Source organism: Staphylococcus sp. MB377 (genome assembly GCF_001922505.1).
Classification (GTDB): Bacteria; Bacillota; Bacilli; order Staphylococcales; family Staphylococcaceae; genus Staphylococcus; species Staphylococcus haemolyticus.
This window is the reverse complement of record NZ_MAON01000044.1, coordinates 57672-115342: the sequence shown is the minus strand read 5'-3', so window position 1 is coordinate 115342 and position 57671 is coordinate 57672. Positions and strand designations below refer to the sequence as shown.

Genomic DNA, 57671 nt, shown 5'->3' with positions numbered 1-57671 from the left:
GCTAAAGCATAAAATTCTGGTTTCAAGCCATGGAATGGCATACGATCAATTAACGTTAAAGTATAATTTTCTGGTAATGCATCAGGTAAGATACGCGACATGATACGCATATTACCATAGCCGCCACCAAGTAATACTAAATTTTTCATCTGTTATACCCCTTTATAAAAATTTGTTATTCCGAAATGATTTTGACTAATACCCTTTGAATTAAGCAAACTTTAGTAAATTATTTAAACTTTTATTTAAAAATTTCAAACAATCAAAGTAGTTTATCCACCACATTTATTGCCCCTAACAATAAAGTGCATGATATATGTATATGGTTATTATATCTTTTTTTCAAAATGACTACAATAAAATGTGTGGTAACGAAACTAAGCTAAAGATATAGGTGTGTATTGTTGTTCCAAATAATATAAAAATGATGAGCGAGGACAATGCAGGCCAAATCAAGATTTGTTATAATAATATAATTAAAAAAATGAAGAAGAAGGTGAAGTATGTTTCCATTAGTCGAATTTTGCATTTCAAATATGGCAAAAGGCGGAGACTACGTTTACGATAAGCTTGAGAATGATCCTGATGTGGATGTATTAGAATACGGATGTTTAAATAATTGTGGCGTATGTTCATGTGGGTTGTATGCATTGGTAGATGGTGATACTGTTGAAGGTGATACACCAGATGAGTTATTAAATAATATTTATAAACATATAGAAGAGAATGACTTTACTAACTTATTATAGGAGGAATGGTTTATGTCAACTGTAACATTAACTGAAGCGGCAGCTTATGAAGTAAAAGATATGTTGAAAAGTAATGACATGGCAGATGGATATTTAAAGATTAAAGTAAACGGTGGTGGCTGTACAGGTCTGACATATGGTATGTCAGCTGAAGAACAACCAGGAGAAAATGATGAAGTACTTGAATTTTATGGATTAAAAGTATTAGTAGACAAATATGATGTGCCTGTATTAAATGGTACGACAATTGATTTCAAACAATCTTTAATGGGTGGAGGATTCCAAATTGAAAACCCTAACGCAATCGCTTCATGTGGTTGTGGTAGTTCATTTAGAACTGCTAAAGTAGCTGGAAATCCGGAAGAATGCTAATATAATTGCAAGTAATTTATCACTAAGAGTAATCCTTTAAGACAGTAATTTTCAGGATAATATGATTATTTTAATAATAGTCTTGTTGTTGCTTGAAAATGAACTATAAAAACTATAGAATTGAAGATGGATTGAACTTTGTCTTTTTTGTGAACTAAAGTTCATAAAATCGAATTGAAAATGAAAGTGTTGACTAAGACTATAAATGGGGATGAACAATAGGTTAAGTGCAAAGTCTTTTGAATGAATCAGATAAACATATATTAAGGTAAAATATATTGTTACATCTGAACTTTGTTATGTTCTGAAATTTGTAGCCTTTTTCTACATTTAAGAAAATAATTATGAAAGCTTAGGTGAATGAAATGGCACAAGATCGTAAAAAAGTACTTGTTTTAGGTGCAGGTTATGCTGGTTTACAAACAGTAACTAAATTACAAAAAGAACTTTCTGCTGACGAAGCGGATATTACATTAATTAACAAAAATAAATATCACTACGAAGCAACTTGGTTACATGAAGCTTCAGCTGGTACATTAAACTATGAAGATTTAATTTACCCAATTGAAAGTGTAATTAAAGAAGATAAAGTTAAATTTATCAATGCAGAAGTAACTAAAATCGACCGTAACGCTAAAAAAGTAGAAACAAATCACGGTATCTATGATTACGACATTTTAGTAGTAGCATTAGGTTTCGAAAGTGAAACATTTGGAATTAATGGTATGAAAGACTATGCATTCCAAATTGAAAATATTGAAACTGCACGTAAATTATCTCGTCACATCGAAGATAAATTTGCAAACTATGCAGCTTCTAAAGAAAAAGATGATAAAGACTTAGCTATCTTAGTTGGTGGTGCAGGCTTTACAGGTATCGAATTCTTAGGTGAATTAACTGAAAGAATTCCTGAATTATGTAATAAATACGGTGTTGATCAAAGCAAAGTTAGAGTAACTTGTGTTGAAGCTGCGCCAAAAATGTTACCAATGTTCTCTGATGAATTAGTTAATTACGCAGTTAACTACCTAGAAGACCGTGGTGTTGAATTCAAAATTGCTACACCAATCGTTGCTTGTAACGAAAAAGGTTTCGTAGTTAAAATTAATGATCAAGAACAACAATTAGAAGCTGGTACAGCAATCTGGGCTGCTGGTGTTCGTGGTAGTAAATTAATGGAAGAATCATTTGAAGGTGTTAAACGTGGTCGTATCGTGACTAAACAAGATTTAACTATTGAAGGTCATGATGATATCTTTGTTATTGGTGACGTTTCAGCATTCATCCCAGCTGGTGAAGAACGTCCATTACCAACTACAGCACAAATTGCAATGCAACAAGGTGAACACGTTGCGAAAAGCATTAAAAACATCTTAAACGGTCAAGCAGCTACAGACTTTGAATATGTTGATCGTGGTACTGTATGTTCATTAGGTGCACATGATGGTGTTGGTATCGTATACGGTAGAGACATTACTGGTAAAAAAGCTGCATTCATGAAAAAAGTTATCGATACTCGTGCAGTATTCAAAATCGGTGGCGTAGGCTTAGCATTCAAAAAAGGTAAATTCTAAGTTTCTCATATAAATTATCTAATATGATTTTGAAAATAAATACTAATTTAAAGCTACAATGCCAATTCGCAGTAGCTGACTGAACTGAAAAAGCGTATAAATCAAGCTTTTCTCATTTCTAGTCATCCTTATGGGGGTGGAATAACGAATTCATTGTGAATTCTGTTCCACTCCTTCTTTTATATGATATAAAAAGGAAGTGTAGAGGTTATGGTTAATTTCAATATAAGTAATACAGTTTTAAATTCAGAAGTATTTATTATAGGGTTGCCTGATCACATCAATCAACTTGGTTATATTAATTACAATAATGAAGATATAACAAAACAAATTGATACATACCGTCATCATCATTTAATTAGCAGTCAATTAGGTAAAATATCTTCAACTTTGTTACCTTTAAAAGACTCATCAAAACGACTTATTACTGTTGGATTAGGAAATTTAAAGACGCTTGATTATGGTACGCTATTGAGAGCTTTCGGCAATTTATTTCAATTTTTAAAAGAAGAACGTGTAACTGAAGCAGATGTATTATTCGATACATTGATTTCAAAGAAAATAGAGCAAACCAAAGTCGCAGAGGTTATGGGACTACAAAGTGAACAGGCAGTTTACAGTTTTGACAACTATAAATCTGATAAATCTGCACCCTATCAATTAGAGTTAAACATAAGTACGAATAAAGAGGACTTACATCGATATTTTATCAATGGTGCTATAATCGGACAATCGGTTAATGTTGCACGTGACTATAGCAATATGCCACCTAATATACTAACGCCTAATTATTTTGCTGAACAGGTTACGCAACACTTTGATGAAACATCAGTAAAAGTTGATATTAAAGATGGAAAACAATTATTAGATGAAGGATTCGGACTTATTCATGCTGTTGGTAAAGGGTCGGAGAATCCTCCAGTTGTAATAACTATGACATATAATGGTGGTGACAGTGAAGACGCACCAATTGCATTAGTAGGAAAAGGTATTACATATGATTCAGGTGGCTATAGCATTAAATCGAAGATAGGTATGCAGACTATGAAATTTGATATGTGTGGCGCAGCTAATGTAGTTGGAATGATTGATGCGATATCACGCTTGCAAATTCCTATCAATATTGTAGGAGTTATTGCTTCTGCTGAAAATATGATAAGTAGTAATGCAATGAAACCTGATGATGTATTGACGGCATTGAGTGGTGAAACAGTTGAAATGTTAAATAGTGATGCGGAAGGGCGTTTAGTACTAGGAGATGCTGTATTCTATGCTAATCAATTTCAACCTAAGATTATTTTAGATTTCGCTACATTAACAGGAGCTGCAGTTGCAGCACTAGGTGAAGATAAAGCAGCTTTATTTAACTCTAATGCAGATAAAGAGATTGAGGAAATACGAGTTAGTGCTAAAGAAATGGATGAATATGCTTTTGAATTACCTATGACTAAAACTGAGCAACGATTAATACGTCAATCTGACGTTGCAGATTTAGTCAATCATACAAACGGTCATGGAAAAGCACTCTTTGCAGCCACATTTATTACTCATTTTAGTGGATCTACACCACATATCCATTTCGATATTGCTGGTCCTGCGACAACTAACAAGACTAGCTATAAAGGTCCAAAAGGCCCAACTGGCAGTATGATTACTACTGTATTAAATTGGTTAAGATAAATAGAAAAGTAGAAATCATTTGGTTAAGGAGTAGAAACATGTGCTATTGCGTGTTTCTACTCCTTATTTAATATGAATAATCTTATTAACTTAGAATGTAATTCTACATTGACAACGTACCAGTTACTTGGTATGATAAGGAACATATTAAATACTTTAGTTCGGTAGAGAGATAAAGGATGTGTTGTTATGTTTAATGCAGTTGTAATAGCCGTATTATTAATGATTGTTTTATGCTTATGTAGACTAAATGTAGTTATTAGTCTGTTCATTAGTGCATTAGTAGGCGGTCTCATTTCTGGAATGAGTGTTGAAAAGGTAATCAGTGTATTTGGAAAAAATATTGTAGACGGTTCCGAGGTAGCGCTAAGCTATGCATTATTGGGTGGATTTGCAGCATTGATTTCATATAGTGGTATTACAGATTATCTTGTAACTAAGATAATCCGCGCAATTCACTCTGAAAATAGCAGACTATCAAGAATAAAAGTAAAAATCATTATTATTATAGCTTTACTCGCGATGAGTATAATGAGTCAGAACCTTATACCGGTTCACATTGCTTTCATTCCAATAGTTATACCGCCACTATTAAGTCTGTTTAATGATTTAAAAATTGATAGAAGACTTATTTCTCTAGTCATCGGATTTGGTTTGTGTTGGCCTTATGTCTTATTACCATATGGCTTTGGACAGATTTTCCACCAAATTATTCAAAGCGGTTTCCAAAAAGCACATCACCCTATCGAATTTAATATGATTTGGAAAGGCATGTTGATTCCTTCACTTGGTTATATAGTTGGTTTAATCTTGGGTATGTTTTATTATCGTAAACCACGAGAATATAAAACAGAAACTTATGTAGAAGATGAGAATACAATTAATGAAATTAAACCGTATGTACTCGTAGTTACAATAGTCGCTATATTAGCTACATTCTTAGTTCAAACTTTTACTGATTCAATGATTTTTGGTGCATTAGCAGGTGTACTCGTATTCTTTATTTCGGGTGTTTACAAATGGAGAGAATTGGATAGTCAATTTGTTGAAGGTATTAAAATCATGTCATTTATAGGTGTTGTTATTCTTTCAGCTAATGGTTTCGCAGGTGTCATGAATGCAACAGGAGATATCGAAAAATTAGTATCAAGTTTGACTGACATTTCAAATGGTCACAAGTTATTAAGTATTGTCATCATGTACATTATTGGTTTAATTGTAACTTTAGGAATTGGTTCATCATTTGCAACGATTCCTATAATTGCAACATTATTTATTCCACTTGGTGCTTCACTCGGCTTAAGTACTATGGCTCTAATCGCTTTAGTAGGAACTGCGAGTGCTTTAGGTGATTCAGGATCTCCTGCAAGTGATTCTACGCTAGGGCCAACAGCTGGGTTAGATGTGGATGGACAGCATGATCATATTCGCGATACATGTATCCCGAATTTCTTATTCTATAATATACCTTTAATGGTATTTGGTACGATTGCAGCTATGATATTATAGGTGTAATGAGGTGAACAATTAAATGACTAACTTATTGGAAACGTTCGAAATGCAGATTGAAGAAACATCAGAGGGTAAAGTAGTAATTTCAATGCCTGTTACTGATAAAGTTAAACAACCATTTGGTTATTTGCATGGTGGTGCAACAATTGCTTTAGGTGAAACAGCGTGTTCATTAGGCGCTACTAATCTAATCGATACGAATTCGTTCATACCACTAGGTTTAGAAATGAATGCTAACCATATTCATTCGGTTAAAGAAGGTCGTGTTATTGCTACAGCAACGATTATTCATAAAGGAAGTACAACTCAAGTTTGGAATATAGAAATAAAAAGTGAACAAGGCCAATTGATAAGTGTTATGAGAGGAACAATTGGAATTAAACTTTTAAAGCAATAAAATACCAAACGCTACTTTAGTTCAATTAAGTATCGTTTTAAATATACTAATTGTAAAAGTATTTGTCTAAGAAAGAACGCAGGCGTGGGATGGTGAATTCATAAAGAATTCTGTCCTGCGCCTGCTTTTTTTTATAAGAAATATACAAGAAATCGCATTTAAAAATAGTTTATAGTTGTTACGTTGACAATTACTTCTAATGAAATTATGCATGTTTTTGGATATGTTGAGCTGATAAACGTTTATAGGCCTGCTTAATTCTTTGAGCGGCTTCTCTTCCACCCATGATATTTCTAGCAAAAGGACCCAGTTCTAAATCTGCTAAACCACCTGACACAAACAATTGAGGTAACCACTCTAATTCAGAACTAATAGAAGGTAATCCACAATGTGTTAAAGGTGCACTTTCATTTTTAATTAATGATTGAATCATAGTCTGTTTTAATAGTGTTGGTTCAAAACCTGTTGCTAATAAAATGAAATCATACGGGACAGACGCTTGTTCTGTATGAATTTGATGTTGGTCAACTGATAAAATATTGTCTTTGTGAATTACGAGTCGTCCAGATTGAATATGTTTCTTAAGTCGTAAATATAACTCTCTAGGCATTGAACCTTTATGTCTTTCGTGTTGAATGATAGACTGCCGTTCTAAAGAGGATTCAATATTTAAAAAGTGATTCATATTTTTAGGACCTAACCAACCTGGATCTGCATCGAAATGTTGGATATCAATGTCTTTATTCATCCATAAATGAATAACTTTATCATGAGATTGATTTATAAGTTTTAAAGTTAAATGGGCAGCAGAAATACCACTTCCTATAACGTGAGAACTGAGTCCATACATAGTTGTATTAAATGATTTATCGAAAATGTGGCACACATCATCAGCATCTTGATAAATATTAGGAATGTAGGGTTTATGCGTACATCCATTTGCTAATATAACGCAATCCGTGAGTATGATTTGATTATCATTTAATTGTATTTGCCATTGCCCATCTTTCTTTGCTAATGCTTCTACATAGCCTTGAATATGATTTTCGTTTAAATCATAATGATGAACTTGTTCGTGAACATGATGCATAAACATATCTCTTTGTGGACGTTGGTATTGACCATAAGTACCGTGTGCATATTGTTGAACTTTAGCGAATTGTTTTAAATGGAATGGGTTAGGGTGGATGTGATGTACAATTGGTGAACGCAAATAGGGCATGCTGATACGATGAGAAAAATCATTAAATTGTTCACATAGTGAGACATATGGGTCTATAATTGTTAATTTCTCTTTAGATAGCCCTAATTCTCTTAGTTGAATCGCAATTGTTGTACCTTGTAAACCGCCACCGATAATTGTCCAATGCATAATAACACTTCTTTCTTTATAAAACGTAATAATTACGATTTATATTATCATAAATATGTAGACTAGACAATAAAAAATGAGCGGAGACAGAAATCATTTTGAATTCTGTCTCCACCCACAATTGTGACTTGAGCTATATAAAGTTTGCTATAAGAACTTTTTCATATTAGTCAGTTGCTTTTTTTAGTTAAATCATTTTATCTTTAAATTCATTTTTTAGTTCATCGATCTTCGTATCTTTAGTATAAGGTGTTTTATTATTATAAGCTGCTCTCATTATTAAATGACTTGAAAGTGGGCCAGTTATAAGAATAAAAAGAATACCAAAGATTAATTGCATATTAATATATCCATCTGTAGCGATAAAGTATAAGAATGTGCCAAACAATAGGAAAATAGCACCTAAAGTTGCTGATTTTCCTGCAGCATGACCACGCGAATAAATATCTTTTAATCTTATAATACCAATAGCAGTAACGGCACTTATAATAGCTCCTAAAATGACAAAGATAACTGCTAAACTAATGATAATGTTCGTTATCACGTTCAATCACCTTACCTTTATCCATATATTTTGAGAAGACAGCTGTTCCTAAAAAGGCCAAAATACCAATTAATAAAATAGCAACGAGTAAATATTCTGAACCTATGAATATACTATATAACGCGATACACGCCATTAGTTGTAAACCGATTGCATCAAGCGCTAAAATTCTATCGGCTAATGTGGGACCTTTGATGATACGTACAAACATCGCTAACATTGATATTGCAACAACAATTAAAGCAATAATCATGATGATTTTTACCATTAGTCTTCGCCCACCTCTCTAACTACTCTCTCTAATGAAGATTTTATACCTTCAACTTCTTCTTCTTTAGTACTGAAATCTATAGAGTGAATATATATTTTTCTTCTATCATCACTAATACCTAATACGACTGTTCCTGGCGTTAATGTTATTAAATTAGATAATAAAACGATTTGCCAATCAGTTTTTAAATCAGTGTGATATACGAAGAAACCTGGTTCATTCTTAAGTTTAGGTTGTAGAACAATTTTTAAAACGTCGATATTAGCTTTTAATAATTCTACAAAAAATACAACCGCTAATTTTAATATTTTATAAATTTTTATGAAATAAAATCTTCCTGGTAATATTCTACTAAATAAATATACAAATCCGAGTCCTAGTATGAAGCCGAGTAAGAGGTTATTTAATGTATAGCTACCACTTAAGAAAATCCAAATAAAAGCTAAGATAAAGTTTAAAATAATTTGAATAGCCATTATGATCTACCTCCTAAGACACTCTCAATATAGATGCTAGGATCGTAAAACGATTGAGCCGCCTCAGAAATTAATGGATATAATAAATCAGCAGATAATCCAAATAAGACTGTGATGACGACAGCAATTATTGAAATAGTAGTAGCGTGTTTAACGTTAACACTTTGAGTAGGCTCATAACCTTTAGGTTTCCCGAAAAAGCCTTTTAAGAAAATATGAATGACTGAATATAGCACAACTAAACTTGAAAGTAATACGATAATACCACTTACATAAAATCCTTTTTCAAAGGTTGCTTGTACAATGTAATATTTACCATAAAAACCACTTAGAGGCGGTATACCAGCGAGACTTAGCGCTGCGATGAAGAAAGTCCATCCTAGTACAGGGTAGTGTTTAATTAAACCGCCAAAGTCTTTAAGACTTGTAGATTTCGTAATTTGATACATCACACCTATAAGTAAAAATAGGGCAGTTTTGACTAACATGTCATGAATTGTGTAGTAAATCGCACCTATAATACCTGCTTCATTCATCATTGCTACGCCAACTAAGATAACTCCGACTGCAATCATGATATTATAAATAATAATCTTTTTAGTATCATCGTATGCAATTGCACCTACCGAACCAAAAATGATCGTTAATAACGCTAAGAATAAAATTGTATAGTGCGAGAAACTCATTGTGTTGTGGAAGAACAAGCTCAAAGTTCTTAAAATCGCATATACGCCTACTTTTGTTAGTAGGGCACCAAAAAATGCAATGATTGCAAATGGTGGTGCATAATATGAACCTGGCAACCATACGTACATAGGGAAAGCACCGGCTTTAGTTGCGAACACGAAGATAAATAAAATAAAGACTATACTTAAGAGTCCGCTATGTGTGTTAGACAATGTAGATAATTTTTCACTAATATCTGCCATGTTTAACGTACCAACGATGGAATATAAAATCGCTACTGCAATTACAAAGAATGTTGAGGTTACTATATTAACTAATAAGTATTTGACAGTTTCACGTAATTGAATTTGAGTGCCACCTAGTACAAGTAGTGCGTAAGATGACATTAGGAAGACTTCGAAAAATACAAATAAGTTAAATATATCTCCAGTTGTAAATGCACCTATAATTCCTACTAACATAAATGTGATAGAGAAGTGATAATAATAACGTTCTCTATCAATTCCTGCTGTGGTACTTGAAAATGCAGTAATTAAAATGGTGATAATGATACTAGTCACAATCAACATTGCACTAAAACTATCTAGTAAAAAGATAATGCCATAAGGTGCAGGCCAAGAACCCAATTCTACTTTAAGCGGACCATCGACATATACATTTCTTAAATTGATTATTGCCACAATTAGTGTCAGGACTAGACCAGTTAAAGTGATATATCGTTTCGCACGATAACGTTGTCCTAAAAAGACCAATATAATTGCTGTAAAGATAGGTACGACTAATGAAAGGACGACTAAGTTATTTTCAATCATCATCTAACACTCCTTTCATTCTTTCTACGTTGTCAGTACCTAATTCTTTGTATGTTCTAAATGCTAAGACTAAGAAAAAGGCAGTTGTCGCAAAAGCGATAACGATTGCCGTTAGTATTAATGCATGGGGGATAGGATCGACATATTGACTAATATTTTTTTCATAGATTGGCATTTCGCCATGTTTCAATCCACCCATAGTAATTAAAAATAAATTTGATGCATGTGTAATTAAAGTTGTCCCCATAACAATTCGTATCAAACTTTTAGATAAAACGAGATAGACACTAATTGAAGTGAGGATGCCACATACAAATATCATGATTATTTCCACTATTCGCTCTCTCCAATCGTTATAATAATTGTCATAATCGTTCCAACTACTGCGCAAAGAACTCCGAAATCAAAGAACATCGGTGTGTTCATATGAACAGGTTGAAGTAGGGGCAACGGTATATTAAATTCCGTGTGTGTGAAAAAGTTTTCACCATAGAACCAACTCGCTAATGGAGTACCAACACAGAATAATAAGCCAATTCCAATTAAAATTTTAAAATCCCACGGGAATACCTTTTCCATCGTTTTAATATCAAACGCAATTGCGATGATAGTTAGTGCACATGATAATAGTAGGCCACCTACGAAGCCACCACCAGGTGTATAATGTCCTGCAAAGAATAAAGTGACCCCAAATAAGGCGATTAGAAAGGCGATAATAACAGCAGCATATTGAAACATTAAATTATTGTTCTGTCTGTTCATCACGTTTCACCTCACTTGATTGATGTTTACGACGCAACTTAATCATTGTATACACACCTAAACCAGCAATACCTAATACAGATGATTCAAATAAAGTATCCATACCACGGAAGTCAACAAGTATGACATTTACCATGTTCTTACCGTGAGCTAAATCATAAACATGTGCTTTATAGTATTCTCCAATAGATGTAAAATGTCTGTTTCCGTACGCAATTAAACCTAAGATAATTACAACAAGTCCGACACCAATTGAAATAAGTGCGTTCGTTAATTTAAATGATCGTGTTTCATTATAACGATTTAAATTAGGTAAATGATAGAAACATAATAAGAATAACGCTGTAGAAATCGATTCTACTACGAACTGAGTTAAGGCAAGGTCTGGTGCTTTGAAAAATACAAATAATACAGATACTGAATAACCGACCACACCTAGCATGATAACGCTAAATAAACGTGATTTAGCAATAACAACCATAAATGCTGCGATAATTAATAATATTAAAATCGCAATTTCGTAAATATGAATATTATTTATATCTTTAAAATTAAAGTCAAAAGGAACACTTAGTAACGTCACAATCGTAACGACAATAAGCATACCGAATATAATGACTAAGCTATCTCTAACATAACCATTTACATAACTATTCGTCATATTCGCTGAATAATTAGGCAAGTATTTTCCAGTAGAATCGTACCAATGATTTAATGTTAGACGTGTTGGCTGAGCGTGTAAGAGTCGGATCCAATAACTAAATGTTAGTAATAAAAGAATACCTAATATCCAAATAATTAATGTTGAAATAAATGCAGGAGTAATACCATGGAATAAATGAAATTCCGCATTAACATTACTCATACCACTAATTGCAGTAGTCGCTGGATCTACAATAGATTGCGTTAATAATCCTGGGAATAACCCAAAGACAACAACGAGTACTGCTAAAATGATTGGAGATAATAACATCAATATTGAAGCCTCATGTGCTTTTTTAGGTAAAGCATTAGGTTGATGTTTACCAAAGAAAATATACATAATAAATTTAATTGAATATACAAACGTAAATATACTACCCACAATAGCTAAAATAGGAAAAACAATACCTAATGTATCTAAACTGAAAACATTAGCGTGAGAAATCTCAATCATGGCTTCAAGAAATTTTTCTTTAGAAAGGAAGCCGTTAAACGGTGGAATACCTGCCATACTTAATGCTGTAATAACAGTAATTGTAAATGATATAGGCATAATCGTTAGCAAACCACCAAGTTTTTTAACATCTCTTGTGCCTGTAACATGATCTACAGCACCTGTAATCATGAATAACGCACCTTTAAATGTGGCGTGATTCACTAGATGAAACACTGCTGCAGTAAATCCAGCAATGTACAATTGGCTTTGACTTCCCTCGAAATGATAACTTACGGCACCAATACCTAACATCGACATAATCATGCCAAGTTGAGATACTGTTGAGAATGCGAGTATACCTTTCAAATCTTGTTGTTTTGTTGCATTTAAAGATGCCCAGAAAAGTGTGATTAAACCAACTAAAGTAATTGTCCAAATCCATCCTTGTGATATCGCAAAAAGCGGTGTAACACGTGCAACTAAATATAATCCTGCTTTCACCATTGTTGCCGAGTGTAGATATGCACTGACTGGGGTAGGTGCTTCCATAGCGTCAGGCAACCAAATATAAAATGGAACTTGTGCAGATTTAGTAAATGCACCCAACATAATAAGTACCATTGCGAAGATAAAGAATGGACTATGTTGAATCTCAGATGCATTAGCAATTAGCTCGTGTAAGCTAAGTGAATCACCTGCTAGAGAAATTAAAATGAATCCCCCTAATAAACTTAATCCACCAAATACGGTAATGATTAATGACTTCTGTGCACCATAAATAGATGCCTTTTTTTCTCTCCAGAAAGAGATAAGTAAAAAACTTGAAAACGAAGTCAATTCCCAAAATAGATATAAAATAATTAAATTGTCTGAAAGGACAACGCCTAACATTGCACCCATAAATAGTAATAAATAACAATAAAAATTACCAAGCTGTTCAGATTTACTTAAGTAACCAATGGAATATAAAACCACTAACGATCCTATACCTGTTATAAGTAAACTGAATAAAATGCTTAAGCCGTCAAGATATAAATCAAAATTCATACCTATATGTGGCATCCAGTTTAATGTTTTTATTACTGTATTACCTGACTGAGTAGTCGAAATTAGAGATAAGAAATAGATAAATAAGGCAACAGGAATAGGTAATACAAACCAACCTAAATGAATCTTTTTAAAGAATCGATATAGAATTGGAATAATGAGTGCAAATATTAACGGTAAAATGACCGCAATATGTAACAAACTCACTATGTTATCCTCCTTAAAAAATATTTATGCAATATATTATACATGAATCATATTGTTCTGAAAAACGACGAAAACGCATATAAGTAGTGATTTTTCAGAACTGGTTAAATAAGAAGAAACAGGTTCAAATGACCTATAAAAATTTTTGTTTATATTGAATTGAATAGTCAATTTTTATATTTTCAAGATTGTTTAAGGCTAGTTTTGCAAATTCAGTATTTTGCTGTTTTAAATCATTTTCCATTTTTGTAATAGCTTGTTGAAGTGACGCTTCATAAGTCATTTCCTCAACATTAAACTCGCGCAATTGTGAACGCGTTGCATAACGTTTCTCATAATGACTTAGAGCACGTCTTTCATGGAAAAAGACACCTTCAGTTTGTCCTGGATTATGTAAATCACCTTGTTTCGGATGTTTAATCACTTGCTCAACTTGAACTAGAACTTGGTCGTCATTCTCTTCTTTAATTGTAACGCCGTAAGCGCCAGTCTTATGTGAGAATCGGTATAACATGCTATATTACTTCCTTTCAAATGTGTTAAGATGTATCTATATCATCATAACATGAATGGAGAATTGAAATGACTAACTATCCACAACTAAACAAAGAAATACAAGACAATGAAATTAAAGTTGTTATGCATACAAATAAAGGCGATATGACATTTAAGTTGTTCCCAGATATCGCGCCAAAAACTGTTGAAAATTTTGTGACACACGCTAAAAATGGTTATTATGACGGTATTACTTTCCACCGTGTTATTAATGACTTCATGATTCAAGGAGGAGATCCTACAGCAACTGGTATGGGTGGTGAAAGTATTTATGGAGGTTCTTTTGAAGATGAATTCTCTTTAGAGGCTTTTAACTTATATGGTGCGCTTTCAATGGCAAATGCAGGACCAAACACAAATGGTTCTCAATTCTTTGTTGTTCAAATGAAAGAAGTTCCAGAATCTATGGTTAACCAATTAGTAGATGGTGGCTGGCCTGAACCGATTGCCAAAGCATATGCGGATAATGGTGGCACGCCTTGGTTAGATCAAAAACACACTGTGTTCGGACAACTAATTGAAGGCGAAGCAACTTTAGAAGATATTGCAAATACTAAAGTAGGTGCACAAGATAAACCTGTACATGATGTAGTTATTGAATCTATTGATGTAGAAGATAAATAATGATTGATTATGAACAAATCTTACGAATCGACGGTTGATGTCGATTCGTTTTTTTATGGTTTAAACTTTCTATTCAATTGCAATTTTAAAAACGATAACCTTAAATGCGAACGTTAATTTAGTATTTGTCGGAAGGGTTATTATATTTTTGAAAAAATGTGGATTTTTATTGGTTATAGTTAGTCCAAGTTTGTGATTTATGCTATTATAATTATGTTAAGTAAATCGAAGTAAGGGGTTATCAAGTTGAATAATCACTATAAAGAAGGTCAGCATATTAAAGTGCGTGTGACTGGAATTCAACCGTATGGCGCTTTCGTTGAGACCCCTGACCATACTGAAGGACTTATCCATATTTCTGAAATTATGGATGATTATGTCCACAACTTAAAAAAATTTCTATCAGAAGGACAAATCGTTAAAGCAAAAATTTTATCAATTGATGATGAAGGAAAACTAAATTTGTCTCTTAAAGATAATGATTACTTTAAGAATTATGAACGAAAAAAAGAAAAGCAGTCAGTATTAGATGAAATTAAAGAAACAGAAAAGTATGGGTTTCAAACACTTGAAGAACGCCTACCGGTCTGGATTAAACAGTCTAAACGTGCGATTCGTAATAATTGATTGACTGTTAACACGCTAAGCTAACGTTATATTTTAATATAGCGTTAGCTTTTTTATGCGTTTGATTATAAAAAAGTGACACAAATATATGCATATACAGTCAAGCAGAATATTGGAGGAGCTTTAATTCTGTGTGCTATAGTCTGGTCATAATTAAAAAGGAAAGGACTTACCTATGAATAAAAAATATGAAAAATTATTTGAAACCGTAACTTTGCCAAATGGGGTTGAATTAAAAAATCGTTTTGTATTGGCTCCATTAACGCATACTTCATCTAATGATGATGGTACAATTTCTGACGTGGAAATACCGTATATTGAAAAGCGCTCTAAAGATGTTGGTCTAGCCATCAATGCTGCAAGTAATGTTAACGATATTGGTAAAGCTTTTCCGGGACAACCTTCTGTTGCGCATGATTCAGATATAGAAGGACTCAAGCGTTTAGCACAAGCTATGAAGAAGAATGGTGCTAAAGCTTTAGTTCAAATTCATCATGGTGGCGCACAAGCATTAGCTAATTTAACACCGAATGGAGATGTTGTTGCACCAAGTCCTATCACTTTAAAAAGCTTCGGACAACAACATGAACATGATGCTAGAGAAATTACGCCTGAAGAAATTGAACAAACAATTAAAGATTTCGGTGAAGCGACGCGTCGAGTAATTGAAGCTGGGTTTGATGGCGTAGAAATTCATGGTGCTAATCACTATTTAATTCACCAATTTGTATCTCCATATTATAATAGAAGAAATGATGAATGGTCTGATCACATGAAGTTTCCAACTGCTGTTATAGATGAAGTATTAAAGGCTAAATCAGAATATGCGAGCGATGATTTCATAGTAGGGTATCGACTTTCTCCTGAAGAAGCTGAAACACCGGGTATTTCAATGGAAATTACCGAACAATTAATTAATACAATTACTGAAAAATCAATTGATTATGTTCATATATCTCTTGGAGATATTCATTCAACTACAAGAGAAGGTAAGTATGCAGGACAAGAGCGATTGAAATTAATTCACCAATGGGTGGATGGTCGTATCCCAGTTATTGGTATAGGATCTGTATTTAAAGCTGATGACGCATTAGACGCTATTAAATCAACAGGTGTTGAACTCGTAGCACTTGGTCGTGAAATATTATTAGATTATAATTTCATCAGCAAAATTCAAGAAGGAAAAGAAGACGAAATTTTATCAGAATTTGACCCTCATCGTGAAGATAAGCATGAATTACCACCTAATTTGTGGAAACAATTTAACCAAGGTTTTTATCCGTTACCTCGTAAAGATAAATAGTATTAATGAGTGAATAAATGTTAAACTTTGCGGTTAGTTTTAATCTAGTTAAAAAGAAGATGTTCAAAATATCTTTATAAATTTAGTTTGATAAATGTAGTTTGATAAATGTAGATGAACTTAGAGAGTTTATAAAAGATTATGGCAATCATTCTTGTCATAATCTTTTTTACGTAAACACCAAAGGAATCTTAATTAATTTTATTTATCGGAAAATTTTTAATATTTTGCTTGTAAAAATATTGATAGATATGTCATTATATCTGTAAGGGCTTTCATTTAGAAACGAAGGGCATATTTGATGTAACAATGAGTCATTTAATGCTCTTATTAATTTTGCAATTATACTTCTTTGTATATGACATCGAAAGCCGTAATCATATGGCCATTAGTTTTAATATAAATTAAGCAAAGGGGAGATATTATGACTAAGTCAGAACAAATCATTGAATTAACCAACCATTATGGAGCTCAAAACTACGTACCACTACCAATCGTTGTTGCAGAAGCGGAAGGTATTTGGGTAACTGATCCAGAAGGTAATAAATATATGGATATGCTTTCAGCTTATTCAGCTGTTAACCAAGGACACCGTCATCCTAAAATTATTCAAGCACTTAAAGATCAAGCTGACAAAGTAACTTTGGTTTCTCGTGCTTTTCATAGTGATAATTTAGGTGAATGGTATGAAAAAGTTTGTAAATTATCAGGTAAAGATAAAGCACTACCAATGAATACCGGTGCGGAAGCAGTTGAAACTGCATTGAAAGCTGCACGTCGTTGGGCATATGATGTAAAAGGTCTTGAACCAGATAAAGCTGAAATTATCGCATTTAATGGTAATTTCCATGGTCGTACTATGGCGCCAGTATCTTTATCATCAGAAGCTGAGTACCAACGTGGTTATGGTCCGTTATTAGATGGTTTCCGCAAAGTGAATTTCGGCGATGTTGATAAATTAAAAGAAGCTATTAATGAGAATACAGCTGCTATTTTAGTTGAACCGATTCAAGGTGAAGCAGGTATTAATATCCCACCTGAAGGTTATTTAAAAGCTATCAGAGAATTATGTGATGAACATAATATTTTATTTATTGCCGATGAAATTCAAGCTGGTTTAGGACGTTCTGGTAAATTATTTGCGACTGATTGGGATAATGTTAAACCTGATGTTTATATTTTAGGAAAAGCGCTTGGTGGCGGCGTACTACCTATTTCTGTAGTCTTAGCTGACAACGAAGTACTGGATGTATTTACACCTGGTTCACATGGTTCTACGTTTGGTGGTAATCCATTAGCTTGTGCCGTTTCAATCGCTGCGTTAGATGTCATATTAGATGAAGATTTACCTGGCCGTTCACATGAATTAGGGGAATACTTTAAATCTGAATTACAAAAAATTAATCACCCAGCTATTAAAGAAGTACGTGGTCGTGGTCTCTTTATTGGTGTTGAATTACATGAAAGTGCTAGACCTTTCTGTGAAGCATTAAAAGAAAAAGGACTATTATGTAAAGAAACTCATGATACGGTGATTCGATTTGCTCCACCTTTAGTTATTTCTAAAGAAGAATTAGATGATGCATTAGATAGAATCAGAAGCGTGTTTAATTAAGTTCAAAAAGTTGTAACATTCATTTTGAAAACCCTTTAAAAAGCAAAGACATGTGTTACAATATGTATGAAAGCGAAATCATTTGTTAAAAAGAGGCGAAAGTGATTATGACTGAGAATAATAATTTAGTGACTTCGACACAAAGTATCATTAAAGAAGCTTTACACAAATTGGGATTTGACGATGGTATGTATGATTTAATCAAAGAACCATTAAGATTTTTACAAGTTCGTATCCCAGTACGCATGGATGACGGTACTGTTAAAACATTTACAGGTTATCGTGCTCAACATAACGATGCTGTTGGTCCAACTAAAGGTGGGGTCCGTTTCCACCCTGAAGTAGATGAAGAAGAAGTTAAAGCATTATCTATGTGGATGACTTTGAAATGCGGTATTGTTAATTTACCATACGGTGGTGGTAAAGGTGGTATCGTATGTGACCCACGTCAAATGAGTATTCATGAAGTTGAACGTTTATCTCGTGGATATGTACGTGCAATTTCTCAATTCGTTGGTCCTACTAAAGATATTCCAGCACCAGACGTATTTACTAACTCTCAAATTATGGCTTGGATGATGGATGAATATAGTGCTTTGGATAAATTTAACTCACCTGGTTTTATTACAGGTAAACCTATCGTATTAGGTGGTTCACAAGGACGCGATCGTTCAACTGCATTGGGCGTAGTGATTGCTATTGAACAAGCAGCTAAACGTCGTGGTAAGGAAATCAAAGGTTCTCGCGTAGTTATCCAAGGGTTTGGTAACGCAGGTAGTTTCTTAGCTAAATTCTTATATGACATGGGTGCAAAAGTCGTAGGAATTTCTGATGCTTATGGTGCATTACATGATCCAGAAGGTTTAGATATCGATTATTTATTAGATCGTCGTGATAGTTTCGGTACAGTTACAAACTTATTCGATAACACAATTTCTAACAAAGAATTGTTCGAGTTAGATTGTGACATTCTAGTACCAGCTGCGATTTCTAACCAAATCACTGAAGATAATGCGAATGATATTAAAGCCGATATTGTTGTTGAAGCGGCAAATGGACCTACTACACCTGAAGCTACACGAATTTTAACTGAACGCGGTATCTTATTGGTACCAGACGTACTAGCAAGTGCTGGTGGTGTAACAGTTTCATACTTCGAATGGGTGCAAAATAACCAAGGTTATTATTGGTCTGAAGAGGAAGTTAACGATAAATTACGTGAAAAATTAGTAGATGCTTTTGATTCAATATACGAATTAGCACAAAATAGAAAAATTGACATGAGACTAGCAGCTTATATTATAGGTATTAAACGTACTGCAGAAGCAGCTCGCTACCGTGGTTGGGCATAAACCGATATATAAACATAAATAAACGCTATAGCTTGTTATGGGAGTGAAACAAGTTATAGCGTTTTTGTTTTGATTCAAGAGCCTGGGACTTACATTATATAATGATGCTATTTTGCAAATTCGCAGTAGCTGAATGTATTAAAATTTTTACTTACTTTTGTGAACTTATTGCTTTATATTGATCAGCATAATTCGTAAACACACCATCAACACCGTATTGGTTCAAGCGCTGCATATCGGCAGTTTCATTCACGGTAAATGGATGTACGAGGAAACCTAAATCTTTTAAATGAGCTGTATTTTGTGCATTTAAATCACTATATTCAGGACCGACGCCAATTGCATAAGAATGAATACGTTGTAAATCTGTTTCACTTTGTTGAGCTAATTCACCTTTGTCCAATAGGCGTATTAATGGCACATTTGAATTTAATTGATGCATTTTTAATAAGCTAGCTTCTGAAAATGATTGTACCAGGACATGTCCATTTTCTAGAGAATTTGAAGTAAGCATGTTATGTCGGTTTAGTGTGTCTAGCAGTTGCTGTTCCATACCTGGATACACATCGGGTTGCTTAGTTTCAATATAATAATTTGCATTTGTACCATAACGTGACAATATCTCGTCTAACGTTGGCACTGTAGCCCCTTTATAACTATCTTTGGCTAATTGAGGATTTTGTTCATTAAATGATGAACCTGCATCTAATTTCTTTAATTCAGCTAATGTATAGTCCTCGACACGACCTGAGCCGTTTGTTGTACGATCAACTGTTTCGTCATGCATTGCAACTAAATGACCATCTTTAGTGCGTTGTTAATCTATTTCAATATATGAGGCACCTAATTCGTTATGACTTTTATCGTACGCTGCAAAAGTATGCTCTGGTGCATAGCCACTAGCACCACGATGTGCAATAGTAGTATGGCGCTCTCCTGTTAAATTTCTTGACCAATTAGTAAGGTTGTTTTGATTTTTAGATGCATTAGTTAGATTCGTAGTTGTAGTGTTTGATGATTCACCACCACTTGCTTCAACGGGCGTATGTATAATCGCTAGACTCAAACTGGCTACTGTTAAACATGAAATGATACCTTTATTACTTGCTTTCAACAAACTCATCCTTTCATAGTTAAATATATAATTAAAATCTATCAGAGCAATTTTGTGTAAGAAAGTGAATTTGCAGAAGCTTTAAATAACTATTATATACTTAATGTTAACTCAATATATTTAACAAAAGGGTTGGGAATGGATAGAATTCATTCAGAATTCGTTAGCCCATACCCAACCTCTAAAATTAATCGTTATTTAATAATTTTTCAGCAACTTTAAGTTGATGACGTACTGCGTCTTGGCCTGTTGAACCATAACTTTTTCTTCGGCTAAGACAGTTTTCCGGTTTAAGATAATCATAAACATCTTGATCAATATTTGAATTTAATTCTTTGTAATGTTCAAGAGGTACATCTAATAAATAGATACCTTGTTGAATGCACTCAAAGACAATTTCACCAACAATTTCGTGTGCCTTTCTAAATGGTACATCTTTAGCTACTAAATAATCAGCTAATTCCGTTGCATTTGAAAAGTCTTGATGCACAGTTTCGTTTAAACGGTCTGTATTAACAGTCATTGTATCTAACATACCTTCAAAAATTCGTAGTGAACCTTTTATAGTACGTACTGAATCAAATAAACCTTCTTTATCTTCTTGTAAGTCTTTATTATATGCAAGTGGCAACCCTTTTAATGTTACAAGCATGCTCATTAAATGTCCTGTAGCACGTCCTACTTTACCACGAATAAGTTCTGCCATATCTGGATTCTTCTTCTGAGGCATAATAGATGAACCTGTAGAGAAAGCATCAGATAGGGTAATGAATTTCGCTTCATCCGTAGACCAAAAAATAATTTCTTCAGCAAAACGTGATAAATGAATCATAGTTAATGAAATATTATGCAAAGTTTCAATAATGTAATCACGATCACTCACTGCATCTAAACTATTCTCATAAACTGAACTAAATTCTAATAATTGTTGCGTTTCGTGTCTATCGATAGGGTGTGTTGTACCACTTAATGCAGCTGCACCCAATGGTGAAATATCAATACGTTTCATACTATCAATGAAACGTGAATAGTCTCTTTCTAGCATCCAGAAATATGTCATAACATGGTGTGCAAAAGAAATCGGTTGAGCACGTTGTAAGTGTGTATATCCTGGCATGATTGTATCCACATGTGATTGAGCTAGTTTAAGAATGGATGTTTGGAATGAACGAATAAGGTCTTGAATTTCAAGTACTTCTTTTTTTACGTATAAATGCAAGTCAGTAGCCACTTGGTCATTTCTACTACGACCCGTATGCAACTTACCTCCAGCGTCACCGACACGTTGAATGAGTTCATGTTCAATGTTTAAATGAATATCTTCAAGCGATTTTTTAAACGCAAGCTTCCCATTATGAAAGTCTTGTTGAATCTCTTTTAAGCCATTAATGATTGCGTCTTTATCATCTTGTGAAATGATATTTTGATTAGCTAACATGGTAGCATGTGCAATACTACCTTGGACATCTTCATCCAACAATGTTTGGTCGAAATCTATGGAAGCATTAAATTCATCTACCCAATCTTCCGGCTGTTGTTGAAAACGGCCACCCCATGCTTTACTACTCATTACTATAACCTCCATGAAGATATGCATTTACTTGAGTAGGTAAACCATAAATATCGATGAAACCTACTGCTGCTGATTGATTGAATGCATCTTCTTTAGTGTATGTTGCTAATTTTTCATCATATAGCGTGTATGGAGATTTTCTTCCATTAACAATGGCATTACCTTTAAATAATTTAATTCTAACATCACCTTCAACATATTGTTGCGTGCTATCAATGAATAATTTTAAGCTATCAGTTAATGGTGAGAACCATAAACCATTATAAGTTTGTTCAGCAAATTGTTTTTCAATCACTGGTTTGAAATGAGCTACATCTTTAGTTAACGTTAATGTTTCAAGTGCTTTATGTGCTTTTAATATTACTTCTGCACCAGGAGTTTCATATATTTCACGAGATTTAATACCAACTAGACGATTTTCTACATGGTCGATACGTCCAATTCCGTGTTTTCCAGCTAGTTCATTCAAAGTTAATATTAATTGATCTAAGTCATAATCTTGATGATTTAATTGAACTGGAACACCGTTTTTAAATGAAAGGATAATTTCATCAGGTGTATCTGGTGTATCTTCTAACTCTGCAGTCAAATCATAAGCGTCTTTTGGAGGGGCAGCATACGGATCTTCTAAAATACCACACTCATTTGCTCTACCCCATAAGTTTTGATCAATTGAATAAGGAGAATCGTGATTGATGCCAACGGGGATATTGTGTTTAATGGCATAATCAATTTCTTCTTCACGACTCCAACCCCATTCTCTTACTGGCGCAAATGCTTTTAGGTTAGGGTTTAATGCTTTAATAGCAACTTCGAAACGAACTTGGTCATTACCTTTACCAGTACAACCATGCGCGATACCGACAGAATTAGTTTGTTCAGCAATCTCAACTAATTTCTTAGCGATAAGTGGACGAGATAAAGCTGAAACGAGTGGATAACTATTTTCATACATTAAGTTACCTTTGATTGCATAACTTACAAAGTCATCACTAAATTCTTTAGTAGCATCAATAATATGACACTCAACTGCACCCATATCTAGTGCTTTAGAATATACAACATCTAAATCTTTACCTTCACCAACATCTAAACATACAGCTACGACATCATAGCCTTTATCTATAAGCCATTTAACGGCTACACTTGTATCTAATCCACCTGAATATGCTAATACGATTTTCTCTTTCATTAAAATTCACCTCATAATTTTTCTGAAAATTGATATAAATTTATACTAACAGATATCAAATGAAAATAAAACCATTTTTTTACATAAATATACAAAAATTTGAAAATGTCTTTTTTATCAACATCTCAATTGTATTAAAGGATATGTTACATATTGATATAGAAATATAAGTATTATTTTATTTAGAAATTATTCATTTTAAAATTATTAAAAATGTCTTAAAATTGTTGAATTAATTTGAAAATATTCGAATAGTCAGTCATGTCAATTGAATAGCAGGCTTAAAGTTAGTAAAATTAAATCAACAAAGATATACAGGAGGCTTTTATAAAATGACTCATATTCAATTAGATTATGGAAAAGCATTGGAATTCTTTGGTCAACATGAAATTGATCAACAACAAGATATCGTTAAAACAATTCATAAAACGATTCACGAAGGTACTGGTGCAGGTAGTGATTTCTTAGGTTGGGTGAATCTTCCGGAAGACTATGATAAGAAAGAATTTTCAAGAATTGTGGAAGCATCAAAACGTATAAAATCTAATTCAGACGTATTAGTAGTAATTGGTATTGGAGGCTCATATTTAGGTGCACGTGCTGCTATTGAAATGTTAACTTCATCATTCCGCAATTCAAAGGAATACCCTGAAATTGTATTCGTGGGTAATCATTTATCATCAACGTACACTAAAGAATTAGTAGACTACTTATCAGATAAAGATTTTTCAGTAAATGTTATTTCTAAATCTGGTACAACTACAGAACCAGCAGTAGCATTTAGACTATTTAAACAATTAGTTGAAGATAAGTATGGAAAAGCAGAAGCTAAAAAACGTATCTTTGCTACTACAGATAAAGCAAAAGGCGCATTAAAACAATTAGCAGATAATGAAGGTTATGAAACGTTTGTAGTACCAGATGATGTTGGTGGTCGTTATTCTGTATTAACTGCTGTGGGTCTATTACCGATTGCAACAGCTGGCATAAATATTGAATCAATCATGATTGGTGCAAACAAAGCGCGTAAAGAATTATCATCAGATAAATTAGATGAAAATATTGCTTATCAATATGCGACAATCCGTAATATTTTATATAGCAAAGGCTACACTACTGAAATGTTGATTAATTATGAACCGTCAATGCAATATTTCAATGAGTGGTGGAAACAATTATATGGTGAGTCTGAAGGTAAAGACTTTAAAGGTATATATCCATCTAGTGCAAACTATACAACTGACTTACATTCATTAGGTCAATATGTCCAAGAAGGACGTCGTTTCTTATTTGAAACAGTTGTAAAAGTAAACAACCCTAAACACGATATTACAATTGAAGAAGATAGTGATGATTTAGATGGATTAAATTACTTAGCAGGTAAAACAATTGATGAAGTTAATACTAAAGCATTTGAAGGTACACTATTAGCTCACACTGATGGTGGCGTTCCTAATGTTGTTGTGAATATTCCACGCTTAGACGAAGAAACATTTGGTTATGTTGTATACTTCTTTGAATTAGCGTGTGCAATGAGTGGATATCAATTAGGCGTTAATCCATTTAACCAACCTGGAGTGGAAGCCTATAAACAAAACATGTTTGCATTATTAGGTAAACCTGGATTTGAAGATAAGAAGAAAGAATTAGAAGAGCGTTTATAATTCTCTAGTCATTCAATAGCGTCAATTAAATATGTCTTACAAAGTCGATATGGATCAAATTCCGTATCGACTTTTCTATTATATACCTTTATATTAAAGCTAAGGAATAAGTTCTAACTACTACCTGTGACTGATTTATTGTTATATAGGTAGATTTATAAATGAAACAGTGTACAATATTTCTATGAAATAATAACTGTTAATCCAATAGGAAGGATTTGATGTAACTATGTTTCATCAAATTGAACAATGATTTGATTTATTACAAAGTTTTGGTTATCTAGCTGGATTTATTATTTTATTTTTTAGAGCCATTGTGCCAGTACTTCCTTTAACATTGTATGTTATTTTATGTGTTCATGCGTACGGCTTTATAGCAGGTACAATCATTAGTTGGTTAGGTGTTGTAGCAGGTACTTATACAGTGTTCTTTTTCTGTAGAAAATTTGTTAATGCTAACTTTATGAAACGGATTAAATCAAGACGATCGGTTGAACGCCTAATTCATTTTATAGATAGACAGGGCTTAGTACCAATATTTATATTAATGTGTTTTCCGTTTACACCCAATACACTAGTTAATTTTGTGGCAAGTTTCTCTCATATTAGAGGCAAATATTATTTTATAATTTTACTTATATCTAAGTTAATTTCTATTACATTTTTGGCGATTATGGGAAAAAGTGTAAGCTCATTTTTCACACATCCTGTTAGAGCAATAATGGTATTAATAGTTACTATAGCGTTATGGTTTATTGGTAAGAAAGTCGAGGGCTATTTCATGGGTTCGGACAAGGAGTGACAAGGTGCGTAGAGTGACAAGTTGGATTGTAGCATTCCTATTTGCTTGTCTGTTTGTCATGTTTATACAAATGTTCTTAGTTAAAGGTGCTGTAGTTCAAACTGATGATATGTCACCAACTTTGAATAAAGGTGACCGTGTCATTATTAATAAAATTAAAGTTACCTTTAACATGTTGAAAGACGGAGATATTATCATGTATCGACATAAAAATCAATTACACTTTGGTAGATTGGTCGGCAAGCCTGGTGAATCAATTGAAGTTAGAAACGGTAAATTGTATAGAGATGATAGACAAGTTAATAAATTTTATGCTAAAAATAGAGATATTAATAATTTTGCAATAAGAGATTTACATGATTCTGATGGTGATATTATTCCGCCAAATTCATATTTTATTTTAAATGATAATGGTGATAAACAACGTGATTCAAGAACATATGGATTAATAGATAAGGACCATATTGTAGGAGATGTTAGTTTAAAGTATTATCCATTTAAAGAATTTACCTATCAGTTTAATAAGTAGATGAGGTGTTAAAATTGAAGAAAGAAATAGTTGAATGGATTGTTGCCATAGCGGTAGGTTTATTACTTGTATGGGTAATGGTCAACTTCGTAGCTAAATCATATACTATAAAAGGCGATTCAATGGATCCGACACTAAAAGATGGTGAACACGTCATGGTTAACATTCTAGGATATAAAGTTGGAGACATAAAAAAAGGTAATGTAATCGTATTTCATGCGAATCAACAAGACGATTATGTTAAACGTGTCATTGGTGTACCTGGCGATAACGTTATTTATAAAAATGATAAATTATATGTTAATGGCAAAAAGATAAATGAACCTTATCTTGATTACAATGAAAAACGTAAACAAGGTGAATATATTACGGGTTCATTTGAAACTAAAGATTTACTAAATGCAAATCCTAAATCAAATATCATACCAAGAGGTAAATACTTAGTTTTAGGTGATAACAGAGAAGTCAGTAAGGATAGTAGGGCGTTTGGTTTAATTGATAAAGATCAAGTTGTTGGTAAAGTATCATTTAGATTTTGGCCGTTTAGTGAATTCAAGTTTAACTTTAATCCAGATAATGAAAAATAAGAAAAATTAGTATTAATGAATTAATTTTTAACATAGCAAGACTGGTAATGGAATGTTCATAGAGGTTCCGCCAGTCTTTTTTTGTTCAAAATTTCGATCTAACAAAACATTTTTAAGAACGTATGTTCTATGTTAAAATAAGATCAAAGGAGTGTGGAAATAATGGAGTTGAACGCATACATTGGCAGGGCAGGGACAGGCAAATCTCATCATATGATTGATAATATTAAGCAACAAATGAAAGAGGATCCTCTAGGTGATCCAATTGTTTTAATAGCACCAACACAGAGTACTTTTCAATTAGAACAAGCATTTGTTAATGATAAAGAATTGAATGGAAGTCTAAGAACTGAAGTGCTTCACTTTGAACGCTTAAGTTATAGAGTTTTTCAAGAGGTTGGAGGATTAACTGAAGAACGACTAACGCAAGCGGCTACCGAGATGATGATTTATGATTTAGTTCAACAACATCAATCGGAATTAAAACTATATCAATCACAAGTAAATTATTATGGTTTTAGTGAGAAGTTAAGTGAACAAATTCAAGATTTTAAGAAATATTCTGTTACGCCAGAACATTTACATACATTTTTGCAAGATAATGACTTGAAGACGAGAACTAGACATAAATTAGAAGATATATCGCTTATTTATCAGTATTTTGAGGAACGCATAAATGGCGAATTTATTACTTCAGAGGATAGTTTAAATCATTTTATTAATATTTTAAGTCAATCAGAATGGATTAAAAGAGCAGAGGTATACATAGATGGATTCCACAACTTCTCTACATTGGAGTATCAAATTATTAAAGCACTCGTTCAAAGCGCCAAAAAAGTTACTGTTCTTTTAACAACTGATGGTAATGAAGATCCATTTAGTTTATTTAGAAAACCATCAGAGGTATTAACGCATCTAAAGGAAATTGCCAATGATTTAAACATAGAATTACAACAACAATTCTTTAAACAACAATATCGTTTTAACAATAAAGATTTAATACAACTGGAACAACAATTTGACGCATTGCAAATTAATCCTATCGCTTACGATGGTAATATTAATATTTTAGAATCCTCAAGTATACGTGAAGAAGTTAATGAAGTAGCTCGCCAAATTATTAAAGATACACGTGATAAACAATATAGATATCAAGACATTGCTATCTTGTATCGTGATGACTCTTATGCATATTTATTTGACTCTGTTCTTCCACAGTATGATATTCCATTTAATATCGACACTAAAAGATCAATGACACATCATCCGATCATGGAAATGGTACGCTCACTTTTGGAAGTTATTCAAACAAACTGGAATATTAGTCCTATGATGCGTTTAATTAAAACCAATATTCTATCTAATCACTTTAAGGATAGTGCATATTTAATTGATTTATTAGAAAACTTTGTCGTTGAACGTGGTGTTTATGGCAAACGTTGGCTTGATGAAAAACTGTTTAGTATTGATAACTTTACGAAAATGGGACGTAAAGAACATAAATTAACTACTGAAGAACGAGAAGATTTCGAGCAAGTAGTTCATTTAAAGAATGATATTATTGATAAAATATTAACTTTTGAAAAAGCAATGAACGAAGCAGAAAATGTGAGAGGTTTTGCGACAGCTTTCTATGAGACAATGGAGGCATTTGATTTACCTAAATATTTAATGACTCACCGTGACCAATTAGACGTCGATGGTCGTCATGAAGAAGCTGAAGAAATAGATCAAATTTGGAATGGTCTTATTCAAATTTTAGATGATTTAGTCACTGTATTTGATAATGAAGAAATGACTCTTAAACGCTTTTTAGAGGTATTTGATATTGGTTTAGAACAATTAGAATTTGTAATGATTCCTCAAACCCTCGATCAAGTGAGTATAGGGACAATGGACTTAGCGAAAGTAGACAATAAAAAGCATATTTATATGGTTGGAATGAACGATGGTGCTATGCCGCAACCGGTTTCTTCTTCTAGTCTTATAACTGATGAAGAAAAGAAAGTGTTTGAACAACAAGCACAAGTTGAATTAAGTCCTACATCAGATATCTTACAAATGGATGAAGCGTTTGTTTGTTATATTGCAATGACACGAGGCAGTGAACAAGTTACATTTTCATATAGTTTAATGGGTGCACAAGGTGAGGATAAAGAAAAAAGTCCATTTATTGACCAAATACAAGGGTTGTTCAATGGATTAGATGTAACGAATATTCATTATCAACATAATGCACAACCTTTATCGTTAATGGAGCATCCACATCAAACTAAAGTCGTCTTATTCGAATCTTTAAAATCTTGGCTAGAGGCAGAGATGGTTGCTGATGTATGGGTTGATGCTTATCAAGTCATGCGTGATAATGACAAATTGAATAATGGTTTAGAGTACCTATTAACTGCGTTGACATATGACAACGAAACAGTGAAATTAGATGAACCATTGGCTGCATCTTTATATGGTTCAACAATTAACGCAAGTGTATCTAGATTTGAAGGGTATAATGATTGTCCGTTTAAACATTATGTTAATCATGGTTTAAGGTTAAATGAGCGAACGAAATATAAGCTTGAAAATTTTGATTTAGGAAATATTTTCCATACAGCATTGAAGTATATTTCGGATAAGGTAGATGGAGACTTTAAAAATCTTGATAATAAGAAGATACATGCTTTAACTGTTGAAGCTTTAGAGAATGTTTTACCTCAAGTCCAATTCAATCTCATGGATTCAAATGCATACTATCGGTATGTGTCAAAACGAATTGGTGTCATTGTCGAAAGTACTTTGAAAGCATTACGCTATCAAAATAAAAATACAAAGTTCAAACCACAACGTTTCGAAGCAGGGTTTAGAAAGAAACCGAACAACAATGAAGAACTGATTGCGCAACCATTAATTACAAAACAAGGCATTCCAGTTAATATACGAGGACAAATTGATCGTATAGATGCTTACACTAAAGATGATAAGAGCTACATTAATATTATTGATTATAAGTCATCTAATCCCAGTGCGAAATTAGATTTAAAGAAGGTTTATTATGGTAAACAAATGCAAATGATGACTTATATGGATATTGCTTTGCAAAATGCCCAACGTCTGGGATTATCTAACGAAATTAAACCAGGTGGCCTATTGTATTTCCATGTACATGATGAACGTCTCAGTTTTAAAGATTGGGGAGAATTGGAAGATGATGCTTTAACACAGGACAAACTTGAACAAGCATTTTTAAAAGAATATAAATTACGTGGCTTAGTTAATAGCGATATGGATGTAGTAGACGCATTGGATATTCGTTTAGAAGAAATTGGTAAATCCGACATTGTTCCAGTTAGCCTGAAGAAAGATGGAAGTATTGGAAGTAGGGGGAGCAGTGTTGCTGATGAAACAACAATTTATAAATTTATCAAACATAATAAAGATAACTTTATAAAGACTGCTACAAATATTATGGAAGGTCATACCGAAGTTGCACCACTTAAATTCGATGACCAATTACCATGCCAATTTTGTAATTTTAAATCAGTGTGCCATGTGGATACTATTATTGATAGTAAACATTATCGCCATGTAGATGAAACTATAGATCCTATCAAAGCAATACAAGATGTCGAGTTAGAAAGCGGTGATCATAATGAATAACATCCCCATCAAACCTAAAGATGCTCAATGGACAGATGCACAGTGGAAGAGTATATACGCTAATGGTCAAGATGTATTAGTAGCAGCAGCAGCAGGGTCTGGTAAAACTGCTGTATTAGTAGAAAGAATTATTCAAAAAATTATTAGAGATGAAATAGATGTTGATAAGTTACTCGTTGTTACATTTACTAATTTAAGTGCGAGAGAAATGAAGCATCGTGTTGATCAGCGCATTCAACAAGCGTCAATAGAAGATCCTAGAAATGAACATTTAAAGAATCAACGCATTAAAATTCATCAAGCACAAATTTCGACATTACATAGCTTCTGTTTAAAGATTATTCAACAGCATTATGATGTCATTGATTTGGATCCTAATTTCCGCACAATTAGTGATGTAGAGAATGTGCTGTTACTTGAACAGTCTATTGATGAAGTTTTAGAAAAACATTATGATACACCGGATATTGAATTTCTTACTTTAGTAGAACAATTATCAAGTGATCGCAATGATGATAATTTTAGAGATTTGTTAAAACGTTTCTATAATTTCAGTATAGCCAATCCTTCACCGTTCGAGTGGTTGGATTCTTTAGTTGAAATTTACACGGACGATAATAAACATAAATTATATCTAGACGAATTAGAAAGATTATCGAAAATTTATATCAAAGCTGCATATCATACTTTGTTAGAAGCGGAAAATAACTTTCTGAATTGTATAGAAGCGGAAAAGCATTTAGATGTTATCAAACTAGAAAAATATAAATGCGAAAAAATGATTGAGGGTAATGTGATAAATTTTGAAGAAATCATCAATTATACCTCTGAAAAATTGCCTACAATAACTAAAAAATTAAAAGATACGAATGAAGATGAAGGTATAAGTTCTCAGTTTTTAACAAACGCTAAAGATTTTTATGATGATTATAAAAAACTATTATCGGAAGTAAAAAATAAGTATCTAATGCGTTCTTATGAAGATTTAAAAGTAGATATGAAACGTTTGGCTCCTAGAATTCAATACCTTGTACAAATCGTTAAGGATATTATTAATGACTTTGCTGAAAAAAAACGTAGTCGCAATGTACTGGATTTTTCTGATTATGAACACTTCGCTCTACAAATATTAACTGACCAAGAGGGCAATGCTTCGTCAATTGCGAAAGAATATCGATCACAATTTGAAGAGATTTTAGTAGATGAATACCAAGATACTAACCAAGTACAAGAAGCAATCATATCTAAAATTAAACGTGGTGACGAATCTAATGGAAATTTATTCATGGTAGGGGACGTTAAACAATCTATCTATAAATTTAGACAAGCTGATCCAACGCTATTTATGGATAAATATCATCGTTTCACAAAAGATGGCAATCAATCAGGGTTACGTATCGATTTATCTAAGAATTTCCGTTCACGTAATGAAGTACTCGCCACAACAAATTACTTATTTGACCATATGATGGATGAAGAAGTAGGTGAAATTGAGTACGATGCTGATGCGAGACTTTATTTTGGTGCTACTAAATATTCTGATAAATCTATGCCTCTCGAACTACATGCATTAATTCAAGATAAAAGTAGCGATAATGATTTAGAAAAGTCAGAACAAGAAGCTCGCTATATTGCTGAGCAAGTTAAATATATTATTGAACATAAACAAGTTTATGATATGAAGTCAGAAACTTATAGACAAGCTACTTTCAAAGATATCGTCATACTTGAAAGAGGGTTGAAAAATGCGCGCAATTTACAACAAGTATTTAAAGACTATAATATTCCGTTCCATGTAAATAGTAAGGAAGGGTACTTTGAACAAACTGAAGTACGTCTCGTCTTATCATTTTTAAGAACCGTTGATAATCCTTTACAAGATATATATTTAGTAGGATTGATGAGATCGGTTATATACCAATTTACGGAAGATGAATTAGCAACCATTCGAGTTCAAAGTATGAACGATGATTATTTCTATCAATCCATATTGCATTATATGAAAGATCAAGAAGCGAACCCAACGTTAGTTGAGAAATTAGAACATTTTATGGATGATATAAACATGTATCAAGAATATAGTCAATCTCATCCTGTGTATCAATTAATTGATAAGTTCTATAATGATCATTACGTTATTCAATATTTTAGTGGTCTTATTGGTGGTAAAGGTAGACGCGCAAATCTATATGGATTGTTTAATAAAGCAGTAGAATTTGAAAATTCAAGTTTTAGAGGGCTGTATCAATTTATTAGATTTATTGACGAACTAATAGAACGCAACAAAGACTTTGGTGAAGAGAATGTTATAGGTCCTAATGATAATGTGGTACGTATGATGACAGTTCACAGTAGTAAAGGTCTAGAGTTCCCATATGTTATTTATTCGGGACTTTCAAAGAATTTTAATAAAGGCGACTTACGTAAACCACTCATCTTAAATCAAAAATATGGTCTAGGTATTGATTATTTTGATTTAGAGCGAAATGTAACCTATCCGTCATTATCGTCAGTTGTCATTAAATCAATTACTGAAAAAGAACTTGTTTCTGAAGAAATGCGATTAATGTATGTAGCTTTAACGCGAGCGAAAGAGCAACTCATTCTTATTGGTACTATTGATAAGGAAGAAACATTAGAAAAACTTGAGCGATTGCCAATTTCAGGTAATCAAATTGCATTGCATAAACGGTTATCAGCAGATCGACCTTTTGATTTAATATATAGTATTTTGGCTAAATACCAATCTACATCTTTATTACCAGAGTATCAGTTTGAGAAATCCATTGATAATTTAGATGAGAGTCTGCGTCCTACTGTAGATATTAAAATTGCACAATTTGAAGAACTTTCGATTGAGGACAGTGAATCAGAACAAGAAAGTCGCGATGTTTCAGATTTAGAAGTAGAAGGCTCGCATGATGATACATTAAAGCAACAAATTAATGATCAATTATCATTTAAATATCCTTTTTTAAAAAATACGGAGAAACCATCTAAACAGTCTGTTTCAGAATTAAAGCGTCAATTAGAAACAGAAGAAAGTGGTACAAGTTACGAAAGGGTAAGACAATACCGTATAGGTGTATCAACTTATGAGAGACCTAAGTTTTTACGTGAAAATAAAAAACGTAAAGCAAATGAAATTGGTACTTTAATGCATACAGTTATGCAACATCTACCATTTAAAGAAACTCGTATGACTGAAACAGAATTGAATGACTATATTAATGAATTAATTGAAAAGCATATTATTGAAGAAGATGCAAAAAAAGATATTCAATTTGAAGCAGTTATGAATTTTATTAGAAGTGACTTGTATATGACTATTACAAAAGCTGACAAAGTTTATAGAGAGTTACCATTTGTCGTAAATCAAGCGCGTGTAGACGAAATGCCTGAATTAGATGAAGATGTGTCAATTATTCAAGGTATGATTGATTTAATATTTTTAAAGGACGGTCAATATTACTTTGTAGATTATAAAACAGATGCATTTAATAAGCGTAGAGGTATGACAGACGAAGAGGTAGGTATACAACTTCGTGATAAGTACAAAATTCAAATGAAATATTATAAAAATACATTAGAAACGATTTTAAATTCTAAAGTATACGGTTACCTTTATTTCTTCCAATTTGGTCAAATGAGTATTGAAGAAGATGTTTAATAGATTTTTAATCCAATGAATGAAGTGTGTATTAAATTTCAAAAATTTCAGACATATATATTTGTGGTTTAGCAAAGATTAAAGTTATAATATGTATTAAGATATAGATGAGGAGTTGATACTGAATGAAATTTCTATCATTCAATTATAAAGACGCTGAATCTTACGGCGTAAAAGTTAAGCGTGAAGACGCAGTTTGGGATCTTAAAAAGGTATTTGCGGAATTTGGAGAAGATGACTTCCACCCTCAAACATTATTAGAGGGATTACAACAAAACCAAACATTAGATTTCCAAGAACAAGTACGTAAAGCAGTTGTAGCGGCTGAAGATAGTGGTAAAGCAGATGAATTCAAAATTGCTTTTAATGACATTGAATTCTTACCACCAGTTACACCACCAAATAATGTTATTGCATTTGGTCGTAATTACCAAGATCACGCAAGTGAATTAAATCATGAGGTACAACGATTATACGTATTTACTAAAGCAGCATCATCATTAACTGGTGATGAATCAACAATTCCAAATCATAAAGATATCACTGATCAATTAGATTACGAAGGTGAATTAGGTATCGTAATCGGTAAATCTGGAGAAAAAATTCCGAAAGCATTAGCATTAGACTACATCTACGGATATACAATTATTAATGATATTACTGATCGTAAGGCGCAAAATGAACAAGATCAGGCATTTCTATCTAAAAGTTTGACAGGTGGTTGCCCAATGGGACCTTATATTGTAACTAAGGATGAGTTACCAACACCTGAAAATGTTAATATCGTAACTAAAGTTAATAATGATATTCGTCAAGATGGTAATACAAGTCAAATGATTAATAAAATTGATGATTTAATTGAAGAAATTTCTAAATATGTAGCATTACATCCAGGAGATATCATTGCTACTGGCACACCAGCTGGTGTAGGTGCAGGTTTACAACCGCCTCAATTCTTACAACCAGGTGATGAAGTCAAAGTTACTATTGATAATATTGGTACATTAACTACTTATATTGCTAAATAATAATTAATATTTCAAAAATGTTATAAGGATTGTCTATCATAATTAGTTCATAATAAATGATTGAATTGAGACATCTTATATTATAAGTATTTCTTAATTGTAATCAGTTAATGCAGGTGAGCCTGGGACATAAATCAATCTCCCGGGCTCTAATTATATATTGCCAGAAGTTGTCAGAAATAAAAACGCACTTGATACAAGCGTTTTAATTCAGGGGCCCCAGCAGAGAGAATTTCACATGGAAATTCTACTAAACCATTATTTTAGTTTCATATCCATCTCATATAGCGTTTAACAATACGTTCAAGTGTTTATGTGATATGATAGGTAAGTAAAAAGGTAATAAATAGTATTGGGGGAATTCGGTCTTGTTACATATGCATATTGCAAGTTGGGCGTTGACAATTATTTTATATGTAATTGCATTTTTACATATTTCAAAATCACAAGGTCCTACACCTATGTTTAAACCTTTACAAATGGCATTAAGAGTCTTTATGTTACTCACTTTATTCTCAGGGTTCTGGTTGTTAATTCAAGAATTCATGGCTGCTAGCCATGGTGGTGGGGGCAACCATATGTTGTTAACATTGAAGATGCTTTGTGGTATAGCGGTAGTTGCACTAATGGAAGTATCTATTGCCAAACGCAAGAAACACGAAGCAAGTCATGGTTTATTCTGGGCAACAATTATTTTAATAATTATTACTATGGCGTTAGGTATTATCCTACCATGGGGTCCAATTAGTAGCCTTTTTGGAATTAGTTAAAATTTAAATTATTAATGATATAGGGATAGCCCTTAAATGATTGAATTTGCTGTAATCATTTAAGGGCTATTTTTTATAAATCTCTAGCTTTGTAACCAATCATATTAACTAAATCTTTTGGATGACTGTAAGGTGGTGCGTATGCCACTTCAAATTCAGTTAATTCATCAATGGTTAATTCGCTCATCATTGCCATTGATAATACGTCAATACGCTTATCAACACCTGTTTTACCTACTGCGGCAGCACGTAAAAGACGACGATTATTTGTGTCAAAGTAAACGCGTAAGTGGACATTAGTATTTCCAGGGTAATAACCAGCATGAGTGCCAGAATTTAATTCAACCATTTGATAATCAAAATGCGTTAATTCTTCGACTTTGATGCCGACGCTTGCTAATGTATAATCGAAAAATTTAACGATATTGGTACCTAAAAAACCTTTGAAAATGATATTTTTATTACCAGCTAGTTGTTCTGCAATGACGCTTGCGCCACGATGTGCTCCCCAAGCTAATGGAACTTGTGCGGGTAGATTTACATGACGGTACGAAGAGGTAATCACATCACCCAAAGCATAAATATTTGGGATGTTTGTTTCAAACTTATCGTTAACTTTAACGAAGCCTTTATCATCTAATTCTACGTTAGATGACTCGATAAATTTCGAATTTGGATGTGTACCAACGCCTTCAATAATTATATCGTAATCTTCTTGAATGCCTGATTTAAAAGTAACCATATGATCATTAACACTTACAATTTCCTCATTTAATCGATAAGGTATGTGTCGCGAATCTAGCTCGTCAAAGATAACTTGATTCATATCTTGGTCCATCAACTTGTTAATTTTATCAGAGCGGTGAATTAGAGTAACATCTAATCCTCTAGCATATAAATTCTCCAAGACTTCTAATGAAATATAACCTGCTCCTACTACTAATGCTTTCTTAGCCTGATGTTGATCTATAAATCGATCGATGGCATCAGTATCCTCCATATTGCGTAAAGTGAATATGTAATCACTATCAAAGCCTAAAGAATTAGCACCTGCACCAGGACTCAATATTAATTCGTCATAACTCGCTTCAAATTTTTCATTCGTTTGACGATTTACTACCGTCACTGTTTGATCTTTGTCATTAATAGCAATTACTTCATGATACGTTTTAACTGTAATATCTTTCTTTTCTTTAAAGACGCCTGGCGTAATTGGTAAAACATCTTTACGTTCATTAACAATGTTACCTATAAAGTAGGGTAATCCACAATTTGCGAAACTCATGTCGCGGTCTTTTTCAAAAATAGTAATTTCACTGTCTTTATCTAAACGTCGTATTTGGCTAGCACAGGTTGCACCACCGGCGACAGCACCGACTACAATTATTTTACGCATGATACATTCCCCCAGAAAAAATATATTAAAAAAGTGAGACATTATAAAAGTATACATTTATCTAACTTTAAGAATTGTTGTTTAACCTTTATAAGGTATATTTAATTTAAAGAAATCATTTAAATAACGGCCGATACCATCATCATTATTTGAATAAGTAATATGGTTTGCAATATGTTTTAATTCATCTAGACCATTGTCCATTGCGATACCATATTTAGCATATTTAATCATTTCAATATCATTATCCTCGTCTCCGAAGGCTATAATATGTGAAGGTTCAATTCCTAAATAGTCTTTGACTTGATCAATACCACGCGCTTTACTAATCCCGCGTTTAACGATTTCGATTACTGGGAAAGGCGCTCCCCAACGTCTGTGCTCAATATTCTCTGCATAGAAACGCGTCAACATTTGCTTGATTCTAGGTATGTAAATCTCTTCTGCTTCTACTAATAACGACGTTGGTGCTTCATCTAATTCTTCTAATAAATTACCTGTTTCAATTTTAGGATTACCCATTGAAAAACCCTCAAATAATCTAGGATCATGATTATTAATAAACACGTGATCGCGAACCTCAGCAATAATATTTGTAACTTTTGCTTTTTGAAGTGTTTCGATCATGTTTCTAGCGAGGTCCACATCTAGTACCTCGTGTGTCGTTTTAAAATCATCTGATTTAGGATGATGAACATAAGCCCCATTGAAGTTTACAATAGGTGTGTCCATGTTTAATTCATGATAATAAATTTGGCTTGCACGGTATGGTCTTCCAGTCGCAATCATAATGCGATGACCTTGCTTTTTTAATGTTGTAAGTACTTGCTTAGTATAGTCGCTAATTTCTTTATTATCATTTAATAATGTCCCATCTAAGTCTAAACAAATTAAATAAGGTTTCATATATTTCTCCTTAAGCTACATATCTATAGAATAAAATACATTAACATTTCATATTAAATGTTTTTAAAATTGATACATAAATCAACTTTATAATGTTATTATAACGTCTTTATTCGCTTAGTTGTATCATAGCATTTTATTGGCGTTTTGTCGGATATTTGATATATTAGTGTAAAGATAAATAATGAGAGGTGATACTAATGGAAGAGGCATTAAAAGACAGTATCCTAGGTGCACTTGAAATGGTTATTGACCCTGAATTAGGTATTGATATCGTTAATTTAGGTTTAGTATATAAAGTGAATGTTGATGATGATGGTTTGTGTACAGTTGAAATGACTTTAACATCAATGGGTTGCCCACTTGGGCCACAAATTATCGAACAAATTAAAACAGTATTAGCTGAGATTCCAGAAATACAAGACACAGAAGTTAATATTGTTTGGAATCCACCTTGGAACAAAGATATGATGTCAAGATACGCTAAAATTGCATTAGGCGTTGGCTAATTAATCGCTTTTGAACAATAGTACACGATTAGGATGTACTATTGTTTTTTTATTTATAATAGAAACAATTTAAATGTTCATTTTCAATGCTTTTAGTGACAAAGTTAAGTTAATAAATGACATAATTGTAATATAAATTGAATTTGTTTAAGCGTTATACTACAATACATAAGAATTACAATATAAAATAATTTAAATTGTACTTGCATTTATGAAAAATAATAATAAATGGGTCAAATTATATAAAATATTATTATATTTCAAGCTTAGACATCTAAGTATAAAACTCGATTCAATCATATACATTAAAATATAAAAGTATATTAACTTAAATCATATTTTTTCATGTTGTTGATCATCGGCTTTCGTTTTATCCTGATTTTCAGTGCTTTAGTAATTAATGAATTTATTAAAATTTATTATTTAATAGGGAAAGAATGTGAACAATGAAACAAGATTTTGAAAAAGGGAAACAACGTAAGACTAAAATGCGTTACATGCCAGGTTTAGATGGACTAAGAGCAATTGCTGTCTTAGGTATTATCATTTACCATTTAAACAGGAAATGGCTTACAGGTGGTTTCATAGGTGTAGATACCTTCTTCGTTATTTCTGGATATTTAATCACAAGTTTACTTTTAAAGGAATACGAGGAGCGAGGTATTATTAGCCTTAAACAATTCTGGATTCGACGAGTTAAAAGGTTACTTCCAGCAGTTGTTGCGCTATTAATTGTCGTTGGGATTGCTACATTAATATTTGAATCACAACAAATCGTTCGAGTTAAACATGATATTATCGCTGCATTATTCTATGTGTCGAATTGGTGGTATATTGCCAAGGATGTTAACTACTTCGAACAATTTTCATTTATGCCATTAAAACACCTGTGGTCACTTGCAATAGAAGAACAGTTCTATTTGTTCTTCCCATTTGTGTTGGTCATTTTACTCTTAACGATTAAAAAATATCGCAATGTTACTTTGATATTATGGATTATTTCTCTAGTGTCTTTATTAGCGATGGTCATTATTTCACAACCCAATGTTGGGTATTCAAGAGTTTATTTTGGGACAGATACTCGCTTGCAAACGTTATTATTGGGTGTGATATTAGCATTTGTATGGCCACCGTTTAAATTAAAAGCCAATCCACCAAAAGTATTGCAACGTTCTATTGATGGTATAGGTATCTTAGGTCTAATAACACTTATCTTCTTATTCTTTACAGTGAAAGATACTAGTGCATGGATTTATAATGGTGGATTTTATCTCATCTCAGGTATGACATTATTTATTATTGCTAGTGTCGTACATCCTTCTAGTATCCTAGCAAAGGTCTTAGGTCATCGTATATTTGTTTATATAGGTAAACGCTCTTATAGTTTATATTTATGGCATTTTCCTGTCATAAGTTTTATACACATTCATTTTGTTGATGGACAACTTCCTATTTATGTGTACTTTGTTGATATCATACTTACAGTTTTATTTGCTGAGTTATCATATCGTTATATTGAAACACCATTTAGACGTGAAGGTTTAAAGGCATTTTCATTCAATTATTTAAAACGACCTAAATTTATTCGGACAATAGTGTCAATTATTGCTGTGATACCAATAGTACTGTTATTCTTAGGTGTCTTCGATCGTTTTGGAAAAGATGAAATTGAAAACAAAGCAAATTCATTCAACACGAGTGATCAAGATAAATATTTAGTAAGAATGATGCCTGGGGAAAATATAAAAATCGATGGCTCAAGTAGTAATAGTAAAAGTAAAAAACAAGTTTATACTAATATTAGTCCATTACTTATTGGAGACTCAGTGATGGTAGATATTGGTGAAGAATTTAAATCTCAAGTACCTAAAGCAACCATTGATGGTAAAGTTGGTCGTCACCTACAAGAAGCGTTGTCAATAGCAGGCAATTATTCAAATTATAATAAACCATCAGATAAAATCGTTTTAGAACTAGGTACAAATGGTGATTTTACAGAGGAAGAATTAAATCAATTAATTAATAAGTTTGGTAAAGCACAAATTTACCTTGTTAATACACGTGTTCCTCGAGATTGGCAAGATAATGTTAATAAACAACTAGCTAATGCTGCTAAGAAGCATAAGAATGTAACTTTAGTGGATTGGTACCAACGTTCTGCGGGACATTCTGAATATTTTGCACCAGATGGTGTGCATCTTGAAAATAGTGGTGTAAAAGCTTTATCCGATGAAATAATCAAAGCTATAAAGAAAAATCCAAAAAACAAATAATTCATTCTAAACCAGTTTAGTGATTTTAAATCATTGAACTGGTTTTTTTATTTGCAGTTTTAACGTATATTTGATGTTTATAACAGAAAAAAGTGTGATAAAACAAGTAATAAAAGAGACTCACTAATCGCTTCAAACAAGCTTGAATAGGCAGTTTGAGAAATTTTTAAAAGTTGAGTATAAGTGTTGCGTAATCATATAAGAGAGTCTATAATGTAATTAAGGTCAAAGAAAGTCAAAGTCAAAACGAACTAATTGACCTTACTCTTATCAAATATATAGGGGTGAATAAATTTGGATATTAATCAAATGACATATGCAATTCAAGGTGCATTACAAAAAGCTGTTGAATTGAGTAAAGAAAATGAATTACAAAATATTGAAATTGAAACTATATTAAAGGGAACTTTAGAAGAAACTGATAGTTTATTTAAAAGCATATTAGAACGAGCAAATATAGATACAGATGAATTAAATCAAGCGTATACAAATAAATTGAAAAATTATCCTTCTGTACAAGGAGGTAATATTCAATATGGACAATATATAGGATCTAAAGCAAATGAATTATTAAATAAAGCTGAATCATATATGAAAGAATATGAAGATGAATATATTTCAATGGAACACGTCCTTCGTGCTGCGATGGATATTGATGATACTACTAAACAATTTGTTGGAAATAAAGAAGAAGTTGTGAAAGAAATAATAACTAAAGTAAGAGGGGGAAATCATGTGACTTCACAAAATCCAGAAGTAAATTATGAAGCTTTAGAAAAATATGGTCGTGACTTAGTAGAAGAAGTACGTCAAGGTAAAATGGACCCTGTTATTGGCAGGGATGAAGAAATTCGTAACACAATTCGAATCTTAAGTCGTAAAACTAAAAATAATCCAGTATTAATCGGGGAACCTGGTGTAGGTAAAACTGCAATTGTTGAAGGTTTAGCGCAACGAATTGTACGAAAAGATGTGCCTGAATCATTACTCGATAAAACAATTTTTGAATTAGATTTAAGCGCATTGGTTGCTGGCGCAAAATTTAGAGGTGAATTTGAAGAGCGACTTAAAGCAGTACTTAAAGAAGTAAAAGAGTCAGATGGACGCATTGTTTTATTCATTGATGAAATTCATATGCTAGTTGGTGCAGGTAAAACAGATGGTGCAATGGATGCTGGTAACATGTTGAAACCGATGTTAGCACGTGGCGAATTGCATTGTATTGGTGCAACTACTTTAAATGAATATAGAGAATATATTGAGAAAGATTCTGCATTAGAACGTCGTTTCCAAAAAGTAAGTGTAAGTGAACCAGATGTAGAAGATACAATTTCAATTTTACGTGGATTAAAAGAACGCTATGAAGTTTATCATGGTGTACGTATTCAAGACCGTGCTTTAGTTGCAGCAGCTGAATTATCAGATCGATATATTACTGATAGATTCTTACCTGACAAAGCAATCGATTTAGTTGACCAAGCATGTGCAACAATTCGAACAGAAATGGGTTCAAATCCAACTGAATTAGACCAAGTTAATCGTCGTGTTATGCAATTAGAAATTGAAGAAAGTGCTTTGAAAAATGAATCTGACAACGCAAGTAAACATCGTTTAGAAGAATTACAAGAAGAACTTTCAAATGAAAAAGAAAAACAAGCTTCCTTACAATCTCGTGTTGAACAAGAGAAAGAAAAAATTGCGAAAGTACAAGAAAAACGTGCTGAATTAGATCGTAGTCGTCAAGCTCTAGAAGATGCACAAACTGAGGGCAATCTAGAAAAAGCAGCAGAATTACAATATGGTACAATACCTCAATTAGTAAAAGAATTAAAAGAATTTGAAGAAGCCTATCAAGATGAACAAGGTGACAGCGAACGCATGATTCGTGAAGTTGTTTCTGATGAAGAAATTGGAGACATCGTAAGTCAATGGACTGGTATTCCAGTATCAAAATTAGTTGAAACTGAACGAGAAAAATTATTGAACCTAAGTGATATCTTACACGAACGTGTTGTGGGTCAAGATAAAGCAGTAGACTTAGTATCTGATGCTGTTATAAGAGCACGTGCAGGTATTAAAGATCCTAATAGACCGATTGGTAGTTTCTTATTCTTAGGACCAACTGGTGTAGGTAAAACTGAATTAGCAAAATCATTAGCTGCATCATTGTTTGATTCTGAGAAACACATGATTCGAATCGACATGAGTGAGTATATGGAGAAACATTCAGTTTCTAGATTAATTGGTGCCCCTCCAGGTTATGTAGGTCATGATGAAGGCGGACAATTAACAGAAGCGGTTAGACGTAATCCATATTCAGTCATTTTATTAGATGAAGTTGAAAAAGCACATAGTGATGTATTCAACGTTTTACTTCAAATATTAGATGAAGGTCGTTTAACTGATTCTAAAGGACGCAGTGTTGACTTTAAAAACACTATCATTATTATGACAAGTAACATCGGTTCACAAGTATTACTTGAGAATGTTAAAGATACTGGTGACATTACTGAAGACACTGAAAAAGCTGTAATGGATAGCTTACATGCATTCTTTAAACCAGAAATCTTAAACCGTATGGATGATATAGTATTATTTAAACCATTATCTATTAATGATATGAGTATGATTGTTGATAAAATCTTAACTCAATTAAATATACGCTTAATGGATCAACGTATTTCAATTGATGTGTCTGATGACGCGAAAAAATGGTTAGGAGAAGAAGCATACGAACCACAATTTGGTGCAAGACCATTGAAACGTTTTGTTCAACGTCAAATTGAAACACCATTAGCACGTATGATGATTAAAGAAAGCATGCCTGAAGGTACTGTGGTAAAAGTTGATATAAATGATGATCATGAATTAACATTTGATGTACAAAAGCTTGAAAATGAATAATGAATGTTTAGGTAAACCTAGGGAGTGTGATGAGCACTTTCTAGGTATTTTTGTTTTTAAGTGCAGTTCAGTGTATTGTTGCATTCACTTGCCTTAGTTATAACTTAAACTAAATATTAGTAAGAATAAGTAATTCCTCACTTCAAAACCTTTTTCAAAGTCATGAAGGTTGTAATGTATCGCTATAATAGTAAGGGTTCATCTATATCTAGTTTAATAAAGAAAAACACTTGAAATTTGATTAATAAATTCAAATTCCAAGCGTTTTTAACGTATTGTATTATTATGTAGTAATAAGACTATCTGTTACCTGAACGGGTAAAATCATCTGGTTTAATCATGGCAGTTAGAATAGCAATTACAATTGTAAAGATAACTGCTAGAACTATTGGGGTGATAAAGTTTAATGTTCCACCGCCATTTAAACTATTTAATACAAAGTTAACCATTTGTAATAAAATGACTGCCCAAATAAAAGTTACGAGGTATTTCATACCGATGACCTCCATTATTTATATACATTCATTTTAAAGTAAAGTAATCCATTTGTATAGAGATAGCAGTTAACTGATAAAAATTTGTAATGAAATCTGTGTTTGTGAAAGGGTAACTACTTGAGTAGTGATAAAAAAATGTGTTAAATTAATACCTGGTATTAAAAAATGAAGTAAGAAGGTGTACGTTCATGAACGTAGGTATAAAAGGATTTGGTGCATATGCGCCAGAGAAAGTCGTTGATAACGCTTATTTCGAAAGTTTTTTAGAAACTTCAGATGAATGGATTTCTAAAATGACTGGAATTAAAGAGAGACGCTGGGCAAGTGAAGATCAAGATACATCTGACTTAGCATTCGAGGCAAGTAAAAAAGCGATTGAAGATGCAGGAATCACACCTGCTGATATAGATATGATTATTGTTGCAACTGCTACTGGAGATATGCCATTCCCATCGGTTGCCAATATGTTGCAAGAAAAATTGGGTACACGTAAAGTACCAACAATGGATCAATTAGCTGCATGTTCTGGATTTATGTATTCTATGATTACAGCAAAACAATATGTTCAATCAGGTGATTATAAAAATATCCTAGTAGTAGGTGCAGATAAATTATCTAAGATTACTGATTTAACAGATCGTTCAACAGCAGTCCTTTTTGGTGATGGTGCTGGTGCAGTAGTTATTGGAGAAGTTTCAGAAGGACGAGGTATCATTAGTTATGAAATGGGATCTGATGGTAACGGTGGAAAATACTTATACTTAAACAAAGATACTGGTAAACTAGTAATGAACGGACGAGAAGTCTTCAAGTTTGCGGTAAGAATTATGGGTGAAGCATCAACACGAGTGGTTGATAAAGCTGGTCTACAATCAGATGATATTGATATGTTTATACCTCACCAAGCAAACATTAGAATTATGGAATCAGCTCGAGAAAGACTAGGTATAGAGAGGGAAAAGATGAGTGTATCTGTTAATCGCTTTGGTAACACATCTGCTGCCTCAATACCTTTAAGTATTTCACAAGAATTAGAAAATGGAAGAATTAAAGATGATGACACACTAGTATTAGTAGGTTTTGGTGGTGGCCTAACATGGGGCGCTATGGTTATCAAATGGGGTAAATAGGAGGAAATAATGTATGACTGAGAATAAACGAGTTGTAATTACTGGTATGGGTGCATTATCACCTATTGGCAATGATGCCCAGACAAGTTGGGAAAATGCCTTGAAAGGTGTTAATGGAATCGATACTATTACTAGAATAGATACAGAAGATTATAATGTTCATTTAGCAGGTGAACTTAAAGATTTTAATATTGAAGACCATATTGAAAAGAAAGAAGCTCGACGTATGGATCGTTTCACACAATATGCGGTAGTGGCAGCACGTCAAGCAGTTGAAGATGCTAAATTGGAAATCAATGATGAAACTGCTAATCGCATAGGTGTATGGATTGGTTCAGGAATTGGTGGTATGGAAACGTTTGAAACAGCACATACAACACTTCAAAATAAGGGACCAAGAAGAGTAAGTCCATTCTTCGTACCTATGTTAATTCCTGATATGGCAACTGGCCAAGTATCAATTGATTTAGGTGCAAAAGGGCCAAATGGTTCTACAGTTACAGCATGTGCTACTGGTACAAACTCAATTGGTGAAGCATTTAAAATTATACAACGTGGCGATGCAGATGCGATGATAACAGGTGGTACAGAAGCACCAATTACACACATGGCACTTGCAGGATTCAGTGCTAGTCGTGCCTTATCTACAAATGATGATAAAGAAACAGCTTGTCGTCCATTCCAAGAAGGTCGAGATGGCTTCGTTATGGGTGAAGGTGCTGGTATTTTAGTGATTGAATCATTAGAATCGGCACAAGCGCGTGGTGCTCAAATCTATGCTGAAATAGTTGGTTATGGTTCAACTGGTGATGCATATCATATTACAGCTCCCGCTCCTGAAGGTGAAGGTGGTTCACGTGCAATGCAAGCAGCACTTGATGATGCAGGTATTGAAGCAAAAGATGTTCAATATCTTAATGCACATGGCACGAGTACACCTGTAGGTGATATGTATGAAATTAGAGCGATCAAGAATACGTTTGGAGATGCTGCTAATCAACTAAAAGTTAGCTCTACTAAATCAATGACTGGTCATTTATTAGGTGCAACTGGTGGTTTAGAGGCTATCTTCTCAGCATTATCTATTCGTGACTCTAAAGTCGCACCAACTATTCATGCGAATACACCAGATCCTGAATGTGATCTAGACATTGTTCCAAATGAAGCGCAAGATTTAGAAATTACTTATGCAATGAGTAACAGTCTAGGCTTTGGTGGTCATAATGCAGTATTAGTATTTAAGAAATTTGAAGATTAATTTTGAAAAATGATATTAGATCAAGGACACTAATTGATAATGTCCTTGATCTATTTTTTGTATGTAGAATGATTTATAGTAGAAATGAAATTATTATAGTCATCACAAAGTATGCAATATTACATATCAAAGCTGGAGCAATCCATGTAGATATAAAATAATGCTCCTTTTTAACTTGTTGAGGATTTAAAAATTCATCATCCGCCATTGTTCTCTTTTTTGAACGAGACGATAGTTGATATCTTATTCTTCTAAAACCATAGCTCGTTGCATCAAAAATTCCCTCTTGAACTAATAAAATGAAAAAAATGGCGATGAACATAATAAGAGATAAATAAAAAAGTGTATTAATATATGAAATAAAAGTATGATTTGTAAATATAATCCACAGTATCATAGATAAAATGGGAGTAATTATCAACCATATCATCCAGTTCCTTAAATTCTTCATAATAAAGCCCCCAGTTGACGATTTAATTTATTGTAACTTAAATTTTATAAATTATATATTCTTATTTATAGTTAGAATAAAAAAACTGTCAAAGTAATCCTTAAAATGTTTTTATTTAAACGCTTACTTTTTTAATTTTGTGAAAAATTATATTGCAATTATATGAAAATTGTATATAATATTACTAAATATTTCTGAAAATTTTGAAGGGAATGTTAATTTTGAAAATTCAATAAGGGGGTTATTTAATGACGCGATATATTTTTAAACGTTTGGGGTACATGTTTTTATCGCTTTTCATTATTATTACAATTACATTTTTCTTAATGAAATTAATGCCCGGTTCACCATTTAACGATGCGAAACTAAGTGCTGAGCAAAAGGCAATCCTTAATGAAAAGTATGGTTTAAATGATCCGGTTGCCATTCAATATCTTCATTATTTAAAGAATGTAGTAACTGGAGACTTTGGGTATTCATTCCAATATCATAATCAACCGGTATGGGAGCTTATAAAACCGAGATTGATTCCTTCTATGGAAATGGGTATTACAGCTATGATTATCGGGGTTATTTTAGGGTTAATCCTTGGCGTAGCAGCAGCTACTAAACAAAATACCTGGGTAGATTATACAACAACTATAATTTCAGTAATCGCAGTATCAGTACCATCATTCGTATTAGCCGTACTTTTACAATATGTGTTTGCGGTACGTTTACGTTGGTTCCCAGTAGCTGGGTGGGAAGGATTTTCAACAGCAGTCTTACCTTCACTAGCATTGTCCGCGACAGTTTTAGCAACAGTAGCAAGGTATATTCGAGCAGAAATGATAGAAGTATTAAGTTCAGATTACATATTATTAGCACGTGCAAAAGGTAACTCTTCTATAAGAGTGCTATTTGGACATGCATTACGTAATGCATTAATTCCAATTATTACAATTATTGTACCAATGTTAGCAGGGATTCTAACTGGTACGTTAACAATAGAGAATATCTTTGGTGTTCCAGGATTAGGGGATCAATTCGTAAGATCGATTACAACAAATGATTTCCCAGTTATCATGGCTACAACAATATTATTTAGTACATTATTTATTGTTTCAATCTTTATTGTAGATATTCTTTACGGAATTATTGATCCTAGAATTCGTGTGCAAGGAGGTAAAAAATAATGACAAATGATAAATTTGAAAAGTCGTTGGATGATCATTCAAATGCGGCGATGACACATACCTCTGAAGGCATTGCAGCTTCTGACTTTGTTATTAGAGATTTAGATTTAAATAAAGAACCTGAAATGCAGCGAGAAAGTAAAAATTTCTGGGAAGATGCATGGGCACAGCTAAAACGAAATAAACTTGCTGTAATAGGGATGATTGGCCTTATACTTATAATAATTTTAGCTTTAGTTGGTCCACTAATAAGTAAACATGATTTTGCTGAACAAAATGTCGATTATCGAAATCTTCCAGCAAAAATTCCCGTATTAGACAAAGTTCATTTTTTACCATTTGATGGTACAGGTTCTGACGGTAAAGATGCTTATGCAAAAGTGGGAGCTAAAGAAAATTATTGGTTTGGAACAGATCAACTAGGTAGAGATTTATGGACACGTACATGGAAAGGCACTCAAATTTCTCTAGTTATTGGTATTGTGGCTGCCTTATTAGATATTTTTATCGGAGTAGTATATGGCGCTATTTCAGGATTTTTTGGTGGGCGAGTAGATGATGTAATGCAACGTATTTTGGAAATCATTGCTTCAATTCCAAACCTTATTGTAGTAATTTTATTCGTACTTATTTTTGAACCTTCTATTTGGACGATTATACTAGCCATGTCAATCACAGGTTGGTTAGGAATGAGTAGGGTTGTTCGTGGTGAATTCTTAAAATTAAAAAACCAAGAATTTGTAATGGCATCAAGAACTTTAGGCGCATCAAAAGTCAACTTGATTTTCAAACATATTCTCCCTAATACATTAGGGGCTATAGTAGTAACATCTATGTTTACTGTCCCAAGTGCGATTTTCTTTGAAGCATTCTTAAGTTTCATTGGTATAGGTGTCCCAGCACCACAAACCTCATTAGGATCTTTAGTTAATGATGGTCGTGCAATGTTATTAATTCATCCACACGAGTTATTCATTCCAGCAACAATTTTAAGTTTATTAATTTTATTTTTCTATCTATTTAGTGATGGTTTACGCGATGCATTTGACCCTAAAATGCGTAAATAATAAAGGAGGCACACGTTATGTCAGAAAGAGTATTAGAAGTCAACGACTTGCATGTTTCCTTTGATATTACTGCTGGGGAAGTGCAAGCGGTTAGAGGCGTAGATTTTTATTTGAACAAAGGGGAAACGTTAGCAATAGTGGGAGAGTCTGGTTCTGGAAAATCAGTAACCACTAAAGCAATTACAAAGTTATTCCAAGGGGATGTTGGAAGAATAAAAAAAGGTAAAATCGATTTTTTGGGAGAAGATTTAGCTACTAAATCGGAAAGTGAATTAATCAAATTACGTGGAAAAGACATTTCAATGATATTCCAAGATCCTATGACATCACTTAATCCAACGATGCAAATTGGTAAACAGGTAATGGAGCCACTTATTAAACATAAAAATTATAGTAAATCTGAAGCAAAAAAACGTGCTTTAGAAATATTAAATTTAGTAGGCTTACCAAATGCAGAGAAACGTTTTAAAGCTTTTCCACATCAGTTTTCAGGTGGACAAAGACAAAGAATTGTTATCGCAACAGCTTTAGCTTGTGAACCTAAAGTATTGATTGCAGATGAACCAACAACAGCATTGGACGTAACAATGCAAGCTCAAATTTTAGATTTAATGAAAGATTTGCAGAAAAAGATTGATACATCAATCATATTTATTACCCATGATTTAGGTGTAGTAGCTAATATTGCAGATAGAGTAGCTGTTATGTACGGAGGACAAATGATTGAAACAGGGAATGTTGAGGAAATATTTTATGACCCTAAGCATCCTTATACATGGGGATTATTATCATCAATGCCTGATTTAACTACTAGTAATGATACAGAACTAATTGCTATTCCAGGAACACCACCTGATTTACTTCATCCTCCTAAAGGAGATGCATTCGCACGTAGAAGTCAATATGCTTTAGATATTGATTTTAAACAAGAGCCACCATGGTTCAAAGTGTCACCAACACATTTTGTTAAATCATGGTTATTAGATGAGAGAGCTCCTAAAGTAAAACCACCAGAAATGGTAGTAAAAAGACATCGTCAAATGCCGAATAATTACGACAAACCACGTCAAGTAGAAAGGGTGTCGTTCGATGGATAAAAATAATGAAGTATTATTAGAAATTAAAAATTTAAAACAATATTTTAATGAAGGTAAACGTAATGAAGTAAGAGCAATTGAGGACATATCTTTTGATATCTATAAAGGGGAAACATTAGGATTAGTTGGAGAGTCAGGATGTGGTAAATCGACTACAGGTAAAGCAATTATAAAGCTAAATGATATTACAAGTGGAGAAATTTTATATGAAGGACAGGATATTCAAAAAATTTCTAAACGTAAAGATTTATTAAAGTTCAATAAAAAGATTCAAATGATTTTCCAAGATCCATATGCATCACTTAACCCTAGATTAAAGGTCATGGATATCGTTGCAGAAGGTATTGATATACATAAATTAGCAAGCAGTAAAAAAGACCGTAAACGTCGTGTTTATGACTTACTTGAAACGGTAGGTTTAAGTAAAGAACATGCGAATAGATATCCACACGAATTTTCTGGTGGACAACGTCAACGTATCGGTATCGCGCGTGCGCTAGCAGTGGAACCAGAATTTATTATTGCGGATGAGCCTATTTCAGCTCTAGACGTATCAATACAAGCTCAGGTAGTTAATTTAATGTTAAAACTTCAACGAGAAAGAGGAATTACCTTCTTATTTATTGCCCATGATTTATCAATGGTTAAATATATTTCTGACCGTATTGCGGTAATGCATTTTGGGAAAATTGTTGAATTAGGTTCAGCTGACGAAATTTATTATCACCCATTACATGATTATACGAAATCATTGTTATCAGCGATTCCTCAACCTGACCCAGATAGTGAGAGAACACGTAAACGTGTAGCATATCAAGAAGATGAATCTAAAAATTCTGAGCGAAAACTTCAAGAAATAAGACCAGATCATTATGTTTTTGTAACTGATGAAGAAGCTGCTCAATTAAAACAAGAACATCAAACGCAAAGTGTTTAAATGCAGGGGAAGGAGGATGAATTTACTATGAAATCTTTAAAATATATAGCAACTTTATTAATAGTGGTTTTAGTACTTTCAGCTTGTAGTAATAATAAAAGTTTATATTCAGATGATGGCCAAGTCTTTAGAAAAGTTATTACACAAGATATAAGTACTTTAGATACGGCATTAATTTCAGATGCAGTATCAGGAGATATAGCTGGCCAAGCATTTGAAGGCCTATATTCAATTGATAAAGGCGATAAGGTTACTTTAGGTGTAGCTAAAGAAATGCCTAAAAAAAGTAACGGGGGCAAAACTTTAACAATTAATTTAAGAAAAAATGCTAAGTGGTCTAACGATGACCCAGTAACTGCGGATGACTTTGTTTATGCATGGAGAAAAGTTGTGGACCCCAAAACAGCATCTGAATTTGCTTACATAATGAGTGATATTAAAAATGCAGATTTAGTTAATTCAGGAAAAAAACCAGTGAGTGAATTAGGAATTAAAGCACTAGATAAATATAAACTTCAAGTTGAATTAGAAAAACCTGTGCCTTATATAAATGAACTATTGGCTTTAAATACTTTTGGTCCTCAAAATTCTAAAATTGCCAAAAAATACGGAGAAAAATATGGTACAAAAGCCGATAGAGCAGTATATAATGGGCCTTTTAAAGTAATTAATTGGCAAGTGGAAGATAAAATTCAACTTGTTAAAAATGACAAGTATTGGGATAAAAAGAATGTTAAATTAGATAAAGTAAATTATAAAGTACTAAAAGATCAACAAGCTGGTGCATCATTATATGATACAAATTCGGTTGATGATACAATCGTAACATCTGAGCAGGTTAACAAATATAAAAATAGTAAAGCATTGAATCATCGTTTAACTGCTGCTACATTCTATATTAAAATGAATGAAAAAACTGTTCCGGAATTTAAAAATAAACACTTAAGATTAGCTATTGCGCAAGCCATTAATAAAAAAGGATATGTAAAATCTGTTTTAAATGACGGTTCTTTAGCCTCAGATAATTTCACTGGTATTGGAACTGCTAAAACACCAGACGGCAAAGATTTCGCAAGTACAGTTTCATCTCCATTAAAATATGATACCAAAGAAGCAAAACAAAATTGGGAAATTGCGCAAAAAGAATTAGGTAAAAAAGAATTTACTTTTACTATGAATACTCAAGACACCCCAGCAGCGAAGATTGCTGCTGAATATATAAAATCGCAGATTGAAACAAATTTACCTGGTGTTACTCTAAAAATTAAACAAATGCCATTTAAACAAAAAATAACTCTAGAGTTAGCAAATAATTATGAAACGTCATATTCAGGGTGGAGTCCTGACTATCCAGACCCAACGGCTTTCTTGGAAATAATGACAAAAGGTAATGCTCAAAATAATACTGATTGGGGTAACGAAGAATACGATAATCTTATCAAAGAAGCTAATGGTTCTTTACTACGTGAATCTGATAAGAGAAATGAAGCTTTACAAAAAGCTGAAAGTATTTTACTTCACGACGCACCAGTTGCACCTATATATCAAAAAGGAGAAGCACATTTAACTAATCCACAAGTTAAAGGGTTACAGTATCACAAAGTAGGCCCAGATACTACACTTAAGCACGTGTATATCGATAAATCTATTGATCGTGAAACAGGTAAAAAAAAGAAAAGTGAATAATAGAAATAGCCATGGGAATGATTTCCATGGCTATTTCTATTACTAATGTATTATCTTTTACGTCCCAATCCCATGGCACGTTCCATTTTTTTCAATGTTTTGAATGACGCTTTTTGAGCTTTATCGCGACCATGATCTAGGATTTCATCTAGTTTATCTGAATTGTAAAATTCATTATATTTTTCTTGGAAGTTAATTAAGAAATCTTTGACGATTTCTGATAAGTCTGTTTTGAACTTACCGTATCCTTCATTTTCGTACTTAGCTTCTAAATCTTTAATAGATTCATTTGTTAAGCTAGAGTATATTGTTAATAAATTTGAAATACCTGGTTTGTTATCACGATCAAATTTAATAATTCCATCTGAATCTGTTACAGCACTTTTAATTTTCTTTGCTGCCACATTAGGCTCGTCTAGTAATGAAATAAAGTTTTTCTGATTATCATCACTTTTACTCATTTTCTTCGTTGGGTCTTGTAAACTCATGACGCGACCCCCTACTTTAGGCATACGAATTTCTGGTTTAACCAAAATGTCATTATAACGACTATTAAAACGTTCGACTAAGTTACGTGTTAATTCCATATGTTGCTTTTGGTCTTCACCAACTGGAACAATATTAGTATTGTATATCACAATATCTGCAGCCATTAATGGTGGGTAAGTTAGTAAACCTGCTGGAATACCATCAGTACGTTTTTGAGCTTTATCTTTATATTGAGTCATACGTTCAAGTTCTCCAACACTTGAAATTGTTGTGAGCATCCAACCTGCTTGCACGTGTGCTGGTACTTCAGATTGTATAAATAAGGTAGCTTTTTCTGGGTTTATGCCAGATGCTAAATAAATAGCCGCAAGTTGACGGATTTGTTTACGTAACTTGATTTTATCTTGTGGCACAGTAATTGCATGTTGGTCGACGATGCAAAAATAACAATCATAATCATTTTGAACATCAGCAAATTGTTTTAATGCCCCAATATAATTACCAATTGTGGGTATTCCACTAGGTTGAATTCCTGAAAATAATGTCTCCATATTAGATGCCTACTTTCTTAGTTTTAATTCATATTATTTAAATTATAACAGTATTTCTTTAAAATGTAAGTTATGTTAGTATGTAGTTATACGTTAATTCTGAATTTTTAAATTTAGGTTTTTAGAAAATTTGAGATTTCTCAGAAAAATTAGGGTTTTCTCATTTAATTTTAATGTTAGTTGGTTATACTAGTATTGTAAGGTTAAGAGGACTAAATAAATTATCATTTCTTAATCAATAAATTCAAAAATAATGAATAATATTCATTCAATAGGAGAGTGAGATGTATGGTAACATTATTTACTTCACCAAGTTGCACATCTTGCCGTAAAGCGAAAGCATGGTTACAAGAACATGACATTCCATATACGGAGCGTAACATTTTTTCTGAACATTTAACAATTGATGAAATCAAACAAATTTTAAAAATGACTGAAGACGGTACTGACGAAATTATTTCTACTCGTTCTAAAACATACCAAAAATTAAACGTTGACATTGATTCTTTACCACTACAAGATCTTTATGCGATCATTCAAGATAATCCAGGACTATTACGTCGTCCAATTATTCTAGATGAAAAACGTTTACAGGTTGGCTATAACGAAGATGAAATCAGACGTTTCTTACCTAGAAAGGTTCGTACTTTCCAATTACAAGAAGCGCAACGTCTTGTTGATTAATTTTAAAATTTAATTGAAGATTATAATAATATGAAACAGCACTATTTTAGTGCTGTTTTTTGTAACTAAAAAAGGGAATATGTTAGTATATATAACGATTGTAAAATAGTTAAATTTAATCAAACAAATAGATTGTAATTTCCACTACGTTCTAATACAATATGGTTACTATTCATCGACTGTAAGGAGTGAGATGATATGAGAATAGAACGCGTTGATGACACAACAGTCAAATTATTTATAACTTATAGTGATATTGAAGCTAGAGGATTCAGTCGAGAAGATTTATGGACTAACCGTAAGAGAGGCGAAGAATTCTTCTGGTCAATGATGGATGAAATCAATGAAGAAGAAGACTTCGTAGTTGAAGGACCTCTTTGGATACAAGTACATGCCTTTGAAAAAGGTGTGGAAGTTACGATTTCTAAATCTAAAAATGAAGAAGCTATGAATATGTCTGATGAAGATGCAAACGAGCAATTTGAAGAACAAGTTAACGAATTACTTGCAAATACATTAGAAAATGAAGAGAGCATTGAAGATTTATTCGAACAAAGAGCACAACAACAAAAGCACTCTCATAAGTCTGAACAAAAACAAACGAAACAACGTCCGAACATAAGAACAGTTATCGTTAAATTTGATGATTTAGAGCAAGTTATTAGTTATGCATATCACCATAATTTATCAACTGATGAATTTGAAGATTTATTATATATGAATGACAATAAATATTACTATGCTATTCACTTTGATGAATCAGTCAGTCAAGAAACGATTAACGATAGTTATAGTCAGATGTTAGAGTTTGCATATCCAACAGATAAAACTGAAGTATACTTAAATGATTATGCTAAGATTATTATGAGTCATAATGTAACTGCTCAAGTGAGACGTTATTTCCCAGACACAGTTGAATAATGAAAGTTTTTACCGAGGCAATGAATATTGCTTCGGTTTTTTTGTGTTGAGAAGAAAAATCACCATTTCATACGTTTATTCTTATGAGGTGAGTGAAATTTATGTTAATCGCTATAAATCAACAAGGCGAGCAAGTATATGCACATCGTGCAAAGAAACAAGACAGCTATTTTTGTCCGCATTGTAGCGCACAACTACTATACAAATGTGGCCCCAAAAAAATCCCGCATTTCGCGCATAAGGTTGATAGCGTATGTTATTGTGCAAAACAAGAATCCGAACAACATTACTTTGTAAAGTGTTTTATTGCGAAGATGTTATCACAACTACATTATCACGTTCAAATTGAACCTTATTGTCCAACTATTCAACAATACCCAGACATACTAGTGAATTCAAAATATGTAATTGAAATTCAATTTTCTAGAATAGGTATTGAAGAGATCATAGAACGAACAAAGGGATTTAAACAGCTGAATATGGAAGTCATTTGGTTAATTCAAGATTGTCGATATCATATGGGAAGGCTATATCTCAATTCATTTCAAGCACATTTTATTCATCCAATTAACAGGTGTTTATATGTATGGAATCAAAAGAACAAGTGTGTTGTTTTATATAGTCAAATTCAGCATATTGGTGGCAGACAATTTATCGCAAAACAAACAGTAATTAAAATCAATGAATTAGTGAATCAGATTAGTATAATGCCTACGCCATATCAACACATTTTCAAGCTAACTAAATCTGAAATACATTATTACTTGAATCAATGTAGAAGGAAAAATTCTGTCCTTGAACCATCGTTAAGCGCAATGTACCAGTTAAGATTAACAGATGAGGCTATTTATCATAACTTCGGCTACATATTCCCTTATCAACTCTATATTGAGAATCATCCAGTTCAGTGGCAATTACAATTTAAATTATTTAATGAACAAGAGTGTGATGTACATCAGCGTTTAAAAGCCTTTCTTAAATTTAGACAGATGTACCTTAACACTATTTCTATGGATTGTGTTGTCTCAGAACTCATTAATCATTACATTAAATATAGTTAAAACGTGCAATTTATAGGGAATAATGAGAAAATTATAACATTAGTTATTATAGGAGGTTTACTATATGAGTCAACAATTAACAAGAGAAGAGCAAGAACGTAAATATCCAAATGATACGTGGGATTTAACAACGATTTTTAAAAGTGATGAAGCTTTTGAAGAAGCATTAAAAGAGGTTGAAGGTTATCTAGGTAAAGAAGAGCAATTTAAAGGGCACTTAGCAGATAGTGCTGATACATTATATGATGCGCTTGCATTAGAAGATGAAATTGGTACTAAACTAGAGAAAGTATATGTCTATGCACATTTAAAACAAGACCAAGATACTTCAAACGATAAATATACAGGATTCGAGTCACGCGCACATCAACTTATAATTAAAATTAGTTCAGCATGGAGTTTCTTAGTACCAGAAATTCTTCA

General features: G+C 32.8%; 49 protein-coding genes and 2 pseudogenes (2 of these 51 cut by a window edge). 33 read left to right on the top strand and 18 right to left on the bottom strand.

Features of this window, described 5'->3' with window-relative positions:
* On the bottom strand, positions 1-149 hold the beginning of the coding sequence (locus tag BB045_RS09095; RefSeq protein WP_037559160.1) for an NAD(P)/FAD-dependent oxidoreductase. The gene continues 916 nt to the left of window position 1, outside the view; the window shows 149 of its 1065 coding nt (coding positions 1-149); it begins with the start codon at positions 147-149; its stop codon lies off the left edge, out of view.
* A gap of 354 nt (positions 150-503) precedes the next feature.
* Here BB045_RS09095 and BB045_RS09090 point away from each other — a divergent pair, with 354 nt between their 5' ends.
* The 6 genes from BB045_RS09090 (at position 504) to BB045_RS09065 (ending at position 6284) form a co-directional block, all read left to right on the top strand.
* A complete protein-coding gene (locus BB045_RS09090; RefSeq protein WP_037538976.1) occupies positions 504-749 on the top strand; it encodes a YuzB family protein in 246 nt (81 codons plus the stop codon).
* Positions 750-761: 12 nt separating this feature from the next.
* Positions 762-1121 (top strand): HesB/IscA family protein, encoded by a 360-nt coding sequence (locus BB045_RS09085; RefSeq protein ID WP_037559158.1) that lies wholly within the window; start codon positions 762-764, stop codon positions 1119-1121.
* A gap of 365 nt (positions 1122-1486) precedes the next feature.
* The gene (locus BB045_RS09080; protein ID WP_070581507.1) at positions 1487-2695 is read left to right on the top strand and encodes an NAD(P)/FAD-dependent oxidoreductase; all 1209 of its coding nucleotides are present in this window, start codon (positions 1487-1489) and stop codon (positions 2693-2695) included.
* Positions 2696-2905: 210 nt separating this feature from the next.
* Positions 2906-4375 (top strand): M17 family metallopeptidase, encoded by a 1470-nt coding sequence (locus tag BB045_RS09075; protein WP_070581506.1) that lies wholly within the window; start codon positions 2906-2908, stop codon positions 4373-4375.
* Between the two features lie 189 nt (positions 4376-4564).
* Positions 4565-5884, top strand: coding sequence for a Na+/H+ antiporter family protein (locus BB045_RS09070; protein ID WP_037559151.1), 1320 nt, complete (start codon positions 4565-4567; stop codon positions 5882-5884).
* A gap of 22 nt (positions 5885-5906) precedes the next feature.
* Positions 5907-6284, top strand: coding sequence for a PaaI family thioesterase (locus tag BB045_RS09065; RefSeq protein ID WP_070581505.1), 378 nt, complete (start codon positions 5907-5909; stop codon positions 6282-6284).
* Positions 6285-6489: 205 nt separating this feature from the next.
* On the opposite strand, the gene BB045_RS09060 is transcribed toward BB045_RS09065, so the two are convergent.
* The 9 genes from BB045_RS09060 to kapB form a co-directional block, all read right to left on the bottom strand.
* Positions 6490-7656 (bottom strand): NAD(P)-binding domain-containing protein, encoded by a 1167-nt coding sequence (locus tag BB045_RS09060; protein WP_070839140.1) that lies wholly within the window; start codon positions 7654-7656, stop codon positions 6490-6492.
* Positions 7657-7843: 187 nt separating this feature from the next.
* Positions 7844-8200 (bottom strand): Na+/H+ antiporter subunit G1, encoded by a 357-nt coding sequence (locus BB045_RS09055; RefSeq protein ID WP_011276272.1) that lies wholly within the window; start codon positions 8198-8200, stop codon positions 7844-7846.
* Positions 8178-8468, bottom strand: coding sequence for a Na(+)/H(+) antiporter subunit F1 (locus tag BB045_RS09050; RefSeq protein ID WP_070581504.1), 291 nt, complete (start codon positions 8466-8468; stop codon positions 8178-8180). Before BB045_RS09050 ends, BB045_RS09055 begins: the two co-directional genes overlap by 23 nt.
* Complete coding sequence (locus tag BB045_RS09045) at positions 8468-8947, bottom strand: Na+/H+ antiporter subunit E (protein WP_037548993.1); 480 nt, start codon at positions 8945-8947, stop codon at positions 8468-8470. The genes BB045_RS09050 and BB045_RS09045 overlap by 1 nt, the downstream gene beginning before the upstream one ends.
* Positions 8947-10446 carry a Na+/H+ antiporter subunit D gene (locus tag BB045_RS09040; RefSeq protein WP_070678364.1) on the bottom strand — a complete coding sequence of 500 codons (1500 nt, stop codon included), beginning with the start codon at positions 10444-10446 and terminating at the stop codon, positions 8947-8949. Before BB045_RS09040 ends, BB045_RS09045 begins: the two co-directional genes overlap by 1 nt.
* Entirely contained in the window at positions 10439-10780 is a 342-nt protein-coding gene (gene mnhC1, locus BB045_RS09035) for a Na+/H+ antiporter Mnh1 subunit C (RefSeq protein ID WP_070581502.1), read from the bottom strand. Before mnhC1 ends, BB045_RS09040 begins: the two co-directional genes overlap by 8 nt.
* The gene (locus BB045_RS09030; RefSeq protein ID WP_016931159.1) at positions 10780-11208 is read right to left on the bottom strand and encodes a Na(+)/H(+) antiporter subunit B; all 429 of its coding nucleotides are present in this window, start codon (positions 11206-11208) and stop codon (positions 10780-10782) included. Before BB045_RS09030 ends, mnhC1 begins: the two co-directional genes overlap by 1 nt.
* Positions 11189-13600, bottom strand: coding sequence for a Na+/H+ antiporter subunit A (locus tag BB045_RS09025; protein ID WP_070581501.1), 2412 nt, complete (start codon positions 13598-13600; stop codon positions 11189-11191). Before BB045_RS09025 ends, BB045_RS09030 begins: the two co-directional genes overlap by 20 nt.
* A 133-nt stretch (positions 13601-13733) precedes the next feature.
* Positions 13734-14114 (bottom strand): sporulation phosphorelay system protein KapB, encoded by a 381-nt coding sequence (gene kapB, locus BB045_RS09020; RefSeq protein WP_070581500.1) that lies wholly within the window; start codon positions 14112-14114, stop codon positions 13734-13736.
* A gap of 68 nt (positions 14115-14182) precedes the next feature.
* Between kapB and BB045_RS09015 the strand changes: the two genes are divergently transcribed.
* The 5 genes from BB045_RS09015 to BB045_RS08995 all read left to right on the top strand — a co-directional run bounded on the left by BB045_RS09015 (position 14183) and on the right by BB045_RS08995 (position 19676).
* Positions 14183-14779: a peptidylprolyl isomerase gene (locus tag BB045_RS09015; RefSeq protein WP_016931161.1), complete on the top strand. Its 597-nt coding sequence runs from the start codon at positions 14183-14185 to the stop codon at positions 14777-14779.
* A 246-nt stretch (positions 14780-15025) separates the two neighbouring features.
* Positions 15026-15406, top strand: coding sequence for a S1 domain-containing post-transcriptional regulator Ygs (gene ygs, locus BB045_RS09010; RefSeq protein ID WP_011276262.1), 381 nt, complete (start codon positions 15026-15028; stop codon positions 15404-15406).
* 175 nt (positions 15407-15581) lie between these two features.
* Complete coding sequence (locus tag BB045_RS09005; protein WP_070581499.1) at positions 15582-16709, top strand: NADH-dependent flavin oxidoreductase; 1128 nt, start codon at positions 15582-15584, stop codon at positions 16707-16709.
* Between the two features lie 424 nt (positions 16710-17133).
* Entirely contained in the window at positions 17134-18324 is a 1191-nt protein-coding gene (locus tag BB045_RS09000; protein WP_070581498.1) for an ornithine--oxo-acid transaminase, read from the top strand.
* A 107-nt stretch (positions 18325-18431) separates the two neighbouring features.
* Positions 18432-19676 (top strand): Glu/Leu/Phe/Val family dehydrogenase, encoded by a 1245-nt coding sequence (locus BB045_RS08995; RefSeq protein ID WP_070581497.1) that lies wholly within the window; start codon positions 18432-18434, stop codon positions 19674-19676.
* A gap of 151 nt (positions 19677-19827) precedes the next feature.
* Here the strand turns inward: BB045_RS08995 and BB045_RS08990 are convergent.
* From BB045_RS08990 to BB045_RS08980, 3 genes and pseudogenes are all read right to left on the bottom strand, one after another.
* A pseudogene (locus tag BB045_RS08990) lies at positions 19828-20790 on the bottom strand (glycerophosphodiester phosphodiesterase).
* Between the two features lie 187 nt (positions 20791-20977).
* Positions 20978-22360 carry an argininosuccinate lyase gene (gene argH, locus BB045_RS08985; RefSeq protein ID WP_075140690.1) on the bottom strand — a complete coding sequence of 461 codons (1383 nt, stop codon included), beginning with the start codon at positions 22358-22360 and terminating at the stop codon, positions 20978-20980.
* Complete coding sequence (locus BB045_RS08980) at positions 22353-23555, bottom strand: argininosuccinate synthase (RefSeq protein ID WP_075140689.1); 1203 nt, start codon at positions 23553-23555, stop codon at positions 22353-22355. Before BB045_RS08980 ends, argH begins: the two co-directional genes overlap by 8 nt.
* Before the next feature lie 332 nt (positions 23556-23887).
* Between BB045_RS08980 and BB045_RS08975 the strand changes: the two genes are divergently transcribed.
* From BB045_RS08975 to BB045_RS08940, 8 genes and pseudogenes are all read left to right on the top strand, one after another.
* Positions 23888-25219, top strand: a complete 1332-nt coding sequence (locus BB045_RS08975) for a glucose-6-phosphate isomerase (protein ID WP_037549027.1) — start codon at positions 23888-23890, stop codon at positions 25217-25219.
* 229 nt (positions 25220-25448) lie between these two features.
* A pseudogene (locus BB045_RS08970) lies at positions 25449-26021 on the top strand (TVP38/TMEM64 family protein).
* 4 nt (positions 26022-26025) lie between these two features.
* Positions 26026-26550 carry a signal peptidase I gene (gene lepB / locus BB045_RS08965; RefSeq protein WP_070581493.1) on the top strand — a complete coding sequence of 175 codons (525 nt, stop codon included), beginning with the start codon at positions 26026-26028 and terminating at the stop codon, positions 26548-26550.
* Positions 26551-26564: 14 nt separating this feature from the next.
* Positions 26565-27137, top strand: a complete 573-nt coding sequence (gene lepB / locus BB045_RS08960; protein ID WP_070581492.1) for a signal peptidase I — start codon at positions 26565-26567, stop codon at positions 27135-27137.
* Positions 27138-27299: 162 nt separating this feature from the next.
* Positions 27300-30788, top strand: a complete 3489-nt coding sequence (gene addB, locus BB045_RS08955; RefSeq protein WP_070581491.1) for a helicase-exonuclease AddAB subunit AddB — start codon at positions 27300-27302, stop codon at positions 30786-30788.
* Positions 30781-34458 (top strand): helicase-exonuclease AddAB subunit AddA, encoded by a 3678-nt coding sequence (gene addA / locus BB045_RS08950; protein ID WP_070581490.1) that lies wholly within the window; start codon positions 30781-30783, stop codon positions 34456-34458. The genes addB and addA overlap by 8 nt, the downstream gene beginning before the upstream one ends.
* 125 nt (positions 34459-34583) lie before the next feature.
* Positions 34584-35486: a fumarylacetoacetate hydrolase family protein gene (locus tag BB045_RS08945; RefSeq protein WP_070581489.1), complete on the top strand. Its 903-nt coding sequence runs from the start codon at positions 34584-34586 to the stop codon at positions 35484-35486.
* Between the two features lie 368 nt (positions 35487-35854).
* Positions 35855-36256, top strand: coding sequence for a YisL family protein (locus BB045_RS08940; protein WP_037538693.1), 402 nt, complete (start codon positions 35855-35857; stop codon positions 36254-36256).
* Positions 36257-36329: 73 nt separating this feature from the next.
* Here BB045_RS08940 and BB045_RS08935 read toward each other — a convergent pair whose 3' ends face one another.
* Together BB045_RS08935 and BB045_RS08930 are read right to left on the bottom strand one after the other, a co-directional pair.
* Positions 36330-37652: a CoA-disulfide reductase gene (locus BB045_RS08935; RefSeq protein WP_075140688.1), complete on the bottom strand. Its 1323-nt coding sequence runs from the start codon at positions 37650-37652 to the stop codon at positions 36330-36332.
* Between the two features lie 81 nt (positions 37653-37733).
* On the bottom strand, positions 37734-38558 hold the full coding sequence (locus BB045_RS08930; protein WP_016931172.1) for a Cof-type HAD-IIB family hydrolase: 825 nt from the start codon (positions 38556-38558) through the stop codon (positions 37734-37736).
* A 200-nt stretch (positions 38559-38758) separates the two neighbouring features.
* On the opposite strand from BB045_RS08930, the gene BB045_RS08925 reads away from it, so the two are divergent.
* The 3 genes from BB045_RS08925 to clpB all read left to right on the top strand — a co-directional run bounded on the left by BB045_RS08925 (position 38759) and on the right by clpB (position 44244).
* A complete protein-coding gene (locus tag BB045_RS08925; RefSeq protein ID WP_011276244.1) occupies positions 38759-39067 on the top strand; it encodes a metal-sulfur cluster assembly factor in 309 nt (102 codons plus the stop codon).
* A gap of 446 nt (positions 39068-39513) precedes the next feature.
* Positions 39514-41340 carry an acyltransferase family protein gene (locus BB045_RS08920; protein ID WP_070678346.1) on the top strand — a complete coding sequence of 609 codons (1827 nt, stop codon included), beginning with the start codon at positions 39514-39516 and terminating at the stop codon, positions 41338-41340.
* A gap of 294 nt (positions 41341-41634) precedes the next feature.
* Positions 41635-44244 (top strand): ATP-dependent chaperone ClpB, encoded by a 2610-nt coding sequence (gene clpB, locus BB045_RS08915; protein WP_070581486.1) that lies wholly within the window; start codon positions 41635-41637, stop codon positions 44242-44244.
* A 299-nt stretch (positions 44245-44543) separates the two neighbouring features.
* Here clpB and BB045_RS08910 read toward each other — a convergent pair whose 3' ends face one another.
* A complete protein-coding gene (locus BB045_RS08910; protein ID WP_037549058.1) occupies positions 44544-44738 on the bottom strand; it encodes a YjzD family protein in 195 nt (64 codons plus the stop codon).
* A 191-nt stretch (positions 44739-44929) separates the two neighbouring features.
* Between BB045_RS08910 and BB045_RS08905 the strand changes: the two genes are divergently transcribed.
* Together BB045_RS08905 and fabF are read left to right on the top strand one after the other, a co-directional pair.
* Entirely contained in the window at positions 44930-45871 is a 942-nt protein-coding gene (locus BB045_RS08905) for a beta-ketoacyl-ACP synthase III (protein WP_037538680.1), read from the top strand.
* Positions 45872-45884: 13 nt separating this feature from the next.
* Positions 45885-47129 (top strand): beta-ketoacyl-ACP synthase II, encoded by a 1245-nt coding sequence (gene fabF / locus BB045_RS08900; protein WP_011276239.1) that lies wholly within the window; start codon positions 45885-45887, stop codon positions 47127-47129.
* Positions 47130-47202: 73 nt separating this feature from the next.
* Here the strand turns inward: fabF and BB045_RS08895 are convergent, their stop codons facing one another.
* The gene (locus tag BB045_RS08895) at positions 47203-47580 is read right to left on the bottom strand and encodes a DUF3899 domain-containing protein (protein WP_070581485.1); all 378 of its coding nucleotides are present in this window, start codon (positions 47578-47580) and stop codon (positions 47203-47205) included.
* 248 nt (positions 47581-47828) lie between these two features.
* Here BB045_RS08895 and opp3b point away from each other — a divergent pair, with 248 nt between their 5' ends.
* The 5 genes from opp3b to BB045_RS08870 are packed head-to-tail and all read left to right on the top strand — an operon-like array spanning position 47829 to position 53542.
* Positions 47829-48755: an oligopeptide ABC transporter permease gene (opp3b, locus tag BB045_RS08890; RefSeq protein ID WP_070581484.1), complete on the top strand. Its 927-nt coding sequence runs from the start codon at positions 47829-47831 to the stop codon at positions 48753-48755.
* A complete protein-coding gene (gene opp3C / locus BB045_RS08885; RefSeq protein WP_070581483.1) occupies positions 48755-49822 on the top strand; it encodes an oligopeptide ABC transporter permease in 1068 nt (355 codons plus the stop codon). The genes opp3b and opp3C overlap by 1 nt, the downstream gene beginning before the upstream one ends.
* Before the next feature lie 17 nt (positions 49823-49839).
* Positions 49840-50919, top strand: a complete 1080-nt coding sequence (locus BB045_RS08880; RefSeq protein ID WP_070581482.1) for an ABC transporter ATP-binding protein — start codon at positions 49840-49842, stop codon at positions 50917-50919.
* Positions 50912-51856, top strand: a complete 945-nt coding sequence (locus tag BB045_RS08875) for an ABC transporter ATP-binding protein (protein WP_070441375.1) — start codon at positions 50912-50914, stop codon at positions 51854-51856. Before BB045_RS08880 ends, BB045_RS08875 begins: the two co-directional genes overlap by 8 nt.
* A gap of 27 nt (positions 51857-51883) precedes the next feature.
* A complete protein-coding gene (locus tag BB045_RS08870) occupies positions 51884-53542 on the top strand; it encodes a peptide ABC transporter substrate-binding protein (RefSeq protein ID WP_070581481.1) in 1659 nt (552 codons plus the stop codon).
* 50 nt (positions 53543-53592) lie between these two features.
* Here the strand turns inward: BB045_RS08870 and trpS are convergent, their stop codons facing one another.
* Positions 53593-54582 (bottom strand): tryptophan--tRNA ligase, encoded by a 990-nt coding sequence (gene trpS, locus BB045_RS08865; protein ID WP_070581480.1) that lies wholly within the window; start codon positions 54580-54582, stop codon positions 53593-53595.
* Between the two features lie 288 nt (positions 54583-54870).
* Here trpS and spxA point away from each other — a divergent pair, with 288 nt between their 5' ends.
* The 4 genes from spxA to pepF all read left to right on the top strand — a co-directional run.
* Complete coding sequence (gene spxA / locus BB045_RS08860; protein ID WP_011276230.1) at positions 54871-55266, top strand: transcriptional regulator SpxA; 396 nt, start codon at positions 54871-54873, stop codon at positions 55264-55266.
* Positions 55267-55464: 198 nt separating this feature from the next.
* A complete protein-coding gene (mecA, locus tag BB045_RS08855; RefSeq protein ID WP_037535464.1) occupies positions 55465-56187 on the top strand; it encodes an adaptor protein MecA in 723 nt (240 codons plus the stop codon).
* A 101-nt stretch (positions 56188-56288) separates the two neighbouring features.
* Positions 56289-57248 (top strand): competence protein CoiA, encoded by a 960-nt coding sequence (locus BB045_RS08850; protein ID WP_070581479.1) that lies wholly within the window; start codon positions 56289-56291, stop codon positions 57246-57248.
* A gap of 64 nt (positions 57249-57312) precedes the next feature.
* Positions 57313-57671: the 5' end (the start) of an oligoendopeptidase F gene (gene pepF, locus BB045_RS08845; RefSeq protein ID WP_070581478.1), read on the top strand. 1450 nt of this gene lie beyond the right edge of the window; 359 of the gene's 1809 nt are visible here — the first part of the coding sequence; its start codon is at positions 57313-57315; its stop codon lies off the right edge, out of view.

Bases quoted from the DNA above. Each gene is read 5' to 3' on its own strand.
- BB045_RS09090 (WP_037538976.1), top strand. From the start codon at position 504: ATGTTTCCATTAGTCGAATTTTGCATTTCAAATATGGCAAAAGGCGGA.
- BB045_RS09085 (WP_037559158.1), top strand. From the start codon at position 762: ATGTCAACTGTAACATTAACTGAAGCGGCAGCTTATGAAGTAAAAGAT.
- BB045_RS09080 (WP_070581507.1), top strand. From the start codon at position 1,487: ATGGCACAAGATCGTAAAAAAGTACTTGTTTTAGGTGCAGGTTATGCT.
- BB045_RS09075 (WP_070581506.1), top strand. From the start codon at position 2,906: ATGGTTAATTTCAATATAAGTAATACAGTTTTAAATTCAGAAGTATTT.
- BB045_RS09070 (WP_037559151.1), top strand. From the start codon at position 4,565: ATGTTTAATGCAGTTGTAATAGCCGTATTATTAATGATTGTTTTATGC.
- BB045_RS09065 (WP_070581505.1), top strand. From the start codon at position 5,907: ATGACTAACTTATTGGAAACGTTCGAAATGCAGATTGAAGAAACATCA.
- BB045_RS09060 (WP_070839140.1), bottom strand. From the start codon at position 7,656: ATGCATTGGACAATTATCGGTGGCGGTTTACAAGGTACAACAATTGCG.
- BB045_RS09050 (WP_070581504.1), bottom strand. From the start codon at position 8,468: ATGGTAAAAATCATCATGATTATTGCTTTAATTGTTGTTGCAATATCA.
- BB045_RS09045 (WP_037548993.1), bottom strand. From the start codon at position 8,947: ATGGCTATTCAAATTATTTTAAACTTTATCTTAGCTTTTATTTGGATT.
- BB045_RS09040 (WP_070678364.1), bottom strand. From the start codon at position 10,446: ATGATTGAAAATAACTTAGTCGTCCTTTCATTAGTCGTACCTATCTTT.
- BB045_RS09030 (WP_016931159.1), bottom strand. From the start codon at position 11,208: ATGAACAGACAGAACAATAATTTAATGTTTCAATATGCTGCTGTTATT.
- kapB (WP_070581500.1), bottom strand. From the start codon at position 14,114: ATGTTATACCGATTCTCACATAAGACTGGCGCTTACGGCGTTACAATT.
- BB045_RS09015 (WP_016931161.1), top strand. From the start codon at position 14,183: ATGACTAACTATCCACAACTAAACAAAGAAATACAAGACAATGAAATT.
- BB045_RS09005 (WP_070581499.1), top strand. From the start codon at position 15,582: ATGAATAAAAAATATGAAAAATTATTTGAAACCGTAACTTTGCCAAAT.
- BB045_RS09000 (WP_070581498.1), top strand. From the start codon at position 17,134: ATGACTAAGTCAGAACAAATCATTGAATTAACCAACCATTATGGAGCT.
- BB045_RS08995 (WP_070581497.1), top strand. From the start codon at position 18,432: ATGACTGAGAATAATAATTTAGTGACTTCGACACAAAGTATCATTAAA.
- argH (WP_075140690.1), bottom strand. From the start codon at position 22,360: ATGAGTAGTAAAGCATGGGGTGGCCGTTTTCAACAACAGCCGGAAGAT.
- BB045_RS08980 (WP_075140689.1), bottom strand. From the start codon at position 23,555: ATGAAAGAGAAAATCGTATTAGCATATTCAGGTGGATTAGATACAAGT.
- BB045_RS08975 (WP_037549027.1), top strand. From the start codon at position 23,888: ATGACTCATATTCAATTAGATTATGGAAAAGCATTGGAATTCTTTGGT.
- addB (WP_070581491.1), top strand. From the start codon at position 27,300: ATGGAGTTGAACGCATACATTGGCAGGGCAGGGACAGGCAAATCTCAT.
- addA (WP_070581490.1), top strand. From the start codon at position 30,781: ATGAATAACATCCCCATCAAACCTAAAGATGCTCAATGGACAGATGCA.
- BB045_RS08945 (WP_070581489.1), top strand. From the start codon at position 34,584: ATGAAATTTCTATCATTCAATTATAAAGACGCTGAATCTTACGGCGTA.
- BB045_RS08935 (WP_075140688.1), bottom strand. From the start codon at position 37,652: ATGCGTAAAATAATTGTAGTCGGTGCTGTCGCCGGTGGTGCAACCTGT.
- BB045_RS08930 (WP_016931172.1), bottom strand. From the start codon at position 38,558: ATGAAACCTTATTTAATTTGTTTAGACTTAGATGGGACATTATTAAAT.
- BB045_RS08925 (WP_011276244.1), top strand. From the start codon at position 38,759: ATGGAAGAGGCATTAAAAGACAGTATCCTAGGTGCACTTGAAATGGTT.
- BB045_RS08920 (WP_070678346.1), top strand. From the start codon at position 39,514: ATGAAACAAGATTTTGAAAAAGGGAAACAACGTAAGACTAAAATGCGT.
- BB045_RS08910 (WP_037549058.1), bottom strand. From the start codon at position 44,738: ATGAAATACCTCGTAACTTTTATTTGGGCAGTCATTTTATTACAAATG.
- BB045_RS08905 (WP_037538680.1), top strand. From the start codon at position 44,930: ATGAACGTAGGTATAAAAGGATTTGGTGCATATGCGCCAGAGAAAGTC.
- fabF (WP_011276239.1), top strand. From the start codon at position 45,885: ATGACTGAGAATAAACGAGTTGTAATTACTGGTATGGGTGCATTATCA.
- BB045_RS08895 (WP_070581485.1), bottom strand. From the start codon at position 47,580: ATGAAGAATTTAAGGAACTGGATGATATGGTTGATAATTACTCCCATT.
- opp3b (WP_070581484.1), top strand. From the start codon at position 47,829: ATGACGCGATATATTTTTAAACGTTTGGGGTACATGTTTTTATCGCTT.
- opp3C (WP_070581483.1), top strand. From the start codon at position 48,755: ATGACAAATGATAAATTTGAAAAGTCGTTGGATGATCATTCAAATGCG.
- BB045_RS08880 (WP_070581482.1), top strand. From the start codon at position 49,840: ATGTCAGAAAGAGTATTAGAAGTCAACGACTTGCATGTTTCCTTTGAT.
- BB045_RS08875 (WP_070441375.1), top strand. From the start codon at position 50,912: ATGGATAAAAATAATGAAGTATTATTAGAAATTAAAAATTTAAAACAA.
- BB045_RS08870 (WP_070581481.1), top strand. From the start codon at position 51,884: ATGAAATCTTTAAAATATATAGCAACTTTATTAATAGTGGTTTTAGTA.
- trpS (WP_070581480.1), bottom strand. From the start codon at position 54,582: ATGGAGACATTATTTTCAGGAATTCAACCTAGTGGAATACCCACAATT.
- spxA (WP_011276230.1), top strand. From the start codon at position 54,871: ATGGTAACATTATTTACTTCACCAAGTTGCACATCTTGCCGTAAAGCG.
- mecA (WP_037535464.1), top strand. From the start codon at position 55,465: ATGAGAATAGAACGCGTTGATGACACAACAGTCAAATTATTTATAACT.
- BB045_RS08850 (WP_070581479.1), top strand. From the start codon at position 56,289: ATGTTAATCGCTATAAATCAACAAGGCGAGCAAGTATATGCACATCGT.